This is a genomic window from Rugamonas rubra (assembly GCF_900114705.1).
GTDB classification, from domain to species: Bacteria; Pseudomonadota; Gammaproteobacteria; order Burkholderiales; family Burkholderiaceae_D; genus Rugamonas; species Rugamonas rubra.
In genome coordinates this window covers 1-57,671 of record NZ_FOTW01000006.1, presented here as the reverse complement: position 1 = coordinate 57,671, position 57,671 = coordinate 1, and the positions used below count along the sequence as shown (strand labels likewise).

Genomic DNA, 57,671 nt, shown 5'->3' with positions numbered 1-57,671 from the left:
CCCCCACTTTTAGAACCCATCATGACCCAAGACGAATTGAAACAAGCAGTAGCCCGCGCCGCCATCGACTACGTGGTCGACGGCGAAATCATCGGCGTCGGCACCGGCTCGACCGCCAACTTCTTCATCGACGAGCTGGCCAAGATCAAGCAGCGCATCAAGGGCGCGGTGGCCTCGTCCGAGGCGACGGCGGCGCGCCTGGCCGGCCACGGCATCGCCGTGTTCGACCTCAACGACGTCGCCGAGATCGCCGTCTACATCGACGGCGCCGACGAGATCACCGCCGCCGGCGCGATGATCAAGGGCGGCGGCGCGGCGCTGACGCGCGAGAAGATCGTCGCCTCGGTGTCCAAGCAGTTCGTCTGCATCGCCGACGGCTCCAAGCTGGTCGAGACCATGGGCAAGTTCGCGCTGCCGGTCGAGGTGCTGCCGATGGCGCGCGCCGCCGTCACCCGCCAGCTCGCCGCGCTGGGCGGCCAGCCCAAGCTGCGCCTCAAGCCGGGCACGGACCAGGCCTTCATCACCGACAACGGCGGTATGATCATCGACGTCGCCGGCCTGGCGATCAGCGAGCCGGTGGCGCTGGAGCAGCGCATCAACCAGATCGTCGGCGTCATCGCCGTCGGCCTGTTCGCCCAGCGTGGCGCCAACGTCTGCCTGCTCGGCACGCCCGACGGCGTGCGCACGCTGACCTTCTAAGCGGCCAATACCCCGCGCGGAATACAACAAGGGCGCCCGGCCGCGAAGCGGGGCGCCCTTGTTTGCGTGCGGCCGTGGCCGCCGCGGCGGCTTATTCCGTCGGCGGCACGTAGCCCATGGCGGCGTCGGCGCCGTCGCCGAAGAAGTGCTTCTCCATCTGCGTGGCCAGGTATTTGCGCGCGCGCAGGTCGGCCAGGTTCAGGCGGTTCTCGTTGACCAGCATGGTCTGGTGCTTGAGCCAGGCGGCCCACGCCTCCTTCGAGACTTCCTTGTAGATCCGCTCGCCCAGGGCGCCCGGATACGGCGGGAAGTCGAGGCCTTCGGCGTCCTTGTTGAGTTTAATGCAATGAATAGTGCGGGCCATCTTAGGTGCTCCTAATGCGGGATGTGAAAGGCATGATTATAAAGACTTAATCAGGACCTGGGACTTGCGCTGCCAGTTATACATGCGCTGGCGGTCCTTGGGCAGGGCGTCGACGGTGGTCGGCACGAAGCCGCGCTTCTGGAACCAGTGCGAGGTGCGGGTGGTCAGCACGAACAGCTTGGTGATGCCGATGGCGCGGGCGCGGTTCTCCATGTGCTTGAGGATGCGCTCGCCGTCGCCCTGGGCCTGCACCTCGGGGTTGACGGTCAGGCAGGCCATTTCGGCCATCTTCTGCTCGGGGAAGGGGTACAGCGCGGCGCAGCCGAAGATCACGCCGTCGTGGTCGATGACGGAGAAGTAGTCGATCTCGCGCTCGATCAGCTCGCGCCCGCGCTTGACCAGCGTGCCGTCCGCCTCGAGCGGCTCGATCAGTTTGATGATGCCGCCGACGTCCTCGATGGTGGCCTGGCGCAGGCTTTCCAGGTTCTCGTGGCTGATCATGGTGCCCACGCCATCGTGGGTGAACAGCTCCAGCAGGGCCGAGCCGTCCATCGCGAAGGGCACGATGTGCGAGCGCTCGACGCCGTTGTTGCTGGCCTTGACGCAGTGTTTCAGGTAGAAGGCGGTGGCGTCGGGCAGGAAGCCGGCCTGCAGCACGGCCTCGGCCTGGTGCGACGACAGTTCGCGGATTTCGGTGCCGCCGGCATCGGTCATCATCGGCGTTTCGGTGATGAAGATCAGCTTGTCGGCGTGCAGCGCGATGGCGGTGCTGCAGGCGACATCCTCCATCGTCAGGTTGAACGCCTCGCCGGTCGGCGAGAAGCCCAGCGGCGAGAGCAGCACCAGGCCGTCCGAGCCGAGGATGGAGTGGATGGTTTCGGCGTCGACCTTGCGGGTGATGCCGGTCATCTCCAGGTCGACGCCGTCGATCACGCCGAGCGGGCGGGCGGTGATGAAGTTGCCGGAAATGATGCGGATCGCCGCGTGCGACATCGGCGTGTTCGGCAAGCCCTGGCTGAAGGCCGCCTCGATGTCGAGGCGCAGCTCGCCGGCCGCCTCCTTGGCGCACTCCATGGCGGCGATGTCGGTGATGCGCAAGCCGTTGTGGAAGCGCCCTTCGACGTTGCGCAGCGCCAGTTGTTCGGCCACCTGGGGGCGCGAACCGTAGACGACGGTGACGTTGATGTCGAGCGCGTGCAGCAGCGACAGGTCGTGCGCCAGCACCTGCAGCGCGCCGGCGCTGACCAGTTCACCAGGGAAGGCGACCACGAAGGTCTTGCCACGGAAAGCGTGGATGTAGGGCGCGACCGAGCGCAGCCAGTGGACGAATTGGGTAGGGTTTTCCATTAGGCGCATTATAATTCGCTGCGCGACCTGCGCGCCCAAAATTCATGTAAAAAACAATGTCAGAAGCCAGCAACAAGCCTAGCAGCAAACCTTTGTCTCCTTCCCGCCAACCGAACGCGCCCGCGGCGCCTGCGGCGGCGGGCCAGCCGCGCCCGGCCGAGCAGCGCAACCGGCCGCCGCGCGGCCCGCGCGCCGAGGGCGCGCGCCCGGAGGGACAGGCGCCGCGCGCGCCGCGCGAGCCGCGTGCCGACGGTCGGCCGCAGCAGCCGCGTCAACCCCGGGCCGACGGCCAGCCCGGGCAGGCACGCGCGCCGCGCGAGCCGCGCGCCGATGGTCGGCCGCAGCAGCCGCGTCAACCCCGGGCCGACGGTCAACCCGGCCAGCCACGGACGCCGCGCGCGCCGCGCGCCGACGGCCAGCCGAACCAGTCCGGCGAGGCGCGCGAGCGCCGGCCGCGTCTGACGCCGGAGGAGCAGGCCGCCAAGGCGGCCGAACGCGCCTTCCGCAATCCGCTGCCGGAGATCAGCTATCCCGAGGACCTGCCGGTGTCCGGCCGGCGCCAGGAGATCGCCGAGGCGCTGGTGAAGAACCAGGTCATCATCGTCTGCGGCGAGACCGGCTCGGGCAAGACCACCCAGCTGCCGAAGATCTGCCTGGAGCTGGGACGCGGCCAGGCCGGCCTGATCGGCCACACCCAGCCGCGCCGCATCGCCGCCTCGTCGACCGCCAAGCGCATCGCCCAGGAACTGGGCACGCCGCTGGGCGAGACGGTCGGCTTCAAGGTGCGCTTCGCCGACACCCTGATGCGCGGCGCCTCGGTCAAGCTGATGACCGACGGTATCCTGCTGGCCGAGACGCAGACCGACCCGCTGCTGAAGAACTACGACACCATCATCATCGATGAGGCGCACGAACGCAGTCTGAACATCGACTTCCTGCTCGGCTACCTGAAGCAGCTGCTGCCGCGCCGGCCCGACCTGAAGGTGATCATCACCTCGGCGACCATCGACGCCGAGCGCTTCGCCCGCCACTTCGCTGCGGCCGACGGCAAGCCGGCGCCGGTGATCGAGGTGTCCGGCCGGCTGTACCAGGTCGAGGTGCGCTACCGCCCGGTCGACCGCGACCAGCCGGCCGGCGGCGCCGACGCCGCCAAGCCGGCGCCCAAGGCCGCCGCCGCGCGCGACAAGCGCGACCTGATGGATGCCGTGGTCGAGGGCGTCGACGAGTTGTGCCGCATCGGCTCGGGCGACGTGCTGGTGTTCCTGCCCGGCGAGCGCGAGATCCGCGACGCCGCCGAGGCGCTGCGCAAGCACCATCCGCCGCACGTCGAGATCCTGCCGCTGTTCGCCCGCCTGTCGGCCGAGGAGCAGGAGCGCGTCTTCAAGACCAGCAACGCGCGCCGCATCGTGTTGGCCACCAACGTCGCCGAGACCTCGCTGACGGTGCCCGGCATCCGCTACGTGGTCGACGCCGGCCTGGCCCGCGTCAAGCGCTACAGCTACCGCAACAAGGTCGAGCAGCTGCAGGTCGAGGCGATCGCCCAGTCGGCCGCCAACCAGCGCGCCGGCCGCTGCGGCCGCGTCGCCGACGGCGTCTGCATCCGCCTGTACGAGGAGCAGGACTTCCTGCTGCGGCCCAAGTTCACCGAGCCGGAGATCCTGCGCTCGTCGCTGGCCTCGGTCATTTTGCGCATGAAGTCGCTGCACCTGACCGACGTCGAAACCTTCCCCTTCATCGAGCCGCCGCTGGCGCGCGCCATCGCCGACGGCTACCAGCTGCTGCAGGAGCTGGGCGCGGTCGACGAGTACAACCAGCTGACGCCGCTGGGCCACAAGCTGGCCAAGCTGCCGCTCGACCCGCGCGTCGGCCGGATGATTTTGGCCGCGCTGGACAACGTCTGCCTGAGCGAGGTGCTGATCATCGCCTCGGCGCTGTCGGTGCAGGACCCGCGCGACCGGCCGATGGAGCACCAGCAGGCCGCCGACGAGGCGCACAAGAAGTTCGCCGACGAGAAGTCGGAATTCCTCAGCTACCTGAAGATCTGGAAGTGGTTCGAGGGCGCCATCGAGCACAAGAAGACCAACCGCCAGCTGCAGGACAACTGCCGCGCCAACTTCCTGTCGCAGCTGCGCCTGCGCGAATGGCGCGACGTCCACTCGCAGCTGCTGACCATCGTCAAGGAGCAGGGCTGGCGTTTGAACGACGCGCCGGCCACCTACGAGAACCTGCACCTGGCGCTGCTGACCGGCCTGCTGGGCAACATCGGCTTCAAGGGCGAGGACGAGCCGGGCGCCGGCTTCCTCGGCGCGCGCGGCATCAAGTTCCACGTCTGGCCCGGCTCCTCGCTGCTGAAGAAACCGGGCAAGTGGATCATGGCCGCCGAGCTGGTCGACACCACCCGCCTGTACGCGCGCGGCATCGCGCAGATCCAGCCGGAGTGGCTGGAGAAGGTCGGCGAACACCTGCTGAAGAAATCCTGGGGCGAGCCGCGCTGGGAGAAGCGCACGGCGCAGGTCAGCGCCTCCGAGCGCGCCACCCTGTACGGCCTGGTGGTGTACAGCCAGCGCCGCATCAACTACGGCCTGTTCAACCCGGTCGAGGCGCGCGAGATCTTCATCCGCGACGCCCTGGTCGGCGGCGACTACGAGACGCGGGCGCCGTTCTTCGCCCACAACCACAAGCTGATCAAGGAAATCGAGAACCTGGAGCACAAGTCGCGCCGCTTGGACGTGCTGGTCGACGACGAATTGATCGCCGCCTTCTACGACAAGCTGATTCCGGCCGACGTGGTCAACGGTGCCGGCTTCGAGAAGTGGCACAAGGACGCCACCGCGCAGGAGCCCAAGCTGCTGTTCCTGGTGCGCGACGAGCTGATGCGCCACGAGGCGGCCGGCGTGACCACCGAGCTGTTCCCGAAGATGATGTCGGTGACCGGCCTGGAAATGCTGCTGACCTACCACTTCGAGCCGGGCAGCGTGCGCGACGGCGTCACCATGGCGGTGCCGCTGTACGCGCTCAACCAGCTGCCGCGCGAGCGTTGCGAGTGGCTGGTGCCGGGCATGCTGAAGGAGAAGGTGCATCTGCTGCTCAAGTCGCTGCCGCAAAAGCTGCGCCGCCACTGCGTGCCGCTGCCCGACTATTCGGCGAAGTTTTGCGAGCGCGTGCACGAGGCCGGCGTGTTCGGCCGAGGCGACCTGATCGACGCGATCATCGCCGACATCCGCAGCCAGATCACGATTTCGGTGCTGACCACCGACTTCAAGCCGGAGACGCTGCCGGCGCACCACTTCATGAACTTCAAGGTGATCGACGAGCACGGTCGCCAGCTCGACATGGGCCGCAACCTGGCCACCTTACAGGCCGAGTTTGGCACCCAGGCGCGCGAGAGCTTCCAGAAGATGGCCGAGGTGTCGGCGCCGCAGGGCGGGGTGAGCGTGCGCGCGCTGGGCACGGGCGGCGCTGCCGCCGCTGGTGCCGGCGTGGCCAGCGGTGCCGCTGTCGGCGTCGGCAAGGCGGGGCAGGGCAGCGCGGGCAAGGGCGGCAACGCCGCCGGCAATGGCAATGGCAATGCGGCCGGCAACGCCGGCGCGACCGGCACGGCCAGCAGCGGCATCACGCTGACCGGCCTGAACAGCTGGACCTTCGGCGAGTTGCCGGAGCTGTTGGAGATCGTGCAGGGCAAGCTGACCTTGATCGGCTTCCCGGCGCTGGTCGACAAGGGCGCGCATTGCGACCTGGAGGTGTTCGACGACCCGACCGTGGCGGCGCGCACCCACCGCGTCGGCCTGCGCCGCCTGTTCGCGCTGCAACTGAAGGACCAGCTCAAGTACATCGAGAAGAGCATCCCCGGCCTGCAGCAGATGGGCATGCAGTTCATGGCGCTGGGTTCGCAGGAGGAATTGCGCGACCAGATCATCCACAAGGCGCTGGACATCGCCTGCCTGCAGGACCCGCTGCCGATCGACGCGGCCAGCTTCAACAAGCGCAAGGACGAGGGCAAGTCGCGCCTGGTGTTGCTGGTCAACGAGATCGCCCGTTTGCTGGCGCAGGTGTTGACCGAGTTCCACGGCCTGCCCAAGCGTTTGCAAGGACTGCCGGCGGCGGCGGCGGCCGACATGCAGGCGCAGTTACAGGGCCTGGTCAACAAGCGCTTCCTGTCCGACAACGACTACGGCCAGCTGGCGCACTTCCCGCGCTATTTGAAGGCGATCAACGTGCGCATCGAGAAGCTGCGCACCGACCCGGCGCGCGACGCCAAGCTGATGGCCGAGTGGCAGCAGGCCGCCACGCTGTATCTGCGCGCCAGCAAGGACCGCCAAGCCGGCAAGAACACCGATCCGAAAATGACCGAGTTCCGCTGGATGCTGGAGGAGCTGCGCGTGTCGCTGTACGCGCAGGAGCTGCGCACGCCGATGCCGGTGTCGGTCAAGCGCCTGCAAAAGGTGTGGGAGTCGATGCAGCGCTAGGATGTAGAAAACCCACAGGCGGAAACCTAGGGTCAGACCCTAGGGTCTGACCCTGGCTTGTCGGTGTTGGGTGGTTGGGAAGCCACTGGCGCCTTAACTTAGCGGCAACGGCTCAATGCCGTCCCGTCTGCGGCGCGTTCGGGCTGCGGCCGCTGGTGCGCGGCCGCGTGCCGAAGAAGGTCTGCACCTCGTTGGTCCAGTCGGCGTCGCCCATGTCGGGCCAGTTGTCCTTGGCGAAGCCGGGCGCCTGTTTCAGCTGCGCCTTGTCGACGTCGAGCAGGAAGCGCTTGTTGACGGTGTCGATCGACAGGTATTCCCAGGGCACGGCGAAGAGTTTTTCGCCCAGCCCGAGGATGCCGCCGAAGGACAACACGGCGTAGGCCACCTCGCCGGTCTGCATGTCCAGCATCACCTCCTTGATGTCGCCGACGTTCTCGTTCTGCAGGTTGTAGACGTCCTCGCCGATCAGCGTGTCGGCGCCCATCAGGCGCGGGCCGGGGCCGGCGCTGTGGTGTTTCTTGTACATGCCAAAAATATCGCGGTCCAGATAGCTCATGGTTGCCTCCAAGATGTGCTTGCCCTGATCCGGGATTGGATCGGCTACTTCATTCACAGTAGGCATTCGGCGCCGGCGCCCGTTTGAGCCATCTCAATCGTGCTGCCCCGCACGATAGGCGCGCCAGCGCACCGAGTCCACCCCCTGTTGTCTTTATACTGCAATGCAACACGGAGGTGTCACCATGAGGCTTTTTCAACGGATAACACGCTTTGAATTAGAGCTTGGCCGCGATGGCGGTCGAGGTGCCGGCGCAGCAATGGCGGCCGGCGGAGGTCGACGATGGTGAGGTCGACGATGGGCGCGCGGATGCTGCGCAGCCTGCTGCGCTCGGGTAAGGCGCAGCAACGCAGCGTGGGCAAGCTGGTGACCGGCTTGCTCACGGCGGCCGCCAAGTCGGCCAAGGCCGGGGCCAAGGCCGGGGCCAAGGCCGCCAAAGCCAAGCCAGCCAAACCGAGGAGCGCTGCGGCCAGGAGTGTCAAGGCCAGGGCCGTGCCGTCGCGCAGCGCCGGTGCCAGTAGCAAGGCGAAGCCGGCGCCGGCCGGCGTGGCGGCGGCCACGCACGCGCCGCCCAGCGCGCCCGGTCTGTGGCTGGCCTCGCACTACCCGAGCCGTGGCGAGCCGGGCGCGCTGGGCGGCAAGCGCATGAGTTACTGGCTGTATCTGCCGCACGAGGCGCCGGCCGTCGAGTCGGCCGGCATGCCGCTGCTGGTGATGTTGCACGGCTGCCAGCAGACCGCCACCCAGTTCGCCCAGGGCACGCGGATGAACGCGCTGGCCGACAAGGCCGGCTATGCCGTGGTGTATCCGCAGCAGTTGCTCAGCTCGCAGGCCCAGCGCTGCTGGAAGTGGTATGACAAGTCGACCCAGGAGGGCGGCGGCGACGTGCGCATGATCGTCGGCATCATCGACAAAGTGGCGCAACAGTATCGGATCGACCGGCGGCGCATCTACATCTGCGGTATTTCGGCCGGCGCCGCTATGGCCTACATTGTCGCGCTGAACCATCCGGAGCTGATCGCGGCGGCCGGCCTGCACTCGGCGCCGGCGTTCGGCGCCGGCCACAACGTCATCGGCGCCCTGGGCGTGATGCAACACGGCGCCGGCCTACGGGTGGAGCGGGCGATCCACGAGGTGCTGCTGCGCGAGCCGCGGTTCCCGTCGCTGCCGACCATCCTGATCCAGGGCATGGGCGACCAAGTGGTGCGGCCGATCAACCAAAGCCAGTTGACGCGGCAGAGCCTGATGCTCAACCGCCTGCAGGTCGGCGCCGACTACAAGGTGACGCACAAGGCCGGCCGGGGCAACAGCCACAACCGGCAGGACATCCACGATTTCTATATCGGCAGGAAATTGATCCTGCGCGTGGCGCAGGTGGCGCGGCTGGAGCACGCCTGGAGCGGTGGCGACCCCAGCCTGGCGTTCAACGCCAAGGCCGGGCCGGACGCCAGCAAGATGATGCTGGACTTTTTCGGGCGGCACCGGCGCTAGGCCATCTTGCGGGGTGCGCTACAGCAGGAAGGCCAGCGCCGCCACGGCGGTCGGCGGCAGCGCGCCCAGCAGCAGGCCGACGGCGCCGATCGATTCGTCCTGGAAACCCCGGCGCAGCAGCGACACGCCGGCCGGATTGGGCGCGTTGGCGATCACCGTCAAGCCGCCGCCGGCCACCGCGCCGGCCACCAGCATGTATTGCGCCTCGGGCGAGATGCCCTTGATCAGCGAGCCCAGGTAGGTCAGGGCGGCGTTGTCGGTGATGGCGGTCAGGCCCAGCGCGCTGAAGAACAGCGCCACCGGCGCCAGGCTCGAGACGATGGGTTGCAACCACCATTGCTGCATGCCGCCCAGCACCACCAGGCCGGCGAGGAAGAAGCCGACCAGCAGGCCCTCCTTGACGATCAACTGATCCTGGTAGCGCTGGTAGGCCTGGGTGAAGCCGAGGAAGAGCAGGAAGATGCCGAGGAACAGCACCGGATGGTGGCCCAGCACCACCACCGCCGCCAGGAAGGCCAGGTGGATGGCGGCCACCATCAGCGGGATCTTGATGACGTCGGCCTCGGCGACGGTGAGCGACGGCGGCGGCCGCAGGTGGCGGCGCAGCAGGAAGGTGACGGCGCTGGCGTTGATCAACACGGCGATCGCCGCCTTCCAGCCGAAGTGGCTGGCCATGAAGGCGCTGTCCCACTGCCAGGTGGCGGCCACCATCAGCACCGGCGGCGCGGCGTAGGCGGTCAGCGTGCCGCCGATCGAGACGTTGACGAACAGCACGCCCAGGGCGGCGTATTTCAGCCATTCCGGCATGCCCTGGCGGAAGATTTTCGGCGCCAGCATCAGCGCGGCCAGGGTCATCGCGGCCGGCTCGGTGATCAGCGAGCCGGTCAGCGGCACCAGTGCCAAGCCCAGCCAGACCAGCACCAGTTCGGTGCGCAGCGGCACCAGCTTGGCCAGCGCCAGCAACAGGCGTTGCATGATGTCGAGCACGGGACGCGAGGCGGCCACCACCATGACGACGAAGACGAACAGGGGTTCGGTGTATTGGCGCGATTCGGCGTAGGCGATGGCCTCGCCGCCGCCGGCCACCAGGGCCATGGCGATGACCAGCACGAAGGCCCAGAAGCCGAACACCACCTCGACTTCGCCGAGCAGGTGGAACAGGCCGGCGTGGCGCGGATGGCGGTGCGACAACATCTCGAATGATTTGGCGGCGAAGGTGTGGATCAGCGCCAGGCCGAACAGGACGGCGCCGATGATCTGGATCGTATTCAAATGGATTCCCGATAGTAAAAGCCAAGCCACATGTTACAGCATCGGTAAAGTTTCCAATGTTTGTACGCCGCGTGATCCGCCTCAGCGCGACGACCGTTTCGGCAGATAGGCCTTGCCAAAAGCGGCGCCAAATAGTACTGTGTATTTATACAGTATATTTACCCGAGCTTATTCCTTCTTGCATAGTCATACCATCCATCTATACAAATTTCTATGGCCCTCTCAGCACCCATTTCCGCGCCCGAGGCCCTGCACCCGTCGCTGTGGCTGGCCTCGCAATTGGCGCACAGCGCCAACCGCTGCGCCGACACCGGTTTCGCCGCCTTGTCGGCGCAACTGCCCGGCGGCGGCTGGCCGTCCGGCACGCTGATCGACCTGTTGGTGCAGCAGCCCGGCATCGGCGAACTGCGCCTGCTGCGGCCGGCCCTGGCCGCGCTGGGCCAGCGTCCCATCGTGCTGCTGCAGCCGCCGCACGCGCCGCAGGCGCTGGCGCTGGCCGCGCTGGGCCTGCCGCCGTCGCAGCTGGTGTGGCTACGCAGCGGCGCCAAAAGCGGCGACGCGCTGTGGGCCGCCGAGCAGGTGCTGCGCAGCGGCTGCTGCGGCGCCCTGCTGTTCTGGCAGCAGCACGTGCGCGGCGAGGCGCTGCGCCGGCTGCACCTGGCGGCGCAAAGCGGCGAAACGCTGTTCTGGATGCTGCGGCCGCTGAGCGCGGCGCAGGACTCGTCGCCGGCGCCGCTGCGCCTGTCGCTGCGGCCGGCGCCGGGCGGCATCGACATCGGCTTCGTCAAACGCCGGGGACCGCAGCGCGACGCGCCGCTGTTCCTGCCCCTCAGCCCCACCTTACTGCAACGCCATGCGACTCTGGATCGGCCTCTACCTGCCCCGGCTCCCGCTCGAAGTATTCTGCCCGCGCTGGTCGGCTGAGCCGTGCAGCGTGGTGCTGGAGCAGGAGCGGGTGATCGCCGTCTCGGCGCCGGCCCACGCCGCCGGCGTGCGCGTCGGCATGCGCCGGGGCGGCGCGCTGATGCTGGCGCCCGGGCTGCTGCTGCACGAGCGCGCGCCGCCGCGCGAGGAGGAGGCGCTGCACGCGGTGGCGATGGCGCTGCTGCAGTTCACCCCGCTGGTGGCCGAGGGCGAGGAGGCCACGCTGCTGATCGACATCGGCGCCAGCCTGCGCCTGTTCGGCGGCGTGCGCGCGCTGTGCCGCCAGGTCGAGGCGAGCATGCGCGCGCTGGGCTTTTCCGCCGTGCTCAGCTGCGCGCCGACGGCGCGCGGCGCCTGGCTGCTGGCGCGCGGCGGCGGCGGCCGCGTGCTCGGCATGGACAGCCTGGTGCGCCGCCTCGACCGCCTGCCCTGCGGCCTGCTGCCGCCGGCGCGGCCCTATCTGGACTGGCTCGAGGGCATCGGCTGCCTGACCCTGGGCGAGCTGCGCGGCCTGCCGCGTCCCGGCCTGCAGCGCCGCTGCGGCGCGGCCCTGCTGGCCATGCTCGACGGCGCCCACGGCCGCAGCGTCGAGCTGTTCGAGTGGATCGCCGCGCCGGCCAGCTTCCGCGCCAAGCTGGAGCTGTTCGACCGGGTCGAGCAGGCCGACGCCCTGCTGTTCGGCGCGCACCGGCTGCTGCAGCAAATGACCGGCTGGCTGTGCGCGCGCCAGTTCGCCGTCGAGCGCGTCAGCCTGTTATTGGAGCACGAGCGGGGCAGGGTGGCGCGGCCGCCCACCGCCATCGAGCTGGTGTTGGCCGAGCCGACCTGGCGCGACGAGCATCTGCTGCGCCTGCTGCGCGAGCGCCTGGCCAAGCTGGCGCTGGAGGCGCCGGTGATCGGCCTGTGTCTGGAGGCGCTGCAGGTGCAGCCGATGGCGCCGCCGTCCGAGTCGCTGTTCCCCGAACCGGGCGGCAGCAAGGAGGACCGCGCGCGCCTGTTCGAGTTGCTGGTGGCGCGGCTGGGGCCGGACAACGTGCTGCAGGCGGCGCCGCAGGCCGACTACCGGCCCGAGCAGGCCAACGCCTGGGTCAGCGTACAGCAGAAGATCCGTCCGGCCGACGCCCGCGCCCAGCTGCCGCCCGACCTGCCCAGCCTGCCGCGTCCGGGCTGGTTGATGGCCAAGCCGATCGCCCTGCTGATGCGCGACCACCGGCCGTTCTACGGCTCGCCGCTGCGCATCATGTCGAGTGGCGAGCGCATCGAGGCGGGCTGGTGGAGCCAGACGCAAACGCGCGACTACTTCATTGCGGAAGGGAGCGACCATGCCCACTACTGGCTGTACCGCGAGCGCATCAGCGGCGCCGACGGCCTGGCCGAGCCGCGTTGGTTCCTGCACGGTCTGTTCGCCTGAGTTGGCGCTCGGACGGCCCTGCCGGCGGCGGCGGTTGTGGTTGTGGTTGTGGTTGTGGTGCACAATAAGCGTTTCGATGGAGACGGGCAAGCGATGCGTACTGAACGATTGGAATTCGCCGGCGCCGGCGGCCACAAGCTGGCGGCGCGGCTGGACGCGCCCGACGGCGCCGTGCGCGCCCACGCCCTGTTCGCCCACTGCTTCACCTGCGGCAAGGACGCGATCGCCGCCAGGCGCATCGCCCAGGGGCTGACCGAGCACGGCATCGCCGTGCTGCGCTTCGACTTCGCCGGCCTGGGCGCCAGCGAGGGCGAGTTCGCCAGCACCAACTTCAGCTCCAACGTGGCCGACCTGGTGGCGGCGGCCGACTATCTGCGCGCCGCGCACGGCGCGCCCAAGCTGCTGGTCGGCCACAGCCTGGGCGGCGCGGCGGTGCTGGCGGCGGCGGCCGACATCGCCGAGGCGCGGGCGGTGGTGACGCTGGCCGCGCCCAGCGCCCCGGGGTACGTGACCAGCATGTTCAAGCAGCATCTGGCGCACATCGCCGAGCACGGCGAGGCCGAGGTGCAACTGGCCGGGCGGCCCTTCCGCATCCGGCAACAGTTCGTCGCCGACGCGGCCGGGCACAATTTGAAGGAGAAGATCGCCGGCCTGCGCAAGGCCCTGCTGGTGATGCACGCGCCGGGCGACGACACGGTGGAGATCGGCAATGCGATGCAGATCTTCACCGTCGCCAAGCATCCGAAGAGTTTCATCTCGCTCGACGACGCCGACCATCTGTTGACCCGGCGCGAGGACGCGGTCTACGTGGCCAATCTGATCGCCGCCTGGAGCGAACGCTACCTCGGATAGGGGAGGGACTTACTCGTCGTCGCCGAATTCTTCGGCCAGGTCTTTCCAACCCTTGCCGGCGGCGAAGGTGTTGAACTCGTCTGGCGCCTCGAGCACCATCAGTTTCTTTTCCTGCAGCACCGGGTCGCCCTGCGTCAGCAAGGGACCCTTGTAGCCGACCGTGCGCAACTGGGCGACGATGGCGGCGATCAGCGCCTTGTCCTTGTGCAGGCCGTCGAGCGGCGCGGCGAAGTCGACATACACGTCGATGGCGCCGTAGCCCTCGTCGAAGATGCGGATGGCCTTGATGTCGTGGGCACGGCCGGAGCCGTCGGTGGCCTTGAAGGGGCCGCTGAGTTGGATGTCGGTATCATTGTTCATGGACGGAAGCATACACCAAATCGTCGATTTCGGCCTCCGCCGGATGGCCGCGCCGGCGGCGCTCAGCACGACACCACGTTGCGTCCCTTGTGCTTGGCGCGGTACAGCGCCTGGTCGCCCAGCTCGTAGATGGCGCCCTGGCCCAGCTCGCTGTCGGGCGGCACGAAGGCCAGCCCCAGCGACAGCGTGACGTGGCCGTAGGGCAGGTTGGCCTCGTGCGGCATCTGCTGCGCCGCCATGTAGTCGCGGATCATCTCGGCCAGCGCCACGCTCTCGTCGACGTTGTTGCTGGTGAACAGGCAGGCGAACTCGTCGCCGCCGATGCGGAAGCTCAGGTCGCCCGGCCGGCACAGCGTGACGTGCATCGCGTCGGCCACCGTCTGCAGCACCAGGTCGCCCTGCGGGTGGCCGTAGTGGTCGTTGTACTCCTTGAAGCGGTCGACGTCGATCAGCAGCAGCGTCAGCATGCGCTGGTCGCGGTGCGCGCGCTTTTGCTCCTCGGCGAAGCGGATGTTGAAGTAGCGACGGTTCTTCAGCCCGGTCAGCTCGTCGGTGACGCTGTCGATGCGCGCCGCCTTGGCCTCGCTGATGTCGGTCGAGACGGCGCAGGTGGCGACCACCTCGCCGGCCGCGTCGAGCAGGGGGAACTTCACCGTCATATAGGTGTGCAGCGTCTTGTCGGTGTGGTAGACCTGCTCCTCCTCGTGCACCGCGCGCTTTTCCAGCGCCGCCTTGCGGTCGTTGCGCCAGAGTTGTTCGGCGATGTCGTGGGGGAACAGTTCGAACACGTTGCTGCCGACGAAATGGGCGGCGTCGTAGCCGTCGAGGATGTCGAAGTGGCGGTTGGCCATGGTGACGGTGCCGCGCAGGTCCTTGGTGGAGATCAGCACGGGGGCGTTGTCGAGCAGGGCGTGGAACACCCGCTCGGAGTCGCGCAACGCGGCCAATTCGGCGCGCAGGCGGAAGTTTTCCTCCTGCAGGACTTGAAGCGGGTGCTGTTCGTCGATCCGTGCTGACATGGGCGGTCCATCTGTCGGGGCGGTGGGAAAGCGGATGAGCCCAGTATAACCGCACAGCGGGCCGGCGCAGCGGCGCCGGCCCGCCGGCCGCGTGAAATTATTTCAGGGGTTGTAAAATCGCCCCCAGGCGGTCCGGCGTGCCCTCGATGCGTTCGAGGCGCGGATATTTCAGGCCCTCGTGGTAGTCGAGCGCGACGGTGCGGTACAGGCCGCCCTTCTTGACCAGCAGCTCGATCGGCGCGGCGCCGCCCTTGGCCGCCGTGACGGCGGCGCGCAGCAGTTCGGCCTTGTAGGCGCGGCCGTTGACGGCCAGCACGGTGGTGTTGCCGGACAGGCCGGCGCGGAAGCCCACGCCCTCCCACTGCAGCGCCTCGACGCGGCCCTCGTGGCCGAGCGAGAAGCCGAGCGAGTATTGGAAGTTGGCCGACTTGCCGCGTTCCTCCTGCTCCTTGAGGAAGTCGGTCGGCTTGTCGGTGTAGACCAGCTTCCAGCCGGCGCGGGCCAGGCCGTCGAGCGGGGCGCCGGGGCCGTGGCCGTCGAGTTTGGCGCGCAGGAAGCCGGCCCAGTCGTAGGGTTGCAGCGCCTCGAGCGCCTTGACCACCTCGTCGAAGCGGTAGTGCTTGGCCACGGCGCTGCCGTCGGCCACGCCGAAGAAGGCGGCGGCGAAGTCGTCGAGCGAGCGGCGCTCGCCGGACAGCTGGCGCAGGCGGGTGTCGATGTCGAGCCAGATCAGCGCGCCCTCGGTGTAGTAGTCCTCGCTGCGCTGCCAGTTGCTCCAGCCCTGGGGCCGGCGGCCGTTGATGATCGGGTCGTTGGTGGTGTCCTGCACGGCGCGCCAGTCGCGCCCGCGCACGGCGTCGTAGCGCGCCGCGCTGGCGGCGAACACGTCGCGCACGTTGGCCGCCTTGATCAGGCCCGAGCGGGCCGACAGCACGTAGCCCCAGTACTGGGTCTGGCCCTCGTAGACCCAGAGCAGGCTGTTCTGCAGCGGCGTGTTGAAGTCGGGCACGTCCTGGTCGGCCGGGCGGCGGAACTTGCCATTCCACGAGTGGGCGAACTCGTGCGGCAACAGCTCGCGGACGCCCTCGGACTTGGTCCAGTCGGTGAAGTAGCCGGGCTTGACGCCGTTCTCGCTGGACTGGTGGTGCTCGCGGCCGATGCCGCCGAACTCGTCGCTCAGCGCCAGCAGGAAGTCGTAGTGGGCGTAGTGCTGCGACTTGAACAACTTGTAGGCCTGCCGCACCATGGCGCGGTGCGCCTCGATCTGCTCCGGCTTGGCGTCGAGCGCCTCGGCCGTGTCGGCCACCACGTTCAGGTGCACCGGCACGCGCCCGCCCGGGTCGAGGTCGAAGCGCTTGAAGTGGCGGCCGGCGAACAGCGGCGAGTCGACCAGGGTCTCCAGGTCGAGCGGCTTGAAGGCGACCTGGTCGCCGCGCCGCTCCGCCGTCTCCAGCGCGCTGCCGTACTGCCAGCCGGCCGGCAGGGTCAGGTTGGGCTGCACGGTGATCTGGCGCGTGCGGTAGCCGGCCGGGTACAGCGCCATGGCGTGCCACTGCACGCCGACGATGTCGTTGGTGATCGTGGTGCGGCCTTGGTTGGGCTCGACCGGCGACAGGTATTGGTATTCCGCCTCGACGCTGTTGGCGCCGGCCGGCACCTCGAGGTGGAAGGCGTGCACGTTGACGGTGTCGCGGCGCCACTCGAGCGGCTTGCCGTTGGCGCTCAGCTTGAGGCCGGCGAGCTGGTTGAGCGGACCGCTGGGGCCGTGGTTGCCCGGCACCCACTGCGGATACAGCAGCGTCAGCTTGCCGGCCTTGGCCGGGATGCTCGCGCGGATGCGGAAGATCTGCCGCGCCGTGTCGGAGGCGTCCACCTTCAGCACGATGGTGCCGGGGTAGGCCGGCTCGAGCGGCTCGGCCGGTGCGTCGGCGCGGGCGCCGGCGGCGCACAGCAGCAGGGTCAGCGCGGCGAGTGGACGGGCCAGGCGGGGAAGGGGGCGGGATGCGGTCATGGTTCGGCTAGGATGGGGGAACAGGGGCGCGAGTTTAGCATGTGGGAAATGTTTCGTTGTTTCAAAAAGTAACCGCGAGTCGGTTGCGCTGGCGGTCGCGATTTCACGCGGATGCAAAAATATTTGCAAAAAAATCCGCCGCTTTGGGGATGCTTGAAGCGAATTTCAAGGCCTTGAAAAGCCTTTGGGCGGGGCTATATGGGACTCAGCGGTTGCCCAGAAGGGGGCCGCGCCCACCCATATCGCTTCACTTGAAAAGGATATCCACCATGCGTAACTTCGACCTGACCCCCCTGTATCGTTCCGCCATCGGCTTCGACCGCCTAGCCCAGCTGCTCAACGACTCGCAGCGCGGCGACGCCCAGCCCAGCTATCCGCCGTACAACATCGAGCTGGTGTCCGAGGATAACTACCGCATCGTCATGGCCTTGGCCGGCTTCGACCGCAGCGAGATCGACATTACCTTCGAGCGCGACTCGCTGCAAGTGGTCGGCCGCAAGCAGCGCGACAGCGTCGAGCGCACCTACCTGCACCGTGGCATCGCGGCGCGCGACTTCGAGCAGCGCTTCCAGCTGGCCAACCACGTCAAGGTGACCGGCGCCACCTTCGACAACGGCATGCTGACCATCGAGCTGGTGCGCGAGATCCCCGAGGCGCTCAAGCCGCGCAAGATCGTCATCAACGGCGGCGAGAACGTCAGCGCGCTGGAGCAGCGCCAAGCCGCCTAAGGCGCGCTTGAGGACGGCACGCGCTGCAGCTAGCGTGTGATCCCAAAGCCGCGCGGTTGATTGCGACCGCGTGGCTTTGTCGCGTTCGCGGGTGGCGCCAATGTAAAGCGGCCCGGGGGCCGTGGTGGTGTCGCGAAGGGAATTGCTTGATTGCGCGGACTCATGACGCATCCTTTGGCGGGTGGAAACTGACACCGACCTCATCCAACATGTCGCTGCTCAGGTGGTTTGTGTGGCCGGATTCATCAGTAACCCCTGTCACGGTCTTGCCGCCCTCTTGAGTCAAGGTATAGGGCCGCCCCTTCACAGGCCGGCCGGTTTGCGGATTGAACAGCATGACCTTGTCGTCGGTTTCTAGCAACGAACTTGGAAATTGCACCCCGGCAGGATTGCCGTCACCCCCGCGCGAGTGGACGAAGCGGGCCGACTTGATGGCAAAGTCGCCCGTGCATTGATGCGTGACCTTGCCCCCGCCATAGTCCGCGCGCGCTCCCTTGGTGACGATTTTCACCTCCGGCGCCTCGATGTCGATACCTTCGACCGCAATCAACTTGATCCTCTTGCCGGTCGTGACTTCAATGTTGCCGTCTTGGGCCTGCACACTGATACTGCCAGTCGCCGCGATCAGCTTCATGCCTAGTCGCAGCGCAAACAAGCTGATACCCTCGGTGGCGCGCATCAGTAGCCGCCGCCCGGTCGATAGCTGCGTGTCGCCACCACACAGTAGATCGATCTTGTTGGCCGCGCCGAGGGCCAGATTTTCCTGGCTGGCCACGACCACCCCCGCCGGCGCGCTGGCCGCGAGGATGGCAGCGCCGCCACCGGCGCCGGCACCACCGTCGACGTTGCTGCCCCGGTCCCAGGTCTTCAGTTTGTCGATGAGTTGGGCTAAATGCTGACTGTCTGCGGCATCTCCTGCATGTTTCGCGGCAAACGTCGCCAATTGTTCAGTGACGCTGCGCAGAACCTCGATCACGCCGACCATTTCGGCACGGTCCAGTAAAGCGCCCTGCGCGCCGGCATACGCGTCGGCACTGAGCAACAGCCCCTTTGCTCCGCGCACCGCCACCGCTTCGTCGCTGCGCAGTTCAGCCCCCTCGCCGCGCGGTGTCCCCTCGCCGTCGACGCGCGGGCGGGTCAGGTAGCCGAGGTTCAGCTCGCTAACGGCGTGTTCACTCGCAAGTTGCACGCTGATCTGGCCGGGAGTGTCGTCGAGGCGCAACTGATTGACGCGTTTGCCGTGTACCTCACAGCTCTGAATGCCCGACTGGTATTTGCTAGCCGGAAGGCCGCCGTAGCTTCCCAACCCCGGCGGCGGGGCGTCCCGATTGTACAGCTGGCCGAGAATGATCGGCTTGTCCGGATCGCCGCCAAGGTAGGCGATGAGCGCCTCGGTGCCCACACGGGGAAGTTTGCGCGTGCCCGTTTGACTTTCGCTGCCCGGCCCTGGCCCCGCCCAGTTCGACGCATCCCGTACCCATGCCGAATCGGCGTCGGTGTCGGCCGCGCCGGCGCCGTCGGCGTGCTGGTGGTCCTCCGGTCGCGTTCCTGGGAAGCGCACCTTGATCCGGCCCAGTTCGTCACAATAGATTTCTTCCCCCGGCGGACCGACGACGGTCGCGGTTTCGATCTCGGTGCGTGGCAGGTCGACGCGCGGATCGTAAGCGGGAACAATCGCGATGCCGCTGCGCACACAGGTAAAACGGTTGCTGTAGCGAACAGCGCCGTCCTGGCCCTTGCGCCGCGCCGCCAGCTCGGAAAATATGTTGTCGCCGTCCCATCGGTTGCGTTCAAGGAGTGTGCGCACGGTCCCGTCCAGCGCCGACGACAGATTGTTCTCCGCCGCGACGTGCAGTTCGATCACGACAAACTCGCGTTCCGCCTGGGGATGGGTGTCGATTTCCGGATGGCCGGAGAGCGCGTTCGATTCGCCGACGCGCAGATCGCGCACGCCGCTCTCGGCGTAAAAGCACTTGGTGAGAAGATCGTGCCGCTGCAGCTGCAAGCGTCCCAGCGCAACTTGGTCTTCATGGTCGTCGCCCACATGAGGAGCGTCGACGAAATAGTCGTCGATGCAGGCCGCCACCGCGTTGCCGTAGTCTCCCTGGTTCACCGTGCTGCGCACGTTGGCGGTCATGAATTGGGTGCCCTTAGGATTCAGGTGGTCCCAACTATGGCGGCTCACGCCGGCGGCCTGCAAGGTGCGCACGGCGCTCCAGGCGGTCACGCTGTCGCGCTGTTCGGTGGCCGCGTTGCGATGAAAGCGCATCGTTCCGGCCGAATTTTCTTGGAGCCTGCTGGCGTCGTCGAACAAGATCAAGGTGTGGACCGGTGTTTCGCCCGCTGTGCTCGCCGGCCTGCCGGCGGCCTGGCCGGCTCTGAAAAACCAGGAGATGCCGCGCCGTTTCATCAGGCGGCGGATGAAGGAGGCGTCATCCTCGTTGTGCTGCTTGGTGAACTCGCGCCGGGGATACTGGCGGGTGGCTATGAGCTGGTCTATCTCGATGTCGAATGCCGCCGCAAAGACACCACATTTTTGGCGCCATTCGCTGAACAGCACTTCGATAATGTCGATCTCGTTCATCCGGCGGAAAACGCGGGTGTTGACGCGCTGCTCCAACAGCGCCATCGCATCGCGCATGGTTAGCTGATAGGTGGCCAGGCCACCGTCGCTGTGGCCGGCGCGGACTTCGGTGACGATGCCGCAGATCTTGTGCAGCTCCCCTCGGTCCGTCACGAGTTGCAGCTCGACCGGTAGGGTGATGAACTGCTTCAGCTCCAGGGTGGCGTCGGTGGCAACGCAATCGATACGGTAGTCAAGGCCACCGCACATCGACTCGCAGCCCACGATGCGTTGTGGCAGGAGCACGTCGTCGACAATGCCGGTGGGGTGCGCGAGGCGCATGCGCAGGGGACGGTTTTCCACCGTCAAGGATTTGGCTGAACGCAGAAAACTCAGAAAATCAAAATCGCCTTCCATCATTGCTCCTCACTCAAGTGGTCGGACTTCGACAGCGCCGGCGGATGTTTCGGTACTGCCGCGCCAAACACATCATTCGAAAGAAAAATTGTCGACCGTTGAGATCAGCTGCGCGCCGCATGATGCTTTATGGCCGTGGTAGGCCACTGGAACACCGTCGATCAAATGATTGGGATCGCCCTCGGCGACGACGCAGCCGACGTGGCCGGGAAGAGGGCACGTGCAGGAGTCGCCAACACACACCACTGGCAGTCCGTCGACGATGAAATGGGGGGCGCTTGACGAGGTGACCTTGCCACCGTGGGAGGTGGGGTCGCCCAGGCGTATGACATTTTTCATTTTTTCTCCTCACTTTTTGCCAAAAATTTCCACAACGTCGGGAGCGAGCTTTGGAAGGTCGGTTGCTCGCGCTTGACGACCTGCCACAGCGTGCGCGGCAACAGCACCGTGGCCTGTTCCATGCCGAATCATTTTCGGTAGTACTGGGTATGGCCGTGAAACACCTTGACCTTGTCGCCGCCCTCAAAGCAGCGCCACCAGCCGGTTTGCGGGCAGGCCGTGCCCGCGTAGGTCTGCGTGGCCGGTGGTGGCGGTTCGGGGACGACGGGCTTGGGAATTGTGGTCGGCCGCACGCGCAGACTCGACAGCATCTTGTCCCACAACTCCAGCACCGCCTTGTCGGAAAGGCTGGCGTTGAGTTGTTCGCCAGGTCTGCCGAAACCGTCGCCCAGCCTCAGTTCAAGCTGTGGCTTGTAGACATTCTTCTTATCGTAGTGGATCGCCTCCCATGCGAAGCTATGGCACTCCACACCATCGTTTTCGCGCACGCGCTCAAGATACTCCTGCCCTTCGATGGCACCGATATTTCTGACGCGTCGGCGGAGGAGGTGGAAGACGCTGGGATTGGCGAGCCTGACGCTATTTTGCGCGGACCGCTCCAGCAACGGAAGATCGCCTTTCAGGCCGGCCTCGGTGTCAAATGTGATCGAAATGTCGCGGTGGTCGTTGAAGCCGACAAACATCTTGACTCTTTCGTGCTGCTTGGCTGTCAGCGGCTCGCGGATGATGCCGCGTTCGATGCAAAATCCCGGCTCGGAGGGAATCTCGCCATCCGCCAATGGTTTGATTTGGTTGATGATTTGTTCGAGCTCTCTTGTTTCCTCTGGTCCGCGTTCGGTGGCGAACAACGAAAAGCTGACGCCTCCACCGCGAACAAGCGCAAGCAGCTCCGCTACTTCCCCCGTAACTTTCTTGCCGCCCTCGTTCCATGTGTCCCAATATCGGCCAGAGATGAAGAACTTTCCCGAAAAACCTTTGATTGTGACAGGCGCTATCGTATATCGATTAGGTTTGCCGTCCTTGCCCTTGGCAATTTTGAGTGCGGCCTCTTTCTGGTCCATCCAGTCGATAAACTCCTGATCGGTTTGGTCCGCGATGGAGGAAATGTCCCATCCGGACAGAAAAGCCGGCCGGAACGATGTCACCGCCTTGTCCGGAACATCGATCAGAAAGCGGCCGACGCACATGGTCCTCATCTTCGCCAGCATGTGTTTTGCCGATCTGGACTGTGCCCCGGCGTTGCCCTTCGGTTGCGCGCTCATGCCATCCGCCGCGACAACGAGCAGCAAAGCAAAGGTCGAGATCGGCAGAGCCACAGCCGTCGCCCAAGGCCCAACTGCACGGTGGTTAGGCGTTTCGCCACCGCCGTTGCGGATAGCGATCCTCATTTTGGAATCTCCTTCTTTTCTACCAGTTTCCACAACGTCGGGAGCTCGCTTTGGAAGGTCGGCTGCTCGCGCTTGACGACCTGCCACAGCGTGCGCGGCAACAGCACCGTGGCCTGTTCCATGCCGACTCCCTTTCGGTAGTACTGGGTATGGCCGCGGAACACCTTGACCTTGTCGTCGCCCTCAAAACAGCGCCACCAGCCGGTTTGCGGGCAGGCCGTGCCCGCGTAGGCCTGCGTGGCCGGTGGCGGCGGTTCGGGAACGACGGGCTTGGGGATTGTGGTCGGCCGCACGCGCAGACTCGTCAGCATCTTGTCCCACAACTCCAGCACCGCCTTGTCGGAAAGGCTGGCGTTGAGTTGTTCGCCGGGCCTGCCGAAGCCATCGCTAAACTCAAGCACAAGCTGTGGCTTGTAGACATCGTTTCTATCGTAGTTGATCGTCTCCCAATTGAAGTTGTGGCTTTCCACGCCGTTGTGTTCGCGGACACGTTCAAGATATTCCTGCCCTTCGATGTCGCCGATATTTCTGACGCGTCCACGGAAAAGGTGGTAGGCGCTGGGGGTGGCGAGCCTGACGCTGTTGTGCTCCGACCTTTCCAGCAGCGTCGGAGCGCCGTCCAAGCCGGCTGCCGTATCGAACGAGATCGCCACGTCCGGGTGATCGTGGAAGCCGAAAATCATTGTGGCCCTCTCTAGCTGGTCTGCGGTCAAGGGGTCGCGGATGATGCCGCGTTCGATGCAAAATCCCGGCTCGGCTGGAATCTCGCCATCCGCTAGCGGTCTGATCTGGCTGATGATTTGCAGGAGTTCCTTCGTCTCCTTCGGCTGGCGTCTTTCGGCGATGAGTGCGAAGCTGACGCTATCGCGGCGTATCCAGCCGAATATCTTCGCCACCTCACCTGTGACTTTCGTTTCTTCCTCCAGCCAAGATTCCGAATGGATGCCGGACACGTAGATGTTTCCTGAAAAGCCGCCGACACTTACCGGCTCGATCAAGTAGACGCTGGGCTTGCCATCTTTGTCCTTCGCCATTTTGAGATCTGCCTCGGTCTTTCCCATCCAATCCATAAACTCCTGTTCAGTTTGCGTCGAGTACGAGGAAATTTCCCACCCTGACAAAAAGGCAGGCCGATACGATGTAGCTGCTACCTCTGGAACATCGATCAGAAAACGCCCGACGCACATTGTCTTCATTCTGTCTAACATGAGTTTCGCCTTCTCTGCGTGTGACTTGTGGATGATCTTCGTTTTGGCCATTGCGTTGTCATTCGATACGAAGAGCAACAACGCCAGCACCGCTATTGAGAGTGAAGTGCGGGGAAACGTCATTTTGCCGCCTGCACGATCTTGACGATCAGGTGCTGCGTAAGGTTCAGCATGGCCTCGTCGTTGTAGCAACCTTGATGGCTGTAGCGCCCTGTGGCAAAGACACCCTGGGCCTTTCCCCGAGGATCTGCACCTGACTTACTAGGCACCGTGCCGTCACCCTTCGCAGCTGCCTTGGCTAGTTCAAAGAGTAGGATTTGGTCATCATCGAGCATGATCTTTCGTCCTCCGGTGAGTGTGTGCTTCACGGTCTTTGCTGTCCGAAGCGCTTCGGCTTGCACTTCGATCGATGACGTATATGCCGTCCAGCGACATTCTTCATATGAGCGATATCCGGCATCGTCACCGTAGAACGCGTAGCTGTTCGGATGGTAGTAGCTACCGAGGACAGTGGTATGGAATCGCTCCGCTTGATTTATCGCCCGAATGATTGCATTGCGTGGGCCACCGGGATCAAGGCGATATGTTCTGGCGGGGTCAGCAATCTCCGGATCGATCACCCGATACCACGACGTCATGTCGCGATACAAGTCGTAGGTATTCCCCACCGGCAGCGAAAGGACGGTTTCGGCCTCGTCGCCGCCGCGCTTGATTGAAGCGAACAGCCAGGGTTTTGGATAAAGGTGGTTCGGCAGCAGTTCCAGCGCGGCCGGCGAGACCGCCATGACCGGAGTGGTCGCTTCCGTGGTGTTGCCGGCGATCTGAGAAAAAAGCTCACTTCCGTCCGCTTCGGTGCCGCAGGCGATGCGACGATAGGACAGCGGCGCGCCCAGCGCCGGCATCACGCCGTGCACGATGCCGACGATGCTGTCCGGTATCTTGCGGGCGCAGGCGCGCGCCACCAGGCCGCCCATCGAATGGGTGACCAGGATGACCTGCTTGCAGGTGTGCTTGCAGTTGGTCCAGTAGCGGAAAATATCCTCGATAAATTTTATGAGGTGATCTGCGGACAGTTCGTTCGATTCGAGCCAGTTGTAGCCGAAGGCATAAACCGGGTACTGGTAGTGGGCGAGTTTTTCCAGTTCCTGCTTCGTCAGGGGCGCCATGTTGGGCGCGTTCCAACGCTTGCGGTCGAAGCGGTTGATCGCCGACCAGTGTTCCCTGAAAGTCTGTTGGCCGGCGTAGTCGTCGACGAATGTCGAATTCAGGTGCCGTTCCAGGGTGTAGAGCAGGTTCCCGTAGCTTAACGAATGGATCGCGCCCCACTTGCGGTCGCGTTTGTGGCTTTCATTTATACCTAACCCTTGGGCATCTTCGTAGGTAGGAACGGGGCCACCGTCATCGACTTCCAGCGTGGCTGAATCAAGTACCCGCTGTCGTTTCGCTGGAGTGTGGTTTTTCCATGCGGACGCTTGCTTCCGCAGCTCGGGTAGATTGTTGGGCGGGCGCCAAACCGGCTCTCCCGGTCTGACCTCCTTGTTCTGCGGCCGCGACGGGTTGGTCGTGGCGCGCAGATTGCTTCCCATCACACCCGGCACGACGATGACGGGAATCACGAATTGGATGGAGTCCGCGACCGCGCCGATGATCTTGCAGCTCTTGGGCGTGGTCATGCTCTTGGTGCGCAGGGTGCCGTCGCTGTCCACGGTGGGATTGGGCAAGCGCCGCGTTGGTTCGGCCATGAGGAAGTCCTCCTTTGGTGTGTTGGCACGGCAAGACGGCGGAATCGCTCTCGATTTTCCTTGGGCCGTGAAACATCGACAAGTATTTGCGACGTTCAGCCAACAGCGCTTGCGCTAGCTCACGAAAGGCTCACGTCGAGTCCGCCGCGCAGTCGTCGTCTTCGGCGGCCTGTCCGACCCGGTTCAGGTCGTAGCACAGGCAGGCGCGGTCGTCGGTTTGCGGCCCGGCCACGAGGAATGTGTCAATGCCCAGCCCCATTTCGCCCGGCGCGGGCGGGCCGAGGCGCACGTCGTGCACATCCTGCGCGCGCAGAATGGGCTGGAGTTGAAACCGCAGGGGAGCGCAGGGGAACATGCCAAGCAGCACCCTGAGTGCCTTGGCGCCGCTCCCGGTGGGGCAGAAGCGGTTGAAGTCGGCCTTGGCTAGCGGACCGATACGCACGCGCACCCTCTGGTCGCGCGTCCAGCGGCGTGGCCCGAGGATGGCGCCGTGGCCCAGAACGGCGTTGGTCCCATCCAGGCTGGTTTGCAAGTCCTCGCTCATCACGTCCCAACAGCCGTCGAACGGAACGAGTTCGAAGGGCAGGCCGAAGTAGTCGCTCAACACGTCGGTGATCGCGCCGGCGGTTGCCGAGCGCTGCCGGAAGACGGCCGCGTAGTAGGCCAGGGTCTCGTCCTGCACGCCGCCGCGCACCGCTGCGGCATTGGCTGCCGTGAGCGGCGTTGTGCCGGCGAGCTCCAACAGCAAGGGCATAAAGCCGTCGCGGCCATTGTCGTCGAGCTTGTATTCGACGCGGTACTTGGCGCTGGCCGCGTAGAACAGGGCCAGGGCTCGCGTCGAAAAGACATCGAGGAAGGCGCATGTTCCCTCCGTTCTTTCGACGCGCGGAGCGGCAAGAATTCGCTCGGTGACGTGGTTGGGCAGGGCGCCGCTCACTCCAAGATAGCCCATGAAGGTGGGCGTGATGGCGATCCCGTCAAGCTGCTTGTCGAGCATGGCGTTCGTCAATTGATCGACCGTGGCGATTGCCGTATCCGACTCGGCGCACAGCGCCTCGATCTGGCTCGCCGGGAAACTCAAGGACACGCTGTTGCGAAAGCGCATGTAGTCGACGACAGCTCGGTCGTGCGGCACGCCGTGCCGGCGCAAGCAGAGTTCGAGCAGGTGCACCGCCTGGAAGAACTGGAAGCGGTAGGGCTCGTCGAGCAGGCGCTGCATTACACTAGGCTGAGATTCCCGTGGCGTGGTTGGCATTTGACGAGCTCCTTTTCCGATTGCTGCGACAGGACAATCAGTTGTGTGAAACTGTTCAGATGAACGGACATGCTCATGAAATGGTCCATCAACTGGACGAAGACATGGATGCCGCTCCCGGCGAACGCGGTTTCGTCTATTGTCATGCGCACTTCGATGCCGCTGACGAAGGCGCCGCCGTACTCGTCTTGCAGGAACACCCGCGCCGGCCTGGTCTCAAGGCCGACGATGCCGTCGATCTGGCGGCGCGCCGTCGCCGACCTCGGCAGGTCGTGCATCGCCAACATTTCGCGGAAGGCCGGCAGGCCCTCCTGCGACAGGGAGGTGGTGCTCAGGGCGAGATGGGATGCCAGCTTCCACTGCGCGTTGCGCCCGGTCGCCGGCGGGCAAGGAGGGGACGGGCGCCGCAGAAGCGTCAGCCGGTGGTCGCCGATGCTTGCGTCGACGAACATCGCCCCGCCCGACTGGCCGAAGTCTTGGTCGCGCGGCAGTTCGCCGTTGCTGCAGGTCAGTTCGATCGAGATGGTGCCCGTGGCGGCGGCCAAGGGGTTGAAGTCGACATCGACGAAGCTCAGTATATTTTCGTATCCCTGGTTGGTCACGGCCATGGCGTCGTCGCGCCGCATGATCCAGTAACTGACCTTCTTTCCGGCGTCGTCGCCGTGGCGCAGGGAGTAGTAGGGGCGAAACTCCACGGCGCCGTTGCCCTTCGCCGCATCCTTGATTAGATGCACCGAGTCGACGCTGTAGAGTTGGCAGGTATCGGCGTGTAGCGGGTCGGCCACCAGCGTGTATTCGGACTTGGTGTGGTCGAGCTTGATCGGGCTGGCGGTCTGCTTGAACAGATTGACGACCGGCGTGCAGCCCGACAGGAAGTGCTGTTCCGAAAGGGGCTTGAGCAAGCGGGCCACGGGCGAGTCCATAGCAACACCGGCCAGCGCGAAATGCAGCGTCAGCCGGTGGCCGCCCGGTGGCAGGTGCTCGGTGCACGCCGCCAGGGCAATGTCGATGAAATTGAATTTCGCTGGAAAGCAGAAGTACTCGGTCAGCAGGCGGTAGGCGTCCTTCGATTTTGCCGGGAAGGGAATCAAGGCTTCATCGGCGGCGTCGAAGCCAACCGGAGCCAGCGGTGTCTTGTCGAGCAGGTGCCAGCGGCCGTCCCCAACCTCGACGTAGACGCTCTCCGTGCGAAGGAACAGGGCGTCGAGGAGCGCGGCGCAGAACGCCGGATCGCTATCGATGAACAGGCGGAGGGTTTCCACGACGGTTCCCGATGTGCCCGCTGTCTGGGACGCCCACTCGACAACAATGGATATCGCCGACGTGGCGCCCTGGCCAAGGCGCGTACCGACCGGCGCGGCAATGGACGGGGTGAAATGTGCTTTCGCCACTGTGGCGGACGTGAGCCGCACTGGGTAGGCGGTCCTGAACTTGCATATTCCGCCGTCGCCGCGCCGCGCGGGGGTCTTCAGCATCGTGCCGCGCGCGACGGTCAATGAACCGGCGCTCTTGCCCTTGTCGCTGGCCGCCGCGAAACAGGCAATGGAACATGCGGGGAATGGCAGCAGAAGGTGCGGTGCGGCCATTTGCAGGAAGGATGTGGTCACCTCCTCGTAGTCGTCGTCAAGCTTCTTGGCAATTCGCGCGTTGAGAATCGCTGTCGCCTGGGTCAACATTCGGACCTGGGGATCTTCGCTGCCCTCTCCGTTCAACTTCAGATCGCCGGCTACCCCCGGAAACTCTTCTGCAAAGCGCCTGAACAGCTTGCCAAACAGGCTCAGTTCTCGCTCGATAAACGGGACCAAGTGTTTCATCGCGGCCTCCCCTTGCCCTGACGCAGGGCGACCGGTCAAGTATTTATTGAGGGCATAGAGATCGACTTGATACTGCGCAAGAGTACTGGTGTTGGCCCCGGTGCGACGGCTGAAGTGGGCAAGCGCCGGGCATCCCGTCCGGCGCGGTTTGTGGCGGAGGAAAACCGACTTCGTCTGAGCGTAGTCAACGCCATGGCCCCGGCTGCCTTCATGCTGAACAGCCTGTTCCGCCACTTCCCCAACCGCATACGGAGAGCGACATGAAAACACCACCAAAGGTCTTGTGGACCGAAGGATTGACACTGCGCGCACAGCTTTTCCAGCGCCAGGACCAGTATCACGAGGCACGTCTGCATCGCATCATGAAATCACTGCATGTCAACGGCTGGGGCATCTGCGCGCTCGATTGGAACGAAGCGGCCTTGCTTGATAATTCGCTGCAGGCGACTTCGATGTCGATCATTTTCCAGGATGGCGAGGTCTATGATGCACCCGGTTCCGACGCGCTTCCCGCGCCGTTTGATTTGTCCAGGCTACCATTGACCGAAGAGAGTTTTACGTTCTACGCGGCATTGCCCCTGCTAAAATTGCATGGCAGCAACCTGTACGATGCTGGGCAGGCCCACGGTGTGGCACGCTTTGCCAAGACAAAGCACGACACGCCCGACCTGTATGGCGGGGCGGCCGACGTGCCGGTGGTCTATCTGCAAAAGCAGTTGTCCTTGTTGTCGCATCTGGAACCTCGCGAATCGTTCGTCAGTGTGCCCGTCACGCGCCTTCGCCGCTTGAGCAGGGGCGGTTTCGAGATCGATCCGAGTTTTGTCCCGCCCAGCATGTCGATCAACGCGGCGTCGCGGCTGCCACTCATGCTGGATGGCCTGATGGCCAAGCTCAAGGCCAAGATCGACGCGCTTTACTGCGTCCACGGGGAGCCGCGCAAGGATGTCGTCGAGGTGCAAGCCGGCGATATTTCCTCGTTCTTGATGCTACTGACGATCAGTTCCGCCTACGCAGAACTCGACCACTACTGCCGCGCTCCGGCGCAGCATCCGGAACACCTTTTTGTCGCGCTGCTCGGTCTGGCGGGCGGATTGGGTGCCTTCTCGAGGAAGTTTGCGCATGCCGACTTCCCACAGTACAAGCACGCGGAACCCGGCCCGGCATTCCTCCAGCTCGACCAGATCGTGCGTGAACTGATCGACATCGTCATCTCATCGAAATATTTCTTGATCCCGCTGGAGATAGAGTGCAGGGGAAGGGCGAACTACCACGGCAAACTCACCGACGAGAGAATCGACCGGGACACGCTGCTCTGTTTTGCTGTCAAAGCCGACATGCCAGGCGTGGAGCTGGTTCGCGCCGTGCCCAAATTGTTCAAGGTCGGCTCGCCGGACGACGTCGAGAATCTGGTCGGGTATGCGCTGTCGGGCATCAAGTTGGTCCATATGCCGCAGGTGCCGATTGGTATTCCGGTCCGACCGAATACGTACTATTTTTCGCTGGAGACCAAGAGCGACCTTTACGAAAAAATGATGAAGGCTCAGGAGATTGCGATTTACGTGCCCGACATGTTTCCCGATCTTCAGTTGTTTCCCGAGCTTCAGTTCGAATTAATTGCTCTCCTGGCTTGATCACGTTGTTCGCGGGGACGCTGCGTTGGCTGCGGCATTGCCGCTCTGTACCAAGGTGAATTGATACCGCCGCAGCCGACGTGCGCAGCAATGGAGCATTCGCGCCTGCGGGCGGCTTCAACACATGTTCGGCAGCCAACCCCCATGCGCGCCACAGCGATTCCGATGACCATCGCCAAGCTCAACAGTACCTGCGCGCCCGCCGCCAGCCGGCTTCATTAAGCGGCGTCTAAGTTTATTGCCGCATATTGTATGCATCAACCACCCAACAACAGGAGTTCAGCCATGCCGAACCAGACTCATACCGGATCGATGACCATCAAGCGCCTGACGCTTGCCCTGGCCGCCCTGGGCGTGCTCGGGGCAGGCGGCGCGGTCGCCCTGTACCAAAGCCAGGCCTCGGCCGCCGCCGGCGCGCCGCAGCTGGCCAGCCCGGCCGGCGTCGCCAGCAACGTCGGCAACCCGGCGCCGACGCCGGTGCCGGCGCCGATGATCGCGCTGCCCGATTTTTCCGTCATCGCCGCCCACAACGGGCCGGCGGTGGTCAACATCAGCGTCACCGGCAGCACCAAGACGGCCTTCGACGGCGAGGCGGCGCAGGGGCGCTCGCGCGGCGAACCGTTCGCCGACGACCCCTTCTTCGAGTTCTTCCGCCGCTTCCAGGGGCCGCAGCGCGGCGCCCAGCGCGACGTGCCCACGCACGGCGTCGGCTCCGGCTTCATCGTCAGCCCGGACGGCATCATTTTGACCAACGCCCACGTGGTGCGCGACGCCCGCGAGGTCACCGTCAAGCTGACCGACCGCCGCGAGTTCCGCGCCAAGGTGCTCGGTTCCGATCCGAAGACCGACGTCGCGGTGCTGAAGATCGACGCCAAAAACCTGCCGGTGGTGCCGCTGTCGCGCAACAACGACCTGAAGGTGGGCGAGTGGGTGCTGGCGATCGGCTCGCCCTACGGCCTCGACAGCACGGTGACGGCCGGCGTGGTCAGCGCCAAGGGCCGCTCGCTGCCCGACGACAGCAACGTGCCCTTCATCCAGACCGACGTCGCCGTCAACCCCGGCAACTCGGGCGGCCCGCTGTTCAACACGCGCGGCGAGGTGGTCGGCATCAACTCGCAGATCTACAGCCAGACCGGCGGCTACCAGGGCCTGTCGTTCGCCATCCCGATCGAGGTGGCCAACAAGATCAAGGACCAGATCGTGGCCACCGGCAAGGTGGTGCACGCCAAGCTGGGCGTCACGGTGCAGGAGGTCAACCAGGGCTTCGCCGACTCGTTCAACCTGGCCACGCCGGAGGGCGCGCTGGTGTCGAACGTGGAGCGCGGCAGCGCCGCCGAGAAGGCCGGCCTGAAGCCGGGCGACGTGATCCGCAGGATGAACGGGCAGAAGATCGTCGGCTCGGGCGATTTACCGGCGATGGTGGCCTTGGCCGCGCCAGGTGATAAAGTAGCGTTCGAGGTGTGGCGCCAGGGCAAAGCCGTCGAGTTGACGGGCGTGCTGGCCAACGCCGCCGACCGCCAGGCGCAGGCCGAGCGGCCGGAGTCGGCCGGCGGCAAGCTCAAGCTGGGCCTGTCGCTGCGCCAGCTCGATCCGCTCGAGCGGCGCCAGTCCGGCATCGCCAACGGCCTGCTGATCGAGGACGCCGGCGGCGCGGCGGCCTACGCCGGCGTGCAGCCGGGCGACGTGCTGCTGTCGGTCAACGGGCGCAGCGTCAACAGCGTCGAACAGGTGCGCGAGGTGGTGGCCAAGTCCGACAAGTCGGTGGCCCTGCTGATCCAGCGCGGCGACGAGAAGATTTTCATTCCGGTGCGCCTGGGCTAAGTAGCCCGCGCCGGCGGAACGCAACTATGGAAGAGAAAGAGGCGATATGCGACTGCTGCTGGTGGAAGACGACACGATGATCGGCGAAGTGGTGCTCGACCTGCTCAGGGCCGAGCACTACGCGGTCGACTGGGTCAAGGACGGCGACATGGCCGACACCGCCCTGCAAACCCAGACCTACGACCTGGTGCTGCTCGACCTGGGCCTGCCGCGCAAGGACGGCCTGGAGGTGTTGCGCTCGATGCGCGCCCGCAAGGAGCTGACCCCCGTGCTGGTGGCCACCGCGCGCGACGCCAAGGAGCAGCGCATCGCCGGCCTCGACGCCGGCGCCGACGACTACGTGCTCAAGCCCTACGACCTCGACGAGCTGCTGGCGCGCATCCGCGCGTTGCTGCGCCGCTCGGCCGGGCGCGCCGAGCCGGTGTTCGAGCACAAGGGGGTGTCGGTCAACCCGCAGACCCGCGAGGTGCTGGCCGAGGGCAAGCCGGTCAGCCTGTCGGCGCGCGAGTGGGCGGTGCTGGAGGCGCTGATCGCCCGGCCCGGCATCGTGCTGTCGCGCCACCAGCTGGAGGAGAAGCTGTACAGCTGGAAGGACGAGGTCAACAGCAACGCCGTCGAGGTCTACATCCACGGCCTGCGCAAGAAGCTCGGTAGCGAGCTGATCCAGAACGTGCGCGGCCTCGGCTACATGGTGCCCAAGCTGTGAGTTCCCTCATCTCAGGCCAGGGCGGCGCGCCGGCCGCCGAGTTGAACGCCGACCCGGCCGTGGCCAAGGCCGCCGAGCAGGGCGCCGACCAGGCGGAGGCGCCGGCCGGCGGCGCGGCCGGCGGCAAGCCGGCGCGCAGCTCGCGCCTGCCCAAGGTGCCGCGCGTGTCGGTCAGCCACTCGCTGCGCGGGCGCCTGCTGTGGTTCCTGCTGGCGGCCATCACCATGGCGGCCATCGCCCAGGCGATGATCGCCTACCGCAGCGCGCTGTACGACGCCGACCAGATCTTCGACTACCACATGCAGCAGATGGCGCTGTCGCTGCGCTCGGGCGCGCCGCTGAGCAACAACGCGGTCGGCCCGGTCACCGATCCGGAGAACAACGACCTGGTGGTGCAGGTGTGGACGCCGGACGGGGTGCAGGTGTTCCGTTCGCTGTCGCGCGCCGCGCTGCCGCAGCGCGCCGTGCTGGGCTTTTCCAACGTCAAGGCCAACGGCACCACCTACCGGATCTTCTCGGTGCAGACCAGCAACCAGACGGTGCAGGTGGCGCAGGACATGGCGGTGCGCCAGCGCATGGCCGGCACCCTGGCGCTGCGCACCGTCGGCCCGATCGCCGTGATGGCGCCGGTGCTGATGCTGGTGGTGTGGTGGGTGGTCAGCGGCTCGCTGGCGCCGGTGGCGCGGGTGCGCCGCCAGGTGGCCGCGCGCCAGGCCGACGACCTGTCGCCGGTGTCCGATGAGGACCTGCCCGACGAGGTGCGCCCGCTGGTGCAGGAGTTGAACCTGTTGTTTGGCCGCGTCAAGACCGCCTTCGACGCGCAGCAGCACTTCGTCGCCGACGCCGCCCACGAGCTGCGCTCGCCGTTGGCGGCGCTGAAACTGCAGGTGCTGAGCCTGGAGCGGGCGGCCGACCCGGCGGCGCGCGCCGTCGCCGTCGGCCGGGTCAGCGCCGGCATCGAGCGGGCCACCCGCCTGGTCGAGCAGCTGCTGGTGCTGGCGCGGCAGGAGGCCAGCCTGGCCGCCGAGGTCAAGCTCGAACCGCTGAACCTGAGCGAGCTGGCCAAGCGCACCCTGGGCGACCTGGCCGGCACGGCGCAGGCGCGCCAGATCGACCTGGGCCTGCACCACGCCGACGCCCAGGCCGACGTGGCCGGCCACGCCGACGCGCTGATCATCCTGCTGCGCAACCTGGTCGACAACGCCGTCAAGTACACCCCGGCCGGCGGCAGCGTCGACCTGGAGGTCAGCCGCCAGGCCGACGGCCGGGTGGTCCTGCTGGTCGAGGACAGCGGCCCGGGCATCCCGGCCGAGGAGCGCGAGCGCGTCTTCAGCCGCTTCTACCGGGTGCCCGGCAGCGCCGCCGGCGGCAGCGGCCTGGGGCTGGCGATCATCAAGTCGATCGCCGAGCGGCACGGCGCCAAGCTGGCGCTGGAGGGCTCCGAGCGGCTCGGCGGCCTGCGCGTGCGCGTCGATTTTCCCGCCCCGAGGCCTGTGTCCGGCTAAAATGTCAATTTTGGCATGGCGGCGGAGCGGCGAATGAAGAAAATCGGTTTTTCCGGGACACTCGACCCGATCACCAACGGTCACATGTGGGTGATCGGCGAGGCGCGCTCGATCGCCGACGAGGTGGTGGTGTTCCTGTCCGAAAACTCGTCGAAGAAGCCCAAGTTCTCCGCCGAGGAGCGCAAGAGCATCATCGACCTGAGCTGCGCCGAGGAGGGCTGGGACAACGTCCAGGTGGTCATCGTCAAGGGCGACTACACGGCGCGCGCGGCCAAGAAGCACGGCGCCGACTGCCTCATCCGCGGCATCCGCACCACCGCCGACTTCGACTACGAGAACCTGATCCAGCAAACCAACGTCGACGTGCTGCAGGGCGCCAAGACCATCTTCGTCATGCCGCCGCGCGACCTCGGCTCGGTCAGTTCGAGCTTCGTCAAGGCGCTCGAGGGGCCGATCGGCTGGAACTGGATCATGAAGAAGTTCGTGCCCGGGCCGGCCTACCACGCCTGGGTGATGAGCTGGCTGCGCGCCGAGTGGGAGTCGCTGTGGGATTACGCCCACGCCGACGTGCCGGCCACCGCCCACGCCGACGAGTGGTTCGCCCGCCTGACCGGCGCCACGGCCTACGGCGGCGCGACGCGCCACTACCACAACCTCGACCACCTGGTGCACGGCCTGTGCGAGATCCGCGCCTGGGCCGCCAACACCGCCCCCGAGCCGCGCGACGTCGACATCGTCAAGCAGGCCTTCTGGTTCCACGACGCCATCTACGAGCACGGCGCCGACGGCCTGAGCAACGAGGAGGGCAGCGCCCAGTTGTGGCTGGGCAGCAGCCTGAGCCACGACATGGCCGACGCCGTCGAGCTGATCCGCGCCACCGACCACTTCCAGGAGCAGTCGATAGCCCACCGCCTCAAGCACATCATGCTCAGCGTCGACCTGGCCATTTTGGCGCAGGACGACGAGGTCTACCAGAACTACGCGCGCGGCATCCGCCAGGAGTTCGGCCACGTCGACGACGTCGAGTACGTGCAGCGGCGCTGCGGCGTGCTGCGCCACCTGTGCCGCAAGGCCGAGGCCGGCCTGCTGTTCGGCGACGCCTATTTTTCCGAGCACTACAACGAGCGGGCCATCGACAACATGCAGCGCGAAATGGCGCGGCTGGCCGGCTGATCTTTTCCAGGGAGCTTTCGATGACACCACGATCCATCGGTTGCGGCGCCGCCCTGCTGGGCGCCGCGCTGGTTGCCGGCGTGCTGGCGGCGGCGCCGGCGCGCGCCGAGACGCTCGACACGCCGTCCTTCACCATCGCCATCGAGCGCCACTGCGCCGAGGGCAACGTCAGTTGCGACAAGGTCGGCTACACCGGCACCAGCAAGAAGAACGGCAAGGCGATCCGCCTGAACGGCAAGACCATGCACACCCTGTGCGCCGACGGCGTCACGCCGTGCCGCTTCATCGGCTACGAGTTCAGGAACGGCAACGTCAACTACACCGTCACCGACGGCGGCGAGCTGACCGTCACGATCGGCCGCAAGCTGGTGCTGCAGGAACGCGGCGAGTGGAAGTAGCCGCCCGCAGCCAAGGTGGGGTCAGTGCCGACATTCGGACACGAACTCAACGATAGACAGTGCCATCGCGCCGGCTTACAGCTGAGCCTGTGTCCGAATGTCGGCACTGACCCCGGGGTATCCGGCAAGAAAAAATGCTATGATTCTTTGGGCAACATGACCTTTTGACTAAGGTTGTGCGCGGCACCGCTTGTTGCGGGTGCGAACCAATGGCAGTATTTTCATAGGATATTTCATGAGCTTCAGCACCACCTTGCGTTACCCCGCCGCGCTCGCCGCGCTTGCCATCGCCGCACTGGCCGTCCTGGCCGCCCCGGCCGCGCAGGCGCAGAACGGCTCCGGCCGCAAGAGCGCGTCGGAGAATATTTCGATCGGCACCATGTCGGTGATCGTCGCCCCGGCCGGCAGCGTGGTCGGCTCGATCCACGGCGGCCCGGCCGACGCCAGCACCGGCCTGGCGCTGGCCGGCGTCGGCAGCGCCTTCATCGTGCAGGGCGTGGTCCAGGGCGTCGGCGACACCGTCGAACTGATCATGACGGGTGTGGGCTCGTCGGCCAAGTTGTCGGTCAAGCTGGCCGGCAAGACGGTGAACGCGGTCGGCGTCTCCGTCGGCAGCACCGTGCAGGTGCTGTCCGAAACCACCGGCACCATCCTGGTGGCGTCCGGCAAGGTGCTGGCCTTCATCCCCAACGCGATCGGCGAGGCGCTGCTGTCGCAAGCCCGCGTGCCGGCCAACTGATGGCGGCCCGGATACGGCCGCTGGCCAGGATCTGCGGCGCGCTGGCGGTGGCCGCCGCGCTGTGCGTGGCGCCGGCCCGCGCCGGCCAGTCCTGCGAGGAGCGGCCGCTGTCGAGCGGCAGCCTGAGCGACGCGCTGGCCACCGGCCAGGCGGTGCAGACGGCCCTGAACGCCTCCGGCAGCGACATCGCCATCGTCGGCCGGCAGGGCCAGGACTTGTCCAAGTACGGCCTCAAGTACACCCACGTCGGCGTCGCCTACCGGGGCGACGCCAAGCAGCCGTGGCGGGTCTACGAGCTGCTCAACGACTGCGGCACGGCCAGCTCGGACCTGTGGATCGACGGCCTGGCCAACTTCTTTCTGGCCGACCCGTTCACCCTGGACGCGATCCTGATCGTCCCGCCGGAGAAGCTGCGCGCCAAGCTGGCCGAGCATCTGCGCGCGCCGGGCGTGCTGCGCGGCCTGCACGAGGCCAAGTACAACATGGTCGCCTATCCCTTCTCGACCAAGTACCAGAACTCCAACCAGTGGGTGCTGGAGCTGCTGGCGGCGGCCGAGGCCAGCGATGTGCGCATCCGCAGCCGCGAGCAGGCGCAGGCCTGGCTGAAGATGGCCGGCTACCAGCCGACGGAAATGCGCATCGGCCCGCTGACCCGCCTGGGCGGGCGCATCGTCAAGGCCAACGTGGCCTTCGACGACCATCCGAGCGCGCTGCGCTTCTCCGACCGCATCAACGCCGTGACGGTCGACTCCATCGTCGCCTTCGTGCGCCAGCGCGACGAGGGCTGGAGCTTCACCGAGATCAAGGGCCGCAAACCGTCGGCGCCTTAGTATCCCTGCGCCGCGCCGCCCGGCCGGCGCGCGCATTTGCTGCTCTGGCGGCGCGGCGACTCTGGTAAACTGGCGGCGTTGTCGGCTTTGTCCCAAGCCGGTCCGCCGTTACGCCGAGCGCGCCCCAGCAGGAGGCGCGCCGGGTCCGACGGCCCTGTGCGTGGCTGGAGTGGGAGGAAACCGACCGCAGTACCGTTTCCTAGCGCTGCCGTCCAGCAGGTCCGCGGAACATATAGAGGTGCGCCGTCGCAACCGGAGCTGGCCCCGTCGCCTTGCCGTCCGCCGCGCGGTCTGGTATCGCCATCCTATTTGTCCTCCCTCCTTGCCGGCCGGCGGCGACCCATCGCCGTTTCCAAAGGGATACCATGCCATATCTGCACACACTTGACGCCATCGTCAGCTCCACCATCGCCCCGGCCGCGCCGGCCACCGACCGCGATTCCGCCTTTCCGCGCGCCGCCATCACTGCGCTGGGCCAGGCCGGCCTGCTCGGCCTGATCAGCGCCAAGGAGGTCGGCGGCATGGGCCTGGGCCTGGCCGAGGCGGCCCAGGTGGTCGAGCGCATCGCCAAGGCCTGCCCGTCGACGGCGATGGTGGTGTGCATGCACTACAGCGCCACCACCGTGCTGGAGAAGTTCGCCGGCGAGCAACTGCGCCGCGACATCGCCGCCGGTCGCCACCTGAGCACCCTGGCCTGGTCCGACAGCGGCTCGCGCAGCCACTTCTGGGCGCCGGTCGGCACGGCGCGGCGCGACGGCGACGGCATCGTCGTCGACGGCAGCAAGACCATGGTCACCTCGGCGGCCGAGGCCGATTCCTACGTCTGGTCGACCGGCCCGGTCGACGGCGCCGGCGTCAGCACCTTGTGGCTGGTCGACAGCAAGACCGCCGGCCTGAGCGAGGCCAAGTTCTTCGACGGCCTGGGCCTGCGCGGCAACCGTTCCTCGCCGCTGACGGCGGGCGCCGTGCGCCTGCCGGCCTCGGCCATGCTGGGCGCCGACGGCGGCGCCTTCGACGTGATGATCGGCAACGTGCTGCCGGTGTTCGCCACCTTGATCGCCTCCTGCTCGCTGGGCCTGATGGACGCCTCGCTGGAGGCGGCCTGCGGCCACGTCGGCGCCAGCAAGTTCGAGCACCTGGGCAGCACCCTGGCCGATCTGCCCACCATCCGCGCCTACCTGGCGCGCGCCCGCATCCAGGCCGACATGGTGCGCACGCTGCGCGACGACACCGTCGCCGCGCTGGCCGCCGGCCGCGCCGACGCCATGCTGCGCGTGATGCAGGTCAAGGCCGCCGCCGCCGAGGCGGCGCTGGAGGTGACCGACACGGCGATGCGCGTCTGCGGCGGCGCCGCCTTCCGCAAGGACGTCGGCATCGAGCGCTACTTCCGCGACGCCCGCGCCGCCTCGGTGATGGCGCCGACCTCGGACGTGTTGTACGACTTCATCGGCAAGGCCGTCTGCGGCATGCCGGTGTTCGGGTAAGGGGGCGGCCATGACGATTAACACACCCCTGATGATGGGCGCGGTGGCCTACGCGCCCAAGGTCGTGACGATCTGGGAGGGCTTCAAGGAGTACTTCCGCCGCCACGGTTTCGAGTTCGACTACATCCTCTACTCGAACTACGAGCGCCAGGTCGAGGCGCAGTTCGACGGCAGCATCGCGCTGGCCTGGAACTCGCCGCTGGCCTGGGTGCGCGCCGAGCGCATGGCGCGCGCGCGCGGCCACTCGCTGCAAACGGTGGCGATGCGCGACAGCGATTGCGACCTGACCTCGGTGCTGGTGACGCGGGCCGACGCGCCCATCGCCACGCTGGCCGAGCTGGCCGGCAAGACGGTCGGCTTCGGCGCCATCGACTCGCCGCAGGCGCGCCTGATCCCGCTCGACCACCTGCGCCGCAACGGCCTGCTGGCCGGGCGCGACTTCACGGCGCGCCGCTTCGACGTGCTCGGCGGCAAGCACGGCGACCACATCGGCGGCGAGCGCGACGCCGCGCTGGCGCTGATGGCCGGCGAGATCGACGCCGCCTGGATGATCGACGGCAACCACATGGCCTTCTCGCGCGAGGGCGTGCTGCCGGCCGGCGCCAGCCGCATCCTGGCGCGCACCGAGGCCTTCGACCACTGCAACTTCACCGTCAGCCCGGGCGCGCCGTCGGCCGCCATCGGCCGCTTCACCGCGCTGCTGCTGGCGATGCGCTGGGACGACCCGGCGGTGCGGCCGCTGCTCGAACTGGAGGGCCTGAAGGCCTGGTTGCCGGGCCGCAGCAGCGGCTACGATGCGCTGGTGCGCGCCGTCGACGACGAGCGTTTCTACGACGCGGAAGGGAACATCATTGCAAGCGACTATCAATATTGAGGCGCTCGGCTTCGACGCCGGCGCCCACCTGCTGGTCAAGCACGCGCTGGCGGCCCTGCCGGCCGACGGCGCGCTGTGGGTGGTCGGCACGGCGCCGGACTGGGCCGGCCAGCTGGCCGCCTGGTGCCGCGCCCAGGGCCATCCCTGCCAGGCCGGCGAGCGCGACGGCAGCCCGGCCATGCGGGTACAACGCGGCGCGGCCGCCGCCGGACGCTGGCGCGGCGCGCTGAGCAGCGGCCACGCCGACCCGGCGCGCGAGGGCGCGCTGGCCGAGCAGGCCGACGCGCGCTGGGGCCTGGCGGCGCGCGGCGCCACGGTGGAGGCCGGTTCGCCGGCGCTGCAGTTCCGCCTCGACCGCAAGAGCGAGGTGTGGGCCGGCCGCGCCGCCGAGCTGTACGCCCAGGCCGCCGCCGCGCAGTGGGACCCGGAGACGGCGATCGACTGGGCGGCGCCGTTCGAGCTGCCCGACATGGTCGAGGACGCCGTCGTCCAGGTGCTGACCTATATGATCGAGAACGAGGAGGCGGCGCTGCTGGTGCCGGCGCGCTTCCTCGGCCAGCTGCATCCGCACTTCCGCGAGGTGCAGGCGGTGCTGGCGATCCAGGTGGCCGACGAGGCGCGCCACATCGAGGTGTTCACCCGCCGCCTGCGCCTGAAGGGGCGCGATCCGGCGCTGTCGACGGCCGGCGGCCAGGCCTCGCTGAAGACCTTGCTCGACGAGTCGGACTTTTCGGTGGCCGGTTTCCTGTTGTCGGTGCTGGGCGAGGGCAGCTTCGTCAGCCTGCTGCACTTCCTGCACGAGCACGCGCCGGACCCGGTGACGCGGCAGATCGCCCGCCTGGCGGCGCGCGACGAGGCGCGCCACGTCGCCTTCGGCATGACCCACCTGGCCTCGCGGCTGGAGGCCGAACCGGCCTTCCGCGACCGGCTGGCCAACGCGGTGCAGTCGCGCAACGACGCGCTGTCGACCACCTCGGGCTTGAACGAGGAGGTGTTCGACGCGCTGATCCTGCTGGCCGCGGGCGAGCTGAGCGCGCCGGCCATCGCCGCCGGCTATGTGAAGGTGCAGGGCTTGATGCGCGACATGGCCGAGGGCCGCCAGTCGCGCCTGGAACGGCTCGGCTTCCCCAAGGACGACGCGCAGCGCCTGTCGTCCCTGCACACGCGCAACTTCATGTGACGGCGTGACGCTTGGGGCGGGGCCGTCCGGCGCCGCCCCTTGTTGCCGCGCCGCCCATCCCGGGCGGCGCGCTTTTCCATCTACACTAGAGACTAGAAGCGGTTCCAGTTGTTGTGGCGGTGCTCGGTGGCCTCCTTCATCAGGTGGCCGGCGCGCAGCTCGTCCTTGGCGCTGTGGCTGTCGCCTTGCTGGACCACCATCGCCAGCTCCTGGATCGCCGGCGGGTATTCGTGCTCGGCCGCCTCCTCCAGCAACTTGCGGCCCTTGGCCGGGTCGCGCACCACGCCGCGTCCCTCGTTGTAGGCGTAGGACAGCAGGAACATGGCGTGGGCGTTGCCCTGGTCGCTGGCCAGGTCCAGCCATTTGGCGGCCTGCTCGTCGTCCTGGCGCACGCCGCTGCCGTTCTTGTACAGCAGGCCCAGCATCAACGCCGCGCGGGCGTGGTGTTGCAGCGCCGCCAGCTTGTACCAGGGCGCGGCGGCGGCCGGGTCGGCCGTCGCGCCGGCCACCTCGACGCGGTACAGCTCGCCCAGTTGGAAGGCGGCCTCGGCGTCGCCGGCCCGCGCCGCGCTCTCGAACAGGCGGATGGTCTCGGCGCGCTGCGCCGGTCGGCTGCGGTAGAGCATGCCCAGCTCGCGCTCGGCCACCGGCAGGCCCTGCTTGGCCCACTCGCGCAGGCGGCGCTCGGCGGCGGCGTCCTGGCGCTGGTTGGCCGTCATCGCCACCGTTTCGATCTGCGCCGAGCTGACCGCCTGCTCGGGCGTCTGGCAGGCCGCCAACACGCCGAAGGCGAGGGCGCCGGCCACCGTCAGGGCCAGGCGGGAAGGTTTGAGTATGCTCATGGTCTACCTCCAGAATGTCAAAAGCGGCGCGCCCCGTTTGCCGGGACGCGCCGTCGTCTGTTGCCGCGCGCGGCCGGCGAACCGGCCGCGCGCGGAGCCACTGTCTGTCTGCTTATTTACTAACTACTTGCTCAGGTCGACCGTGTACTTGGCGAAGCCGCTGGCGTCCAAACCGCCCTCGGCGGTGATCGCCTTGATGCCGCTGCTCTTGGCCAGCGCCAGGTGGCCGGGCTGCGAGCGCAAGATCACCGGGCCGGCCGTGGTGGTCTTGACGAAGCTCCAGCTCTGCGCGCTGCCGTTGCCGGCCAGCGTGACCTTGCCGCCGCCGGCCTTGGCGCCGAGCGCCGTCAGGTAGTTGCTGACCACGGTCTGGTTGGCGTCCGGCGACTTGATGATGGTCTTGCTGCCGTCGATGCCGGGCACCGCGCCGCCGCCGCCGGCGCGGTAGTCGTTGGTGGCGACGATGAAGTCGTCGGCGTCGCCGACCGGCTTGCCCAGGTAGGTCAGGTTGGCGATGCGGCTGCCGACCGGCTTGGTGACGTCGATCTGGTAGGTCAGCGCGTTGTTCTCGGCGTAGAACACGTCGTAGTTGTAGATCGTGCCGTAGCTCGGCACCAGGTCCTGCTCGGTGGTCTTGGCCGGGTCGATCTGGCCGAACTGCTTGGCCGCCGTCTCCAGCCAGGCCTTCAGGTCGACGCCTTTGATCTTCACCGCCTGCAGGTTGTTGTTGCCGTACAGGTAGAGGTCGCCCGGGTTGCGCACCTGCAGGCCGACCGGCGCCGCCGCGCTGGCGCCCGGCGCCACGTCGGTGAAGTCGGTCGGACCGTTGCGGCCGGCCTTGAACGGCGCGCTGCAGGAGATCACCGGAATGTTCTTGTAGCTGGCCAGGGTGGCGTCGCTGCTGCTGGCGATGAACTTCTTGACGTAGTCCAGCTGCGCCTGGTTGACCAGCTGGATCGCGCTGACGTCGCCGGCCAGCGCGAAGTAGGCCGACATCTCGAAGTCGGTGCTCACGCCCAGCGGCTGCTTGGCGTAGGCGATGGTGGCGGCGTGCTCGTTGGCCACCAGGGTGGCGATGGCCGGGTCGGCCTTGACCAGGGTGCTGCCGTCGGTGTACTTGAAGCCGCGCGACTCGACCGTGGTCTTGGCCGGCTGCACCACCCACTTGCCGGCGGTGTAGGCCAGGGTCAGCTTGATGATGCCCAGGCGGCGGCCCCAGCTTTGCGCCATGACAGTCGGCACGCCGTTGACGAAGCCGTTGACGGCGTCGACCTTGGCGCTGGCCGGGATGGCGGCGAAGGAGGCGTCGAGCGCGGCGGCGCCGGTCTCTTTACCTTTCGGGAAGATCAGGTGGGAGTGGCCGATCATCAGCGCGTCGATGCCGGTGGTCGACAGGTGGTAGCTGCCGTTCTCCATTTTCGGGCTGTAGGCACTGGTGTCGAGGCCGCCGTGCGACAGCGCGACGACCACGTCGGCGCCCTTGCCGCGCAGCTCGGGCACGTATTGTTTCGCCGCCTCGACGACGCCGCCGACGGCGACCTTGCCGGCCAGGTTCTTCTGGTCCCATTCGAGGATCTGCGGCGGCACGAAGCTCATGATGCCGATGTTCATTTTGACGTTGAGCTTGCTTCCGTCCGGCGCCACGGCGGCGAAGTCGCGCGCCAGCAGGGCGTATGGCGGCAGGATCGGCTTCTGGCTGGCCACGCCGGTGACGTTGCTCAGCACCAGGGGGAACTCGGGCGCGCCGCACTTGCCGGCCGGCTTGCTCACGCCGGGGATGGCGAAATCGGTGTTGGTGATCTGGCTGAGGAAGGGCAGGCCGTAGTTGAACTCGTGGTTGCCCATGCCGCCGCCGTCGTACTTGAGGGCGTTCATGGCCTTGTGCACCGCCAGCGTCGAGGCGCAGGGCAGCGGGGTGGTCAGCGCCTGCAGGTCGGCCAGCAGGGTGCCCTGGATGACGTCGCCGTCGTCGAGCAGCACGTTGTTCGGATTCTCGGCGCGCGCCGCCTGGATCAAGGTCGAGGTGCGCTCCAGGCCCAGGCTGGTGTCTTCGGCCAGCGCGTAGTAGTTGTAGCTCAGGACGTTGGTGTGCAGGTCGGTGGTCTCCATCAGCGCCAGGGTCACGGTGGTGCCCTCGGGGATGGCCGGCTTGGCCGCTTCCGGGGTGGTGGAGCTGCTGCCGCAGCCGACCAGGCCGATCGCGGCCAGGGCGGCGTACATTGCCTTGTTCATTTTCATCGAGTTTCCACGGTCCAAAAATCAAAGTGGCAACTCTACCTTGGCAAAATGACCGGACGATGACCGCGCGCGGAGGGACGCTGGGCTGGCGGAGCGATGGGCGATCTTGCCGGGAGGGGCGGTGCTTGATGGCTTGACGGGACGCCGGATGCTCCCTCAGCCCTCGACTTTTTCTGCCTCGCCACCGATCCGAGTCGGGCGGCCATCCTGCCATACCACGGCATACTGGCCAAGCCGTTGTTTCCGTTCGAGACTATTGGTGACCGCCTCCTGCAAGGCCTTCAACATGGCCTGTGCTTGTGGAGACGGCTTGGTGGTTGTAACGTTCATGGCTTTAATTCCTGAAGCAAAAGTTGATAATGCATCGCGTTAACAACATTGCGCTGTCCGCCAAACTGCTCGAACACGAGCTCAGGCACTGGCCCGCTGTTCATAAAACAGTGGCATGCATCCACCGAAAGACTAAAGTAGTTTAGCAAATTTCCCAAGCTGCGCGAAAACCGCCGTTCTATGTCGGCAGCGGGGATGTTATGGCCACCGTGGGCCACGCGCTCTGCGACGCGCAGATGGGACATTTCGCTGCTTGGCAAGGCCAGATAGATCAGCTCCACCCGCCAGCCGTCGGCACGCATTCGGTGCACCAATTTCAGATAGCTGCGGCCGGCCAGCGTCGTTTCAAACGCAAAATCCTTGCGTTGCCGTATGCAAGTCTCAATCTCTCGCAGTAACAGCCGGCCGGCGGCGACCAGTTCTCGCTCTGGCGCCAGTGGCGACAATCCGGCAGCAATCAAATCTGCGTTGATGAAGCGGCTACACTGGGCGACCTTGGGCAGGTAGCTTAACGCGAACGTTGTCTTGCCAGCACCATTTGGTCCCGCGACTATCCAGCATGTGGGCATTCTAGTCTCCCTTCTCTTTTAGCAGCGCGGTCGGTGTCTCAACGCTTTACACTGTTGCGACACCGACCGGCGCTGCTATGTGCTTGACAACGACCGTCGCCGCACGTCATAGACGCAATTTGCAATCATGTCGGCACAAGTCTCGCGCAGCGCAGGCAAAAGCGAACTGAATAATGCGATATCTCGACGTTCGCCAAAGTACAGAAGCGCTTCACACAGCAATGCCACGGCAGTTTCGTTAGCGCGGGAGCTTGCCCATTCGCCGACAATGGTCAGAAGGCTACTGCGCTTCCACAACTCCTCTTCTCGCCGTTCGAACCATTGATCAATCGAGAACCAGTGTCGATCATATTTGAGGTAGGATTTCGTCTCACCGTCGAGCGATGCAAACAATGTCTGCTTGTCTGATGTGCAGTGGCGGCGGTCGGTGCTAGCGATTAGCGGATCAAGATGCTTTTCGCGCCAGCTTAGCGCGTCCAAGCCGTTCGCCGCGTCGAAGAAGCTGCCGATGAGCATGTCGCCCCTCTCCATCTGCCTCATTTGGGCATAGTAAGGTTCAAGCGCCTTCAGTTGTGCAAGATCTATGACACCTGCGCGCCCTGTTGTCCGGATGCCCCAATGCCGGTCGATATGTTCCAGTATTTTCTCTGGTGTCGCACTATTGGATATCGCCGAACGTGCGAGAGCCACTGTTTCTTCGGTAGCGAGATAAAGCGCAGCATGGATAAATGACGGGCTAGTCTTTATACGATTCCAATTTCCGACAATTGTCTGCGTGGCGAATTCGTTATTTTCTTCCATGAGCAACTCGGCGAGAGTACGGTCAACATAAGTGTCCGCAACGGACGGATCAGCCCGGTGCTTATCCAGATAGTGCTGGACGTCCTCGTGCAGATTGATAAGGCCAACCCGTCGCGCGTGGAACCACCAATATTGTCCGCGTTCAGTACTCCAAATACGTTGCTTAAGCAGCGGTACTGCCAATTGATCTCCTGCCGCTAAGCGGGTCCTGAGCGCTGCGTCCGCTAGCACGGGATCGACTTCAAGCGTCGCAAGGTCGGCAAGGTCGTCGCGGGTCGGTGTCTGACACCAGATGAGGAAGGCAGTCTTCCGCTCGAACCTATTGATCCGTCGGTTGCGCCAGATCCGCTCGACCGCTGTACGGGACCGCGCACTAAGTGCGCGACCATGCTGTTCAGGGGACCATGTGCGTTCCAAGTCCTGCGCGAACAGGTTGACGCCGCCATTGAGTTCCGTTCGCCGGTAGATTTTCGCACCTTGTTGAACCGAATAGAGCACGGCGTCAGGCGTATCGATCCTAAGCAGGATGGAATTCAAGACATGATTGAGCTTGCGGTCGCGCTTCGCGCGCGCCACTAGGAAAGCGATTGTACTGGACTCCGCCTTACGGCTGAACGCCCATGGAAGCTCATAGCCTGCGATGTCCCAGCGCGGATTGTGGTCAGGTTCACCAGCGCTTTGTTTGACCTTGGTTGGCAATTCAGCCCAGATGTCGCACAGTGTGCCGGCCAAGGGGTGATCGATGGGCGGACAGCACCGTAGCGCCGCCCAAAGCCAGCCTACCGACAAGGACGTTCCGTCACCGCGTGCCCAGTGCGCAGCGAGGGCGTCGCAGAGAGTAGAGTCGCCAATTTCCCCCGCTAAGTTGAGTGCGCCTTCGAGCAGCTTGGGAGAAAAGTTGCCATTGCGGATTAACTCGGCGAGATCTGGAACGAAGTTGGCATGACGCGAGAGAGCGTGAGAGATTATGCGATCGCGCCAAGCGTCGTTCACGCCTGGCTCCGAATTCGCGCAGAGCGTCGCTCCTGCTTCGACGTTGCCATTGCGAACCAAGGCCTCAAGCCGCAGGAAACTGAACGGGAAGCGTTGCGCGAGATCGGCAGCGAACGCGGCGTCGGTACGCGCAAGATACTGCATTGCGTGATGTCGCTGTTGGCGGGCTGCTTCCACGTCGAAACCTGAAGATACAATCCATCCTTCTGCGGCTTCAACAAGTCGGCGACGATGTCCTTCATTGAGGCTAGTGCTTTGCAGAGCTGCAAACAGCGCGACCGGGTTGCGGTTTGCCGCTTCGCTAATGACAGTTTCGGGGAGCACCTCCAGTGCACCTCCGATCAACGCGGCGTAGAAAGGTTCTGTCCAAAGTTCAGTGGTGAGCCGATCGCTTCCAATTAACCGCTTCATAGCCTGAGTCAGTAAATAATCGCGAACGCGATCATGTCGATACACCAGCAACTCATCGTTGGAGCTTGTATCGAGACGGAGTATCCGCCCTTGGCTTATTAGGCGGCGGATCGCCGCCAGCGTGTCCCCCTCGTCGGCTAGCCATCTACGAATTTGGTGCCACGTGGGATAAATCGTTCGCGCCTCAACCATGCGTTCGGCAAGCTCATCCAGCGCGTACTGCAGATCACTTGAAAGAAGCCCATCGTCAGCAGCTTCGTTAATGTTTGCGGCCAAATAGGACTGGATCGCACCTTGTGGGCTGGGTGCTGACCAGTCGCTGTTAAGCCCGATGAGCAGCGGATCGTCACCGAGCGCCGTCGCGAGATCGTTGCACTGGAGGGCAGTGAATTCGACGCCAGCGCCGAGCGCCCGCGTCCTGACAGCTTCAACCGCTTCAGTGCGCTCGAACCGGTCGACCATGAAAGAATTGCGCAATACGCGTTTCCCCAGTTCCTTGTCCGCAAGACCGGCATTTCCCCGCCAGACAGGACATAGTATCCGCCATTGCCGCGCTAGCGCATCGCCATTCGTAACCGAGTTGATCGCGACCGACCAGCCAACGAGCCGCTCGATGATCCGACGGGGGTTCGTCGAACGGTTGACGTCCTCGACGATGAGCAGGATCGGCTGATCGGGAGTGGCGAGCGCAAGGGCCGCGTGACCGCATCCAAGATCGAGTGCTGGCGCCCAGTGACGCAGACCTAATGCGGTTGCCTGCTCAATAGTGGCCGCCTGCTCTATGCACTCGTGCGCTAGGACTATCGCTATTCCGCCTTGCGCGAACCATTCGTCGCCAAGGCGGCGAAGTGCAGTACTCTTTCCAAGGCCTGATTCTCCGATGACAAATCCGGCGCCACGACTCTGGCAAGTAAACTCCGCAAGGGCGGTTCCAAGCAAACGGGGAACGGTGTCGCCGCGTTCAACCAGTGGCAAGTACCCATCCAGGGATTGCCGCGAGATCGCACGGGCCTGCGATGCTGAAATGCGGACCGCTTCCGTTCCAAATTGCTCCTTACGCAGCCATTGGCCTTCAGGATTACGGTCGAGGAAATCCGCAATCCGCGATGCTGGCCATAGATCGACCCTCATTCCTTCACCAGCAGCTGCATGAACGTCGCGGATCAACTTCTCGTCCGGATCAAATGTGCTGGTTAGCACGAGCGTCGCATCCAGAACCGTGCCGCGAGAGACCTCTTGGCCAAAAATTATTTTAGCCTTGGCAATGTCGCCTTCCTTTTCGTCAAGCCATTTCCGCCGCAACCCATTGCGCGCAGTAATAGTATGTTGAACGAGCAGCAGCCTACGAGCTCCGCGATGGATGCGGATGTCAATGCCGTCCACGGGTGATCGAACGGTTCTACCGTTGACGTTCGTGCCTACGTGGAGTAGCGATGCGTAGGCAGGATCCGCTTCGCGCAATACTGCCGTGGCCAACGCCTCGAATTCGTCAGGAGAGTTGAGTTCACTCAGTTGCTTGCGGGTCTGGGTCAGGAGTGATGGCATTACGGCGCAATAGATAGTTGACGGTCACAGGTATGCGGGTGCTCGAAATCGGAAGGAATTTCGTTCGTATTCACCTGAATAAGCATACAGCAATCTTGTTCTCCAAAGGCAAGCCGTCAACATCTTGCCCATTCTTTCCAGCGACTCGTAATGGCTGATGAGCGATGTAATCTCCTACCTCCCGTATCCAAAAAGAAAACGCCCGCCACATCGCTGTGGCGGGCGTTCGGCCCAATCCGTCCCGCTCGGGACTCAGGCGCTTAGAACTTGACCCACAGGCGGCCGAAGTAGGAGGCGCCGTTCAGGCCGAACTGCACGCTCTCGTACTTGAAGCCGTTGTCGGTCTCGTCGACGTTCTGCGCGCTCGGCTTGGCGTTGAAGATGTTGCTGCCGCCGAAGGTGAACTTGGTGTTCTTGTTGATCGCGTAGGTGAAGCTCAGGTCGGCCGAGGTCTTGCCCTCGTAGTGCTGGTTGGGCACGCCGGCGGCGCTGCCGCTGAAGGTGCCCAGCGTCTGCGGACCGAAGTGGATGATCTTCAGGTCGGTCTCCAGCGCGCCGGTGACATAGTCGAAGCCCAGCGTGGCCTTCGAGCGCGGGCCGCCCTGCTCGATGTACAGGCGTTCCTTTTCCGACAGCAGGACATCCTCGTAGCCCTTCAGGCTGGCCGGGGCGTGGATGCCGGTGACCTCGGTCTTGCCCACGTTCAGGGCCAGGAAGGTGGTCAGCTTGTTGGCGCCGAAGTTGGTCTTGTGCGAGGCGGTCAGGTCCAGGCCCTGCGTCTTGGTGTCGACCGAGTTGACGAAGAACTGGGCCTGGTCGACGCCCAGCGCGGCCAGGCGGGCGCCCAGGGCGGGGTAGTTGTCGGCGTTGAAGCGACCCGACAGCACGATGCGGTCCTTGATCTTGATGTTGTACAGGTCGGCCGTGACCGAGATCGCCTGGCTCGGCGTCCAGGTGCCGCCCAGCGTGAAGCTGGTCGACTTCTCCTCCTTCAGCTTGGGCAGGCCGGCGGCGTTGGCGATGGCGCCGCCGTTCGGTGCCAGCACCACGTCGGTGGCGACGCCGCTGACGAAGTCGGTGAAGGTCGACGAAAAGTAGATCTGCTGCAGCGACGGGGCGCGGAAGCCGGTGCTGGCCGAGCCGCGCAGCAACACGCCGTCGGCGACGCGCACGCTGCCGGCCAGCTTGCCGGTGACGGTCGAGCCGAAGTCGCTGAAGTTTTCGTAGCGCACCGCGCCCTGCACCTTGACGGCGGCGGTCAGGTCGGCCTCGACGTCGAAGTAGGCGGCGCTGCTGTGGCGCTTGGCGTTGACGCGGTCGGCCGGCTGGAAGCCGGGGAAGCCCTGGCTGCCCGGCGCGCCGCCGAAGTTGACGCCGTCGGCGTCGATGTAGGAGCCGGCCTCGCCGGCGAAGATCTTGTACTCCTCGCTGCGGTACTCGGCGCCGAAGGCGATGTTCAGGCCGCTCAGGATGTCGCTGTAGAAGCGGTTGATGTCGACGTTGCTGGTCAGCTGCTGGAAGGAGAAGCCGCCGGCGTCGAAGCGGCTCGGGCTGATGCCCTTGCCGCCGGCCAGCAGGTCCTGGTTGGCGATCGAGGCGTTCATCGTGTTGCTGATGTTGTAGCGCATCTTGTTGTAGCCGTAGGTCTGCGAGACGTCGGCGTTCCATTCGCCCAGCTGGCTGCGGTGGCCGACGATGCCGTACTGGTCGCTGATGTCGCCGTTGATGAAGGGCACGTAGCCGTTCGGGTACATGGCCGCCGAGTTGCGGCGCGGGATGTCGTCGGAGCCGACGCCGGCGCGCGCGAAGGCGCCGCTGGAGGCGTCGCGGGTCTGCGCGCCGGCCGTGAAGTACAGCTTGCCGGTGGCGCTGGTGGGCAGCTCGCCGTTCAGGTACAGGGTCTTGTTCTTGCTTTCGGTGTCGCCGATGATGCGCGGATTGCCCGCCTCGGCGCGGTTGGAGCGGCCCCGGTCGAGGTACTCGCCGGTGATGCCGATCACGCCCTTGTTGCCAATCGCCAGGCCGCAGTAGGCCGAGGTCAGGTAGTTCTTGCCGTCGCCGGCCGAGTATTGGCTGAAGCCGGCCACCGCCTCGCAGCCCAGGCTCTTCTTCAGGCCGATGTCCATCACGCCGGCGATGGCGTCGGAGCCGTACTGGGCCGCCGCGCCGTCGCGCAGCACCTGCACGTCCTTGATGGCCAGCAGCGGGATCGAGTTCATGTCGGTGCCGGTGTTGCCGCGGTTGCGCGCACCGAACAGGTTGACCAGGGCGGTGGTGTGGCGGCGCTTGCCGTTGACCAGCACCAGGGTCTGGTCCGAACCGAGGCCGCGCAGCGCGGCCGAGTCGATCAGGTCGGCGCCGTCGGCGCCGCTTTGCCGCGTCGAGTTGAACGACGGCGAGATGTTGGTCAGCGTCTGCGACAGGTCGAAGTTGCCGCCCTGTTCGGCCGCCTTGTTCATTGGAATGACGTCGATCGGCGCCACGGTGTCGGTGGCCGAGCTGGTGGCGCGGCGCGAGCCGACCACGTTGATCGATTGCATCGCTTGGCTCGTCGCGGCTTCGCCGGCGGACTGGGCCATGGCTGCGGGCGCGAACGCCAGCGCGCTGCTGCCATACAGGCTGAGTAAGACGGCTTTACGTAAAGTTGTTGGTGTTAACACGTTGCGTCTCCCATGAAAAATTCGATTCTAGTCAGATTTGTCATGGAGACATACCAAAAGCTTATAGTGCGTGACAATTTTGCAAATGAATTGTGACAATTTTGCACAAGCTGTCGAGGCTGCTGAAAAACAGGGGTGGAATTACTACAAAAATCGTTCAACTTGGCAATTCGACGGCCCGCCCGGCGCGCCGTCGAGTCCGCCATTTCGGCCTCGCCGCCGATCAGCACCTGGTCGCCGGCGAGGCGGGTGCGCATCAGGCAGGGGCGGCCCAGCGTGGCACCTTGGTACAAGCTCCGTCCCTGGTTCAGGTGCACGGTGAGGGCGCCGGCGGCCACGCCGGTGGCGCTTTCCTCCACGGCCGGGGCGAGGTGGTTGAAGTTGCGGCCTTTGAAGGCACCGTCGGCGCGGCGGGTGTAGACATAGCAGCCGTTGACGCCGTGCGCGCGGCCCCAGGCGGTGATCGCCGCCAAGTCGGGCCGCAGTTGCGCCAGCAGGGCAGGCTCGGCCAATTCGAGCAGCAGCTTGGGACTGCCCACCGAGGCCACCACCGGCGCCGAGGCTAAGCGCAGCCCCGGTTGCTCCAGCAGCTGCGCCGGCAACCCGATGGCGATGGGCAGCGGCGCCACCGGTTGGCGCGCTAGGCCGATGTAGACCGCGCCGTCGCGCAGCTGGCCGCGCATGGCGGTGGCGACGCGCAGGTTCGGGCGCTCGGCCGACAGCAGCAGGCGCGCCGCCGCCAGCGAGGCGTGCAGGCACAACGGGCTGCGCGCGTGCGGGTAGACGAAGTCGAAGACGTAGGCGGGCGCGGCGTCGGGCGCTGTACCGACGGCGCCGCCGCCGGCTTCAATGGCATCGACGAAGACGCAGGCGGGCTTGTTGTGTTCGCTGGCGTAGCGCTGGTGCAGCTCGGCGTAGGCGGGGAAGCCGCGCATCACGAGGGAGGAGGGGGGGCGCCAGGGATGGTGCCGAAACACAATAATTCCTGGACGATGATGGTTATTTTTTCATTATTTATTTGCGGGACGCGCCAACTATAACGCAGGCTATCCGGTATTCGGCGCGGACTGGAGTAGGGCGCCCAGCTCGTCCGCTCGGTCGGCATCCTGTATGGGGAATAGAAAAGTTAAACTGTTCCTGAACATTTTCGTCGGGCGGGGCGCCTTCGGACGCGACACTGAATCACTTATTCAAACGATTGAACTTCGGCGTACCGGAATTTCCCTCCCATGGAACTCGTGGAACGGCGGCTACCATGCTGAGAGAGCATGGTTTTAGCCGTGACGTCGTTAGCCTGTTACTTTCGCAACAGGAAAGAAATCAAGTAATGGCGTCCTATCAGCATCATGAGCTGGAGCCAGATCGTCACAAGGCGCTTCAATTCCTTGCTGACCGGGTCGATGAATTAATGCTGAATTAATGAAATGCAAGGCGCTAGGGTAGGCGCTTTTAAGATCACTCAATGGTACTTTACTCTTCGATTGTTGAAAGCGGGTTTTGTTCCCTCTAACACATCGACGACGCGGCGATTTATGTTAGGATGTTCTATCGAGCCAGCAGTGTAAGTAATTTTTGACTTGTTTTTCCTGTCAAAAGTAGCCCAGATTATTTGCTCTGCATCACAGACGACAGCTAAGTTTGGATTATGAGTCACCATAATGACTTGCCGACGCCTCTTGGCTTCGGTCAAGACTGGAACAAGGAGACTTACGACGGTCTCGTTATCGAGATTTTCCTCTGGCTGATCCAGAATTATTGGATTTCTCCCCTTGTCAACAAGCAGATAGAAGATCAAAAGCAGTGCTCCTCGTTGCCCTGGTGAAAGTTGTTCGATAAGAGTGTCCTGGAATAGGAGTGAATATCGAGGCTCTAAGAAGTCCAATCCGAACAGCAAATCATAGACGTCGATGGCTTGTTTGTCTTTTCGAAGCATGGAAGATATTCCTCCCACCGTTTTTCCGCTGCTCTGCGCTGCCGCCGTAATCTTCTCATGAAGTTGTTTGACAAAATCTAAAGCACATTCTCTTTTGTTAAAATCGAATTGCTCCGCTAGTTTGCGAACTAGCTCGTACCCTGCGTCCTCCCCGCCCCGAAAATCCCCCGCATTCTGTTTGATGAGCCCGAATAGTGTATCTGCGAAAGGGTCAATAGAACCACCTAACGTAGCGCGAAACTGAAGTTTGTATTCATCGCGGATAAGGCTATTATTTTTAATAAGATGGTGAACCGGCTTAAATAAAGCTTCCCGCGATTGCCGCTGAGCGTTAAGCGTATCGAATATTTCAGTTGTCAATAAGGTCCGCTCTGACTGATATTCGGCTAATTTCTCAGGTAGCTCATCAATTTGTTTGACGCGCGCTTTTATTCCTTCCAAAGAATCCGGCGACTCCGGTGCACCTTTTAATTCAACAAGTTTTGCAGTCCATGTGGAGATTTCCTGCAAGTTCTGCTGGTAAAGAAGCTGCGGGGCATCGAGCTTGGCCTGAAGATCAGTTCGAAGTTTTTGTATGATTTCTTTTTCAATTGAAAGTTCGGCCAGCGATTTATTCTGGGTCGTCTGTTCCTCCACAAGACGAACAGAAGTATTATCCAACTCAGTAGTGTTTGTCGTGAATGCAACTACGTCATTCGGCAATAACCCAACAGTCAAGAAATCCTTTTCTGTCTCCTCAATAAACTGTTTGTGAGCTCGCTCAAGCATGCGCACGCGTTCGCGAATATTTTGAATAGATTTCGCCTTACCCGCCAAGGCGGTCATGGTAAGGGTGGATTGAACGTTGCTCTCGTCGATTTCTGTCAGCCGGATAGCTACCTTTTTTAGCTCATCGGTTGCGGTTTGTTGCTCGGGAGGGACGCTCGTGGATGGCGGATCAATGGTGACTGGCTTTAGCTTCTCATGTTCCTCGATTTGTCTTTCTTTCAACGCTTGTTGTTCTTCGAGCGTCTTACGAATTTCGGGTTGTAATTGTTGTTCACAGGTTACGATGGAGTGATTTATATCTCTAAGCTCTTTGCGAAACTCGTTGAGTTGCGAGCGATATCCTTTTTCCTGTGTGTCGATAAGCTGATCAAAGTCTAGAGCTCCCAAACGAATATCTTCTCCAGCATGGGAAAAAATAACAGCCCTAAGCTCATTTTCAAATGCATTTGACTTGCCGGATACGTGGGTGTTGCAGAGGTCTTCAAAATGCCCTTGCGGAATGTACCTAACTAGTTCAACTTTGTCGTCGGGAGCGTCATCATTTAACCCACGTAACTCTTCGCTTCCGTCAAGCCATTTCAAAATACCAATGAATTGTTTTGCCGGGTCGCCCGACTTTCCTCTAAATCTGTCTTTCTTAAGAAACGAAAAATGTGATTTTTGCCGAGAGTTGCCGAGAAGGGCCAAAACGTCCGCCAGTGCACTTTTTCCGCTGCCTTTATTTCCGATGATTGCAACAAGATCCGCGTTCAAGGGCAACGCCGTCCCATCGAGCCAAATGTCCGTGGTAGAAGCTATGCTAGTTTTATTTACGCAAATAGAGTCAATGAAGTACGTTTTATTTTTCTCTACTTCTAGCAATTTGGGTGGCCGTTCTCCAATAAATGAACGTTTGGCAGGCTCCATAATGGCTTGGCGTAATCCATCAAACGTTGGATCAGCTTTAATCCAAGTTGCCTTATTTGACGGAAAGTTTCCATACCCGCGTTTATCGTTGTCACCCTTTACTCCAAAAAAACGGTGCGCATCACTACCCGAGACTACTAGGCGAGGTGTGTTATTCAATCCTGCTTGGAAATTGATAAAGAATTTTGCGTTCTCAGGTGTCTCTTCGCCAACAAACGCTGAGCGAAGTACTAAGTTCCTGGATTCGAATATTGGTGAGCTTTTGAATAATCCGATAAAGTAAGCATAATGTTCATGCCATTTAACTTCGCTTAACCCATCGCTCGTGTCGTAAGGCATTAGACCAATTGCTAATCCTTTAGGTACTTTTGTGATCGCATCCTTGTACGAGTCGCAATTAATTTCTGCAATCGTCGAACCTGCCTTTAAAGCGACATCATCTTGATGATTCACAGAATCCTTATTAAAACCATGAACTTTTAGCTTGTCCGCGCCGACCTGTCGAGCTAAATCTCTTAACGCACTGTCCGATAATGGGCGGTTTACAATCTCGACAGTCAAGGCAGATTTGAAATCTGCGAGAGACTGTGTATCGACCTCGTTGGAAAAGATAACGTGAGCATTGAGCCGGATTGACGTAGGCGCAGCAAGACGAAGTTCAATGCCAGGGAAAACCGTCTTCAACAGTTCAGGAGCCCCCGGCTCGGCAAGTCGTTTTTGCAGTGCAAGCCAGCCATCAAATGTCCAGTAGTCCATCAACGCAAAAACTTGAGGTTCTGCGGCATTCATAGCGTGAATCATTTCGTCCACGAGCAATCGGTTTGCATCGCCATCACTGCCGAACCGAGCCCCATCCCAGTGAAAAGATGCGGGCGTATGAATATGGAGATCCCATTGCCTCCATTCAGAACCCCGGGTAAAAATTGTTTGCGTCATAGAAGTTACTCCCTCTCACTGGTGGCATTAGTATAAGCATTCGTGCCATGTTACCCTGCAATAGGCACGCTGTTGCACTTCTAGCGCGGAATAAAATCTCGTTATTGCAATAAAGATACAAAAGTGAAGCTATCATATGAGCAGGAGACAAAGATAGGTTGCCGATGTAGGGCAAAAATCTATCAAAATGCTTGTTAACTCTAGAGTCTTTTGCCGATTAAGGCACCATTTATCCTGCGGAAAATTCTGGTGCAACGGGAGGTTTTAAACCGTTTTCACTAAAATTTAGGCCAAATTATTTCGTCAAATAAGCAGCAAATTAGTCGATGGTCCGTGACGTGAAACAGTGTCAAGTCGTCATGGTCTTGCCGGCCAAGGAAGAATAGATAGGCTTTCTTGTTGGTCTTTTTCTCGGCTTCGGAAATGGCGTCTTTGCGAGCTACTTCAAGCTCGTTGCTAACGTAGGTGCGCTTCGATTTGCTCCAGCCACCCCAAGCCACCCTAACTCGATACGGCCGGACTAGCTTTTTGGCCTCGCGCTCCCCACCATCAAGAGATACTTCCAGGTAGTCGTCTGTTCGTAATGGCACAGACCATCGCATCGCCGCATAGAAGATTTTCTTGTCCGTGTAGGAAACGAGCTCGTCCCACTTTAGTTTCTTGAATACCTGTCCGTAGGTCTTCGCGTCAACTCCAGGCACGTTGAGGTCGAGATAACGGTCGTAGGGGTAGTTGATAAAGGTGCGGCTTATCGGGCGAATCGTGCCTGCAGAACGCTTTCGCTGGATGTCTGACGGGCCACTGTCTCGACCACGAGGCCCGCCACGGGTTCTTGGCGGGACCGGGTACTCGCCACCAGACCCACCATCGTCAACTACGCGGTCATCGACAAGGACAAGCTTTGAAGGGTAGGGCGCTGGGAAGCCGGTAAGTTTCGACCCCAATTTTTCCTGTCTGCCGCGGACGATGAGTTTCGCCTCCCCAGTAACGTCGCAGTCAGCGTTGTGGGTGGAGCGAAAGTATGGACGCACAACGTTCTCTGGCTGAAATGAAGCCGGAACTGCTTTCGCACCACAACCTCTGCAGATGTAGCGTTCCTTGTCCACGCTTTCAATCAACCAAAGCTGTTCAGCGTCGATGATTTCGCCAGTGACCATATCAATTGCAGATTCCATTTTAGCTCAATGATTAATTTCCATGCGGCAATATTAACAGCCCTGGAAAAAACGTGCATCCCAGAGGGGTATTTGCAATCAAATCTCCGCACGAGCAATATCGTCCTAGTATCTGGCCCACCTAGGCTTGGGGGGGGCGAATTGCTCAAGCAGCGATGCCAGGCGCCTTGATGCTCGGGGGATTGCCGGCCGTTCAGATTTTTTTCAGCGGCTGGGCTTTAGCCTCCGGTGCTCTAACCTTTTCAGGTGACTTCGCCTTAGGTGCTCTTGGCCGGCGAGGAGTATTGCGAACGCTCGGTGCCTTCGTTTGCTTGCCCAGTTTGCGGAAATCATCAGGAGCAGTTGCATCGATACCGATGACTCTCAGATATCTCGACCGGTCTTGGCCTTCGAGTTCTAGCGCCTTCGCTGAGAGAATCGCTAGTACGTCGTCGAAACCAATCTTCGAACCTGTAGACGGGTTTGTCCACGGCCTTCCTTTTGTCTGAAGAACGAGCACCAAGAATCCGGTCGTGGCGTTATGGTGCCGCATATATTGCCCGACAAGCTGGCGCTCGAGCGCTTCGATATAGTCGTCCACAGACCATCGCTCGGACATCTTCAGTTCGATGGAAGCGCGCCAATCGTTGCGGCTGCAAAGCACGTCTCTACGCTTGCTTTCTGCGGTATGCGACTCCACAGAAACGTAAGCGTCCGGCCACTACCGTCTTGAACGGGTACTTAATTTGACCGATGATAGCTTCACACCGCTGGGAAGCGGCGTGTTGTTCAGGCAGGGTTGATCTGCTGGAGGTAGTTCCACGGCAGGAACTCGTCAACGCGGTTGACGGGGTGGTCGGCGATCTGCGCCAGCACATGGCGCAACCAGGCTTCGGGGTCGACCCCGTTCAGCTTGGCGGTGCCGATCAGCGAGTAAATCGCGGCGGCCCGCTCGCCCCCGCTGTCGGCGCCGGCGAACAGGTAGTTGCGGCGACCGATGGCGATGCCACGCAGCGCG

The 57,671-nt window shown here is 64.1% G+C and carries 44 protein-coding genes; 18 read left to right on the top strand and 26 right to left on the bottom strand.

Features of this window, described 5'->3' with window-relative positions; genetic code table 11:
* The first annotated feature begins 21 nt into the window (after positions 1–21).
* Positions 22–699, top strand: a complete 678-nt coding sequence (gene rpiA, locus BM252_RS04720) for a ribose-5-phosphate isomerase RpiA (protein ID WP_093384370.1) — start codon at positions 22–24, stop codon at positions 697–699.
* Positions 700–790: 91 nt separating this feature from the next.
* Here rpiA and BM252_RS04715 read toward each other — a convergent pair whose 3' ends face one another.
* On the bottom strand, positions 791–1,063 hold the full coding sequence (locus BM252_RS04715) for an oxidative damage protection protein (protein ID WP_093384368.1): 273 nt from the start codon (positions 1,061–1,063) through the stop codon (positions 791–793).
* A 36-nt stretch (positions 1,064–1,099) separates the two neighbouring features.
* Positions 1,100–2,410, bottom strand: a complete 1,311-nt coding sequence (gene argA, locus BM252_RS04710; protein WP_093384365.1) for an amino-acid N-acetyltransferase — start codon at positions 2,408–2,410, stop codon at positions 1,100–1,102.
* Positions 2,411–2,466: 56 nt separating this feature from the next.
* Between argA and hrpA the strand changes: the two genes are divergently transcribed.
* On the top strand, positions 2,467–6,876 hold the full coding sequence (gene hrpA / locus BM252_RS04705; RefSeq protein ID WP_093384363.1) for an ATP-dependent RNA helicase HrpA: 4,410 nt from the start codon (positions 2,467–2,469) through the stop codon (positions 6,874–6,876).
* Between the two features lie 112 nt (positions 6,877–6,988).
* On the opposite strand, the gene BM252_RS04700 is transcribed toward hrpA, so the two are convergent.
* Positions 6,989–7,432 (bottom strand): PRC-barrel domain-containing protein, encoded by a 444-nt coding sequence (locus BM252_RS04700; protein ID WP_093384360.1) that lies wholly within the window; start codon positions 7,430–7,432, stop codon positions 6,989–6,991.
* A gap of 282 nt (positions 7,433–7,714) precedes the next feature.
* Between BM252_RS04700 and BM252_RS04695 the strand changes: the two genes are divergently transcribed.
* The gene (locus tag BM252_RS04695; protein WP_174900421.1) at positions 7,715–8,923 is read left to right on the top strand and encodes an extracellular catalytic domain type 1 short-chain-length polyhydroxyalkanoate depolymerase; all 1,209 of its coding nucleotides are present in this window, start codon (positions 7,715–7,717) and stop codon (positions 8,921–8,923) included.
* Between the two features lie 18 nt (positions 8,924–8,941).
* On the opposite strand, the gene BM252_RS04690 is transcribed toward BM252_RS04695, so the two are convergent.
* Positions 8,942–10,195, bottom strand: coding sequence for a putative Na+/H+ antiporter (locus BM252_RS04690; RefSeq protein WP_093384357.1), 1,254 nt, complete (start codon positions 10,193–10,195; stop codon positions 8,942–8,944).
* Between the two features lie 213 nt (positions 10,196–10,408).
* Between BM252_RS04690 and imuA the strand changes: the two genes are divergently transcribed.
* The 3 genes from imuA (at position 10,409) to BM252_RS04675 (ending at position 13,382) form a co-directional block, all read left to right on the top strand.
* Positions 10,409–11,119, top strand: coding sequence for a translesion DNA synthesis-associated protein ImuA (imuA, locus tag BM252_RS04685; protein WP_093384354.1), 711 nt, complete (start codon positions 10,409–10,411; stop codon positions 11,117–11,119).
* Entirely contained in the window at positions 11,049–12,530 is a 1,482-nt protein-coding gene (locus BM252_RS04680; RefSeq protein WP_093384352.1) for a Y-family DNA polymerase, read from the top strand. Before imuA ends, BM252_RS04680 begins: the two co-directional genes overlap by 71 nt.
* Before the next feature lie 93 nt (positions 12,531–12,623).
* Entirely contained in the window at positions 12,624–13,382 is a 759-nt protein-coding gene (locus BM252_RS04675; RefSeq protein WP_093384349.1) for an alpha/beta hydrolase family protein, read from the top strand.
* Between the two features lie 9 nt (positions 13,383–13,391).
* Here BM252_RS04675 and BM252_RS04670 read toward each other — a convergent pair whose 3' ends face one another.
* From BM252_RS04670 to BM252_RS04660, 3 genes are all read right to left on the bottom strand, one after another.
* Positions 13,392–13,742 carry a hypothetical protein gene (locus BM252_RS04670; protein WP_093384346.1) on the bottom strand — a complete coding sequence of 117 codons (351 nt, stop codon included), beginning with the start codon at positions 13,740–13,742 and terminating at the stop codon, positions 13,392–13,394.
* A 62-nt stretch (positions 13,743–13,804) separates the two neighbouring features.
* Positions 13,805–14,761 carry a sensor domain-containing diguanylate cyclase gene (locus BM252_RS04665; protein WP_093384344.1) on the bottom strand — a complete coding sequence of 319 codons (957 nt, stop codon included), beginning with the start codon at positions 14,759–14,761 and terminating at the stop codon, positions 13,805–13,807.
* A gap of 97 nt (positions 14,762–14,858) precedes the next feature.
* Positions 14,859–16,772, bottom strand: a complete 1,914-nt coding sequence (locus BM252_RS04660; protein ID WP_093384341.1) for a M61 family metallopeptidase — start codon at positions 16,770–16,772, stop codon at positions 14,859–14,861.
* A 269-nt stretch (positions 16,773–17,041) separates the two neighbouring features.
* On the opposite strand from BM252_RS04660, the gene BM252_RS04655 reads away from it, so the two are divergent.
* A complete protein-coding gene (locus BM252_RS04655) occupies positions 17,042–17,500 on the top strand; it encodes an Hsp20 family protein (protein ID WP_093384339.1) in 459 nt (152 codons plus the stop codon).
* 160 nt (positions 17,501–17,660) lie between these two features.
* Here the strand turns inward: BM252_RS04655 and BM252_RS04650 are convergent, their stop codons facing one another.
* The 8 genes from BM252_RS04650 to tssF all read right to left on the bottom strand — a co-directional run bounded on the left by BM252_RS04650 (position 17,661) and on the right by tssF (position 28,226).
* On the bottom strand, positions 17,661–20,483 hold the full coding sequence (locus BM252_RS04650; protein WP_245774094.1) for a type VI secretion system Vgr family protein: 2,823 nt from the start codon (positions 20,481–20,483) through the stop codon (positions 17,661–17,663).
* 69 nt (positions 20,484–20,552) lie between these two features.
* Positions 20,553–20,819 (bottom strand): PAAR domain-containing protein, encoded by a 267-nt coding sequence (locus BM252_RS04645; protein ID WP_093384336.1) that lies wholly within the window; start codon positions 20,817–20,819, stop codon positions 20,553–20,555.
* A complete protein-coding gene (locus BM252_RS31965; RefSeq protein ID WP_281249342.1) occupies positions 20,816–20,941 on the bottom strand; it encodes a hypothetical protein in 126 nt (41 codons plus the stop codon). The genes BM252_RS04645 and BM252_RS31965 overlap by 4 nt, the downstream gene beginning before the upstream one ends.
* A 6-nt stretch (positions 20,942–20,947) precedes the next feature.
* A complete protein-coding gene (locus tag BM252_RS04640; protein WP_093384334.1) occupies positions 20,948–22,207 on the bottom strand; it encodes a T6SS immunity protein Tli4 family protein in 1,260 nt (419 codons plus the stop codon).
* Entirely contained in the window at positions 22,204–23,538 is a 1,335-nt protein-coding gene (locus BM252_RS04635) for a T6SS immunity protein Tli4 family protein (RefSeq protein ID WP_093384332.1), read from the bottom strand. Before BM252_RS04635 ends, BM252_RS04640 begins: the two co-directional genes overlap by 4 nt.
* On the bottom strand, positions 23,535–25,157 hold the full coding sequence (locus BM252_RS04630; RefSeq protein ID WP_093384330.1) for an alpha/beta hydrolase: 1,623 nt from the start codon (positions 25,155–25,157) through the stop codon (positions 23,535–23,537). The genes BM252_RS04635 and BM252_RS04630 overlap by 4 nt, the downstream gene beginning before the upstream one ends.
* Before the next feature lie 130 nt (positions 25,158–25,287).
* On the bottom strand, positions 25,288–26,376 hold the full coding sequence (tssG, locus tag BM252_RS04625; protein ID WP_174900420.1) for a type VI secretion system baseplate subunit TssG: 1,089 nt from the start codon (positions 26,374–26,376) through the stop codon (positions 25,288–25,290).
* Complete coding sequence (gene tssF / locus BM252_RS04620) at positions 26,376–28,226, bottom strand: type VI secretion system baseplate subunit TssF (RefSeq protein ID WP_093384325.1); 1,851 nt, start codon at positions 28,224–28,226, stop codon at positions 26,376–26,378. Before tssF ends, tssG begins: the two co-directional genes overlap by 1 nt.
* 260 nt (positions 28,227–28,486) lie before the next feature.
* Between tssF and tssK the strand changes: the two genes are divergently transcribed.
* The 11 genes from tssK (at position 28,487) to BM252_RS04565 (ending at position 40,567) form a co-directional block, all read left to right on the top strand.
* Entirely contained in the window at positions 28,487–29,857 is a 1,371-nt protein-coding gene (tssK, locus tag BM252_RS04615; protein WP_093384322.1) for a type VI secretion system baseplate subunit TssK, read from the top strand.
* 285 nt (positions 29,858–30,142) lie between these two features.
* Positions 30,143–31,678, top strand: a complete 1,536-nt coding sequence (locus BM252_RS04610) for a Do family serine endopeptidase (protein WP_093384319.1) — start codon at positions 30,143–30,145, stop codon at positions 31,676–31,678.
* 46 nt (positions 31,679–31,724) lie between these two features.
* Entirely contained in the window at positions 31,725–32,384 is a 660-nt protein-coding gene (locus BM252_RS04605) for a response regulator (RefSeq protein WP_093384316.1), read from the top strand.
* A 224-nt stretch (positions 32,385–32,608) separates the two neighbouring features.
* Complete coding sequence (locus BM252_RS04600; protein ID WP_245774116.1) at positions 32,609–33,889, top strand: ATP-binding protein; 1,281 nt, start codon at positions 32,609–32,611, stop codon at positions 33,887–33,889.
* 33 nt (positions 33,890–33,922) lie between these two features.
* Positions 33,923–35,062, top strand: coding sequence for a pantetheine-phosphate adenylyltransferase (coaD, locus tag BM252_RS04595; RefSeq protein WP_093384314.1), 1,140 nt, complete (start codon positions 33,923–33,925; stop codon positions 35,060–35,062).
* Positions 35,063–35,082: 20 nt separating this feature from the next.
* A complete protein-coding gene (locus BM252_RS04590; protein WP_245774093.1) occupies positions 35,083–35,460 on the top strand; it encodes a hypothetical protein in 378 nt (125 codons plus the stop codon).
* Between the two features lie 235 nt (positions 35,461–35,695).
* Positions 35,696–36,199 carry a hypothetical protein gene (locus BM252_RS04585; protein ID WP_139236300.1) on the top strand — a complete coding sequence of 168 codons (504 nt, stop codon included), beginning with the start codon at positions 35,696–35,698 and terminating at the stop codon, positions 36,197–36,199.
* Positions 36,199–37,029, top strand: coding sequence for a DUF2145 domain-containing protein (locus tag BM252_RS04580; RefSeq protein ID WP_093384311.1), 831 nt, complete (start codon positions 36,199–36,201; stop codon positions 37,027–37,029). The genes BM252_RS04585 and BM252_RS04580 overlap by 1 nt, the downstream gene beginning before the upstream one ends.
* A gap of 365 nt (positions 37,030–37,394) precedes the next feature.
* A complete protein-coding gene (locus BM252_RS04575) occupies positions 37,395–38,513 on the top strand; it encodes an acyl-CoA dehydrogenase family protein (protein ID WP_093384309.1) in 1,119 nt (372 codons plus the stop codon).
* Between the two features lie 10 nt (positions 38,514–38,523).
* Entirely contained in the window at positions 38,524–39,387 is an 864-nt protein-coding gene (locus BM252_RS04570) for a phosphate/phosphite/phosphonate ABC transporter substrate-binding protein (RefSeq protein WP_093384308.1), read from the top strand.
* A complete protein-coding gene (locus BM252_RS04565) occupies positions 39,365–40,567 on the top strand; it encodes a ferritin-like domain-containing protein (protein ID WP_093384306.1) in 1,203 nt (400 codons plus the stop codon). The genes BM252_RS04570 and BM252_RS04565 overlap by 23 nt, the downstream gene beginning before the upstream one ends.
* A gap of 92 nt (positions 40,568–40,659) precedes the next feature.
* Here the strand turns inward: BM252_RS04565 and BM252_RS04560 are convergent, their stop codons facing one another.
* From BM252_RS04560 to BM252_RS04510, 11 genes are all read right to left on the bottom strand, one after another.
* On the bottom strand, positions 40,660–41,409 hold the full coding sequence (locus BM252_RS04560; protein ID WP_093384304.1) for a tetratricopeptide repeat protein: 750 nt from the start codon (positions 41,407–41,409) through the stop codon (positions 40,660–40,662).
* Positions 41,410–41,532: 123 nt separating this feature from the next.
* Entirely contained in the window at positions 41,533–43,647 is a 2,115-nt protein-coding gene (locus BM252_RS04555) for a bifunctional 2',3'-cyclic-nucleotide 2'-phosphodiesterase/3'-nucleotidase (protein ID WP_093384301.1), read from the bottom strand.
* Positions 43,648–43,803: 156 nt separating this feature from the next.
* On the bottom strand, positions 43,804–43,977 hold the full coding sequence (locus tag BM252_RS30860; protein ID WP_174900419.1) for a hypothetical protein: 174 nt from the start codon (positions 43,975–43,977) through the stop codon (positions 43,804–43,806).
* Positions 43,974–44,546, bottom strand: a complete 573-nt coding sequence (locus tag BM252_RS04550; protein ID WP_093384298.1) for an ATPase — start codon at positions 44,544–44,546, stop codon at positions 43,974–43,976. Before BM252_RS04550 ends, BM252_RS30860 begins: the two co-directional genes overlap by 4 nt.
* 75 nt (positions 44,547–44,621) lie before the next feature.
* Positions 44,622–48,296 (bottom strand): NACHT domain-containing protein, encoded by a 3,675-nt coding sequence (locus BM252_RS29920; RefSeq protein WP_139236298.1) that lies wholly within the window; start codon positions 48,294–48,296, stop codon positions 44,622–44,624.
* A 260-nt stretch (positions 48,297–48,556) separates the two neighbouring features.
* Positions 48,557–50,836 carry a TonB-dependent receptor plug domain-containing protein gene (locus tag BM252_RS04540; protein WP_281249341.1) on the bottom strand — a complete coding sequence of 760 codons (2,280 nt, stop codon included), beginning with the start codon at positions 50,834–50,836 and terminating at the stop codon, positions 48,557–48,559.
* A gap of 113 nt (positions 50,837–50,949) precedes the next feature.
* Positions 50,950–51,933 carry a PhzF family phenazine biosynthesis protein gene (locus BM252_RS04535; RefSeq protein WP_139236296.1) on the bottom strand — a complete coding sequence of 328 codons (984 nt, stop codon included), beginning with the start codon at positions 51,931–51,933 and terminating at the stop codon, positions 50,950–50,952.
* Positions 51,934–52,415: 482 nt separating this feature from the next.
* On the bottom strand, positions 52,416–55,499 hold the full coding sequence (locus BM252_RS04525) for a TrlF family AAA-like ATPase (protein WP_093384288.1): 3,084 nt from the start codon (positions 55,497–55,499) through the stop codon (positions 52,416–52,418).
* A gap of 278 nt (positions 55,500–55,777) precedes the next feature.
* A complete protein-coding gene (locus BM252_RS04520; RefSeq protein ID WP_093384285.1) occupies positions 55,778–56,674 on the bottom strand; it encodes a competence protein CoiA family protein in 897 nt (298 codons plus the stop codon).
* 193 nt (positions 56,675–56,867) lie between these two features.
* On the bottom strand, positions 56,868–57,254 hold the full coding sequence (locus BM252_RS04515) for a hypothetical protein (RefSeq protein WP_174900418.1): 387 nt from the start codon (positions 57,252–57,254) through the stop codon (positions 56,868–56,870).
* A gap of 188 nt (positions 57,255–57,442) precedes the next feature.
* Positions 57,443–57,671, bottom strand: a 229-nt coding sequence (locus tag BM252_RS04510; RefSeq protein WP_139236294.1) for a transposase domain-containing protein, incomplete at its 5' end; no start/stop codon positions are given.

Excerpts from the sequence above, each read along its gene's own strand:
- BM252_RS04635 (WP_093384332.1), bottom strand. The coding sequence starts at position 23,538 with ATGACGTTTCCCCGCACTTCACTCTCAATAGCGGTGCTGGCGTTGTTG.
- BM252_RS04715 (WP_093384368.1), bottom strand. The coding sequence starts at position 1,063 with ATGGCCCGCACTATTCATTGCATTAAACTCAACAAGGACGCCGAAGGC.
- BM252_RS04555 (WP_093384301.1), bottom strand. The coding sequence starts at position 43,647 with ATGAAAATGAACAAGGCAATGTACGCCGCCCTGGCCGCGATCGGCCTG.
- BM252_RS31965 (WP_281249342.1), bottom strand. The coding sequence starts at position 20,941 with ATGGAACAGGCCACGGTGCTGTTGCCGCGCACGCTGTGGCAGGTCGTC.
- BM252_RS04585 (WP_139236300.1), top strand. The coding sequence starts at position 35,696 with ATGAGCTTCAGCACCACCTTGCGTTACCCCGCCGCGCTCGCCGCGCTT.
- BM252_RS04650 (WP_245774094.1), bottom strand. The coding sequence starts at position 20,483 with ATGATGGAAGGCGATTTTGATTTTCTGAGTTTTCTGCGTTCAGCCAAA.
- BM252_RS04605 (WP_093384316.1), top strand. The coding sequence starts at position 31,725 with ATGCGACTGCTGCTGGTGGAAGACGACACGATGATCGGCGAAGTGGTG.
- BM252_RS04520 (WP_093384285.1), bottom strand. The coding sequence starts at position 56,674 with ATGGAATCTGCAATTGATATGGTCACTGGCGAAATCATCGACGCTGAA.
- BM252_RS04570 (WP_093384308.1), top strand. The coding sequence starts at position 38,524 with ATGACGATTAACACACCCCTGATGATGGGCGCGGTGGCCTACGCGCCC.
- BM252_RS04680 (WP_093384352.1), top strand. The coding sequence starts at position 11,049 with ATGCGACTCTGGATCGGCCTCTACCTGCCCCGGCTCCCGCTCGAAGTA.
- BM252_RS04675 (WP_093384349.1), top strand. The coding sequence starts at position 12,624 with ATGCGTACTGAACGATTGGAATTCGCCGGCGCCGGCGGCCACAAGCTG.
- tssK (WP_093384322.1), top strand. The coding sequence starts at position 28,487 with ATGAAAACACCACCAAAGGTCTTGTGGACCGAAGGATTGACACTGCGC.
- BM252_RS04540 (WP_281249341.1), bottom strand. The coding sequence starts at position 50,836 with ATGCAATCGATCAACGTGGTCGGCTCGCGCCGCGCCACCAGCTCGGCC.
- BM252_RS04640 (WP_093384334.1), bottom strand. The coding sequence starts at position 22,207 with ATGAGGATCGCTATCCGCAACGGCGGTGGCGAAACGCCTAACCACCGT.
- BM252_RS04645 (WP_093384336.1), bottom strand. The coding sequence starts at position 20,819 with ATGAAAAATGTCATACGCCTGGGCGACCCCACCTCCCACGGTGGCAAG.
- BM252_RS29920 (WP_139236298.1), bottom strand. The coding sequence starts at position 48,296 with ATGCCATCACTCCTGACCCAGACCCGCAAGCAACTGAGTGAACTCAAC.
- BM252_RS04550 (WP_093384298.1), bottom strand. The coding sequence starts at position 44,546 with ATGCCCACATGCTGGATAGTCGCGGGACCAAATGGTGCTGGCAAGACA.
- BM252_RS04630 (WP_093384330.1), bottom strand. The coding sequence starts at position 25,157 with ATGGCCGAACCAACGCGGCGCTTGCCCAATCCCACCGTGGACAGCGAC.
- BM252_RS04655 (WP_093384339.1), top strand. The coding sequence starts at position 17,042 with ATGCGTAACTTCGACCTGACCCCCCTGTATCGTTCCGCCATCGGCTTC.
- BM252_RS04700 (WP_093384360.1), bottom strand. The coding sequence starts at position 7,432 with ATGAGCTATCTGGACCGCGATATTTTTGGCATGTACAAGAAACACCAC.
- hrpA (WP_093384363.1), top strand. The coding sequence starts at position 2,467 with ATGTCAGAAGCCAGCAACAAGCCTAGCAGCAAACCTTTGTCTCCTTCC.
- BM252_RS30860 (WP_174900419.1), bottom strand. The coding sequence starts at position 43,977 with ATGAACGTTACAACCACCAAGCCGTCTCCACAAGCACAGGCCATGTTG.
- argA (WP_093384365.1), bottom strand. The coding sequence starts at position 2,410 with ATGGAAAACCCTACCCAATTCGTCCACTGGCTGCGCTCGGTCGCGCCC.
- BM252_RS04660 (WP_093384341.1), bottom strand. The coding sequence starts at position 16,772 with ATGACCGCATCCCGCCCCCTTCCCCGCCTGGCCCGTCCACTCGCCGCG.
- tssF (WP_093384325.1), bottom strand. The coding sequence starts at position 28,226 with ATGAAACACTTGGTCCCGTTTATCGAGCGAGAACTGAGCCTGTTTGGC.
- BM252_RS04670 (WP_093384346.1), bottom strand. The coding sequence starts at position 13,742 with ATGAACAATGATACCGACATCCAACTCAGCGGCCCCTTCAAGGCCACC.
- BM252_RS04695 (WP_174900421.1), top strand. The coding sequence starts at position 7,715 with ATGGTGAGGTCGACGATGGGCGCGCGGATGCTGCGCAGCCTGCTGCGC.
- coaD (WP_093384314.1), top strand. The coding sequence starts at position 33,923 with ATGAAGAAAATCGGTTTTTCCGGGACACTCGACCCGATCACCAACGGT.
- BM252_RS04525 (WP_093384288.1), bottom strand. The coding sequence starts at position 55,499 with ATGACGCAAACAATTTTTACCCGGGGTTCTGAATGGAGGCAATGGGAT.
- BM252_RS04600 (WP_245774116.1), top strand. The coding sequence starts at position 32,609 with ATGGCGGCCATCGCCCAGGCGATGATCGCCTACCGCAGCGCGCTGTAC.
- BM252_RS04665 (WP_093384344.1), bottom strand. The coding sequence starts at position 14,761 with ATGTCAGCACGGATCGACGAACAGCACCCGCTTCAAGTCCTGCAGGAG.
- rpiA (WP_093384370.1), top strand. The coding sequence starts at position 22 with ATGACCCAAGACGAATTGAAACAAGCAGTAGCCCGCGCCGCCATCGAC.
- imuA (WP_093384354.1), top strand. The coding sequence starts at position 10,409 with ATGGCCCTCTCAGCACCCATTTCCGCGCCCGAGGCCCTGCACCCGTCG.
- BM252_RS04590 (WP_245774093.1), top strand. The coding sequence starts at position 35,083 with ATGACACCACGATCCATCGGTTGCGGCGCCGCCCTGCTGGGCGCCGCG.
- BM252_RS04580 (WP_093384311.1), top strand. The coding sequence starts at position 36,199 with ATGGCGGCCCGGATACGGCCGCTGGCCAGGATCTGCGGCGCGCTGGCG.
- BM252_RS04610 (WP_093384319.1), top strand. The coding sequence starts at position 30,143 with ATGCCGAACCAGACTCATACCGGATCGATGACCATCAAGCGCCTGACG.
- tssG (WP_174900420.1), bottom strand. The coding sequence starts at position 26,376 with ATGCAGCGCCTGCTCGACGAGCCCTACCGCTTCCAGTTCTTCCAGGCG.
- BM252_RS04560 (WP_093384304.1), bottom strand. The coding sequence starts at position 41,409 with ATGAGCATACTCAAACCTTCCCGCCTGGCCCTGACGGTGGCCGGCGCC.
- BM252_RS04575 (WP_093384309.1), top strand. The coding sequence starts at position 37,395 with ATGCCATATCTGCACACACTTGACGCCATCGTCAGCTCCACCATCGCC.